This is a genomic window from Allobosea sp. (genome assembly GCF_017308015.1).
GTDB lineage: Bacteria > Pseudomonadota > Alphaproteobacteria > Rhizobiales > Beijerinckiaceae > Allobosea.
Genome location: NZ_JAFKFW010000013.1, coordinates 1 through 56,797 on the forward strand (window position 1 = coordinate 1; position 56,797 = coordinate 56,797).

Annotated in this window: 52 protein-coding genes (1 of these 52 cut by a window edge); 25 read left to right on the top strand and 27 right to left on the bottom strand. The window is 66.1% G+C overall.

Annotated features, from left to right (window positions below; translation table 11 throughout):
- The coding region (locus tag J0I42_RS12280) for a pyridoxal phosphate-dependent aminotransferase (protein WP_291655257.1) at positions 1-719 on the bottom strand (719 nt) is incomplete at its 3' end.
- A 30-nt stretch (positions 720-749) separates the two neighbouring features.
- On the bottom strand, positions 750-1,583 hold the full coding sequence (locus J0I42_RS12285) for a chorismate mutase (protein ID WP_291655120.1): 834 nt from the start codon (positions 1,581-1,583) through the stop codon (positions 750-752).
- A 169-nt stretch (positions 1,584-1,752) separates the two neighbouring features.
- On the opposite strand from J0I42_RS12285, the gene metX reads away from it, so the two are divergent.
- On the top strand, positions 1,753-2,922 hold the full coding sequence (gene metX / locus J0I42_RS12290; protein WP_291655121.1) for a homoserine O-acetyltransferase MetX: 1,170 nt from the start codon (positions 1,753-1,755) through the stop codon (positions 2,920-2,922).
- A gap of 3 nt (positions 2,923-2,925) precedes the next feature.
- Entirely contained in the window at positions 2,926-3,549 is a 624-nt protein-coding gene (gene metW / locus J0I42_RS12295) for a methionine biosynthesis protein MetW (RefSeq protein ID WP_291655122.1), read from the top strand.
- 63 nt (positions 3,550-3,612) lie between these two features.
- On the opposite strand, the gene clpB is transcribed toward metW, so the two are convergent.
- The gene (gene clpB / locus J0I42_RS12300) at positions 3,613-6,231 is read right to left on the bottom strand and encodes an ATP-dependent chaperone ClpB (protein WP_291655123.1); all 2,619 of its coding nucleotides are present in this window, start codon (positions 6,229-6,231) and stop codon (positions 3,613-3,615) included.
- 175 nt (positions 6,232-6,406) lie between these two features.
- Between clpB and J0I42_RS12305 the strand changes: the two genes are divergently transcribed.
- Positions 6,407-6,715, top strand: a complete 309-nt coding sequence (locus J0I42_RS12305) for a DUF2293 domain-containing protein (protein ID WP_291655124.1) — start codon at positions 6,407-6,409, stop codon at positions 6,713-6,715.
- A gap of 150 nt (positions 6,716-6,865) precedes the next feature.
- Positions 6,866-7,651 carry an MOSC domain-containing protein gene (locus J0I42_RS12310; protein ID WP_291655125.1) on the top strand — a complete coding sequence of 262 codons (786 nt, stop codon included), beginning with the start codon at positions 6,866-6,868 and terminating at the stop codon, positions 7,649-7,651.
- Positions 7,652-7,721: 70 nt separating this feature from the next.
- Here J0I42_RS12310 and J0I42_RS12315 read toward each other — a convergent pair whose 3' ends face one another.
- The 6 genes from J0I42_RS12315 to J0I42_RS12340 form a co-directional block, all read right to left on the bottom strand.
- Complete coding sequence (locus tag J0I42_RS12315) at positions 7,722-8,726, bottom strand: DUF4167 domain-containing protein (protein WP_291655126.1); 1,005 nt, start codon at positions 8,724-8,726, stop codon at positions 7,722-7,724.
- Positions 8,727-9,130: 404 nt separating this feature from the next.
- Entirely contained in the window at positions 9,131-9,970 is an 840-nt protein-coding gene (prmC, locus tag J0I42_RS12320; RefSeq protein WP_291655127.1) for a peptide chain release factor N(5)-glutamine methyltransferase, read from the bottom strand.
- 65 nt (positions 9,971-10,035) lie between these two features.
- Positions 10,036-10,284: a hypothetical protein gene (locus J0I42_RS12325; RefSeq protein WP_291655128.1), complete on the bottom strand. Its 249-nt coding sequence runs from the start codon at positions 10,282-10,284 to the stop codon at positions 10,036-10,038.
- Positions 10,285-10,358: 74 nt separating this feature from the next.
- A complete protein-coding gene (prfA, locus tag J0I42_RS12330; protein ID WP_291655129.1) occupies positions 10,359-11,444 on the bottom strand; it encodes a peptide chain release factor 1 in 1,086 nt (361 codons plus the stop codon).
- A gap of 55 nt (positions 11,445-11,499) precedes the next feature.
- Positions 11,500-13,767: a phosphoenolpyruvate--protein phosphotransferase gene (ptsP, locus tag J0I42_RS12335; protein ID WP_291655130.1), complete on the bottom strand. Its 2,268-nt coding sequence runs from the start codon at positions 13,765-13,767 to the stop codon at positions 11,500-11,502.
- Positions 13,768-13,950: 183 nt separating this feature from the next.
- Positions 13,951-15,516 (bottom strand): alpha,alpha-trehalose-phosphate synthase (UDP-forming), encoded by a 1,566-nt coding sequence (locus J0I42_RS12340; protein WP_291655131.1) that lies wholly within the window; start codon positions 15,514-15,516, stop codon positions 13,951-13,953.
- A gap of 283 nt (positions 15,517-15,799) precedes the next feature.
- On the opposite strand from J0I42_RS12340, the gene otsB reads away from it, so the two are divergent.
- Positions 15,800-16,600 (top strand): trehalose-phosphatase, encoded by an 801-nt coding sequence (otsB, locus tag J0I42_RS12345; RefSeq protein WP_291655132.1) that lies wholly within the window; start codon positions 15,800-15,802, stop codon positions 16,598-16,600.
- Between the two features lie 6 nt (positions 16,601-16,606).
- Positions 16,607-18,448 carry a glycoside hydrolase family 15 protein gene (locus J0I42_RS12350; RefSeq protein WP_291655133.1) on the top strand — a complete coding sequence of 614 codons (1,842 nt, stop codon included), beginning with the start codon at positions 16,607-16,609 and terminating at the stop codon, positions 18,446-18,448.
- A gap of 134 nt (positions 18,449-18,582) precedes the next feature.
- Here J0I42_RS12350 and J0I42_RS12355 read toward each other — a convergent pair whose 3' ends face one another.
- The 4 genes from J0I42_RS12355 to J0I42_RS12370 form a co-directional block, all read right to left on the bottom strand.
- Entirely contained in the window at positions 18,583-19,806 is a 1,224-nt protein-coding gene (locus tag J0I42_RS12355; protein WP_291655134.1) for a M20 family metallopeptidase, read from the bottom strand.
- A 140-nt stretch (positions 19,807-19,946) separates the two neighbouring features.
- Positions 19,947-20,486, bottom strand: a complete 540-nt coding sequence (locus J0I42_RS12360) for a chromate transporter (protein WP_291655135.1) — start codon at positions 20,484-20,486, stop codon at positions 19,947-19,949.
- Complete coding sequence (locus J0I42_RS12365) at positions 20,486-21,052, bottom strand: chromate transporter (protein ID WP_291655136.1); 567 nt, start codon at positions 21,050-21,052, stop codon at positions 20,486-20,488. Before J0I42_RS12365 ends, J0I42_RS12360 begins: the two co-directional genes overlap by 1 nt.
- 9 nt (positions 21,053-21,061) lie before the next feature.
- Positions 21,062-21,694 (bottom strand): LysE family translocator, encoded by a 633-nt coding sequence (locus tag J0I42_RS12370; protein ID WP_291655137.1) that lies wholly within the window; start codon positions 21,692-21,694, stop codon positions 21,062-21,064.
- Between the two features lie 170 nt (positions 21,695-21,864).
- On the opposite strand from J0I42_RS12370, the gene J0I42_RS12375 reads away from it, so the two are divergent.
- The gene (locus J0I42_RS12375; RefSeq protein WP_291655138.1) at positions 21,865-22,422 is read left to right on the top strand and encodes a GNAT family acetyltransferase; all 558 of its coding nucleotides are present in this window, start codon (positions 21,865-21,867) and stop codon (positions 22,420-22,422) included.
- On the opposite strand, the gene J0I42_RS12380 is transcribed toward J0I42_RS12375, so the two are convergent.
- The 3 genes from J0I42_RS12380 to J0I42_RS12390 all read right to left on the bottom strand — a co-directional run bounded on the left by J0I42_RS12380 (position 22,419) and on the right by J0I42_RS12390 (position 25,171).
- Entirely contained in the window at positions 22,419-22,925 is a 507-nt protein-coding gene (locus J0I42_RS12380; RefSeq protein ID WP_291655139.1) for a DinB family protein, read from the bottom strand. The two genes, J0I42_RS12375 and J0I42_RS12380, sit on opposite strands and share 4 nt — an antisense overlap.
- A gap of 13 nt (positions 22,926-22,938) precedes the next feature.
- Positions 22,939-24,162: an NAD(P)/FAD-dependent oxidoreductase gene (locus J0I42_RS12385; protein ID WP_291655140.1), complete on the bottom strand. Its 1,224-nt coding sequence runs from the start codon at positions 24,160-24,162 to the stop codon at positions 22,939-22,941.
- Positions 24,163-24,256: 94 nt separating this feature from the next.
- On the bottom strand, positions 24,257-25,171 hold the full coding sequence (locus J0I42_RS12390; protein ID WP_291655141.1) for a LysR family transcriptional regulator: 915 nt from the start codon (positions 25,169-25,171) through the stop codon (positions 24,257-24,259).
- A gap of 165 nt (positions 25,172-25,336) precedes the next feature.
- On the opposite strand from J0I42_RS12390, the gene amaB reads away from it, so the two are divergent.
- The 4 genes from amaB (at position 25,337) to J0I42_RS12410 (ending at position 31,145) form a co-directional block, all read left to right on the top strand.
- Positions 25,337-26,857: an L-piperidine-6-carboxylate dehydrogenase gene (amaB, locus tag J0I42_RS12395; protein WP_291655142.1), complete on the top strand. Its 1,521-nt coding sequence runs from the start codon at positions 25,337-25,339 to the stop codon at positions 26,855-26,857.
- 126 nt (positions 26,858-26,983) lie between these two features.
- Positions 26,984-28,180 (top strand): acyl-CoA dehydrogenase, encoded by a 1,197-nt coding sequence (locus J0I42_RS12400; RefSeq protein WP_291655143.1) that lies wholly within the window; start codon positions 26,984-26,986, stop codon positions 28,178-28,180.
- A gap of 108 nt (positions 28,181-28,288) precedes the next feature.
- The gene (locus J0I42_RS12405) at positions 28,289-29,476 is read left to right on the top strand and encodes a CaiB/BaiF CoA transferase family protein (RefSeq protein WP_291655144.1); all 1,188 of its coding nucleotides are present in this window, start codon (positions 28,289-28,291) and stop codon (positions 29,474-29,476) included.
- A complete protein-coding gene (locus J0I42_RS12410; RefSeq protein ID WP_291655145.1) occupies positions 29,469-31,145 on the top strand; it encodes a thiamine pyrophosphate-binding protein in 1,677 nt (558 codons plus the stop codon). The genes J0I42_RS12405 and J0I42_RS12410 overlap by 8 nt, the downstream gene beginning before the upstream one ends.
- Here J0I42_RS12410 and J0I42_RS12415 read toward each other — a convergent pair.
- Positions 31,142-31,684, bottom strand: coding sequence for a cytochrome b (locus J0I42_RS12415; RefSeq protein ID WP_291655146.1), 543 nt, complete (start codon positions 31,682-31,684; stop codon positions 31,142-31,144). The genes J0I42_RS12410 and J0I42_RS12415 overlap by 4 nt on opposite strands.
- Positions 31,685-31,694: 10 nt before the next feature.
- Complete coding sequence (locus J0I42_RS12420) at positions 31,695-32,261, bottom strand: YceI family protein (RefSeq protein WP_291655147.1); 567 nt, start codon at positions 32,259-32,261, stop codon at positions 31,695-31,697.
- Positions 32,262-32,479: 218 nt separating this feature from the next.
- On the opposite strand from J0I42_RS12420, the gene J0I42_RS12425 reads away from it, so the two are divergent.
- Positions 32,480-32,941: a hypothetical protein gene (locus J0I42_RS12425; protein ID WP_291655148.1), complete on the top strand. Its 462-nt coding sequence runs from the start codon at positions 32,480-32,482 to the stop codon at positions 32,939-32,941.
- A gap of 106 nt (positions 32,942-33,047) precedes the next feature.
- Here the strand turns inward: J0I42_RS12425 and J0I42_RS12430 are convergent, their stop codons facing one another.
- From J0I42_RS12430 to J0I42_RS12455, 6 genes are all read right to left on the bottom strand, one after another.
- Positions 33,048-33,647, bottom strand: coding sequence for an HdeD family acid-resistance protein (locus J0I42_RS12430; protein WP_291655149.1), 600 nt, complete (start codon positions 33,645-33,647; stop codon positions 33,048-33,050).
- A gap of 110 nt (positions 33,648-33,757) precedes the next feature.
- Positions 33,758-34,468: an SDR family NAD(P)-dependent oxidoreductase gene (locus J0I42_RS12435; protein ID WP_291655150.1), complete on the bottom strand. Its 711-nt coding sequence runs from the start codon at positions 34,466-34,468 to the stop codon at positions 33,758-33,760.
- A gap of 7 nt (positions 34,469-34,475) precedes the next feature.
- A complete protein-coding gene (gene tal / locus J0I42_RS12440) occupies positions 34,476-35,444 on the bottom strand; it encodes a transaldolase (RefSeq protein WP_291655151.1) in 969 nt (322 codons plus the stop codon).
- Positions 35,445-35,666: 222 nt separating this feature from the next.
- A complete protein-coding gene (locus tag J0I42_RS12445) occupies positions 35,667-36,503 on the bottom strand; it encodes a carbohydrate ABC transporter permease (protein ID WP_291655152.1) in 837 nt (278 codons plus the stop codon).
- Positions 36,500-37,375: a carbohydrate ABC transporter permease gene (locus J0I42_RS12450; RefSeq protein ID WP_366509830.1), complete on the bottom strand. Its 876-nt coding sequence runs from the start codon at positions 37,373-37,375 to the stop codon at positions 36,500-36,502. Before J0I42_RS12450 ends, J0I42_RS12445 begins: the two co-directional genes overlap by 4 nt.
- Before the next feature lie 118 nt (positions 37,376-37,493).
- Positions 37,494-38,876 carry an ABC transporter substrate-binding protein gene (locus J0I42_RS12455; RefSeq protein ID WP_291655154.1) on the bottom strand — a complete coding sequence of 461 codons (1,383 nt, stop codon included), beginning with the start codon at positions 38,874-38,876 and terminating at the stop codon, positions 37,494-37,496.
- A 232-nt stretch (positions 38,877-39,108) separates the two neighbouring features.
- On the opposite strand from J0I42_RS12455, the gene J0I42_RS12460 reads away from it, so the two are divergent.
- From J0I42_RS12460 to J0I42_RS12470, 3 genes are all read left to right on the top strand, one after another.
- Positions 39,109-40,089, top strand: a complete 981-nt coding sequence (locus J0I42_RS12460; protein WP_291655155.1) for an ABC transporter substrate-binding protein — start codon at positions 39,109-39,111, stop codon at positions 40,087-40,089.
- A 31-nt stretch (positions 40,090-40,120) separates the two neighbouring features.
- Positions 40,121-41,872: an ABC transporter permease gene (locus J0I42_RS12465; protein WP_291655156.1), complete on the top strand. Its 1,752-nt coding sequence runs from the start codon at positions 40,121-40,123 to the stop codon at positions 41,870-41,872.
- 67 nt (positions 41,873-41,939) lie between these two features.
- Positions 41,940-43,241: a GGDEF domain-containing response regulator gene (locus J0I42_RS12470; protein WP_291655157.1), complete on the top strand. Its 1,302-nt coding sequence runs from the start codon at positions 41,940-41,942 to the stop codon at positions 43,239-43,241.
- Positions 43,242-43,247: 6 nt separating this feature from the next.
- On the opposite strand, the gene J0I42_RS12475 is transcribed toward J0I42_RS12470, so the two are convergent.
- Entirely contained in the window at positions 43,248-44,177 is a 930-nt protein-coding gene (locus tag J0I42_RS12475; protein WP_291655158.1) for a LysR family transcriptional regulator, read from the bottom strand.
- 123 nt (positions 44,178-44,300) lie between these two features.
- Between J0I42_RS12475 and J0I42_RS12480 the strand changes: the two genes are divergently transcribed.
- The 6 genes from J0I42_RS12480 (at position 44,301) to J0I42_RS12505 (ending at position 49,996) form a co-directional block, all read left to right on the top strand.
- Positions 44,301-45,797 (top strand): CoA-acylating methylmalonate-semialdehyde dehydrogenase, encoded by a 1,497-nt coding sequence (locus tag J0I42_RS12480; protein WP_291655159.1) that lies wholly within the window; start codon positions 44,301-44,303, stop codon positions 45,795-45,797.
- A 22-nt stretch (positions 45,798-45,819) separates the two neighbouring features.
- Entirely contained in the window at positions 45,820-46,368 is a 549-nt protein-coding gene (locus tag J0I42_RS12485; protein ID WP_291655160.1) for a hypothetical protein, read from the top strand.
- Positions 46,365-47,519 (top strand): isobutyryl-CoA dehydrogenase, encoded by a 1,155-nt coding sequence (locus J0I42_RS12490; RefSeq protein WP_291655161.1) that lies wholly within the window; start codon positions 46,365-46,367, stop codon positions 47,517-47,519. The genes J0I42_RS12485 and J0I42_RS12490 overlap by 4 nt, the downstream gene beginning before the upstream one ends.
- 111 nt (positions 47,520-47,630) lie before the next feature.
- Complete coding sequence (gene mmsB, locus J0I42_RS12495; RefSeq protein ID WP_291655162.1) at positions 47,631-48,518, top strand: 3-hydroxyisobutyrate dehydrogenase; 888 nt, start codon at positions 47,631-47,633, stop codon at positions 48,516-48,518.
- A 43-nt stretch (positions 48,519-48,561) separates the two neighbouring features.
- The gene (nudC, locus tag J0I42_RS12500) at positions 48,562-49,518 is read left to right on the top strand and encodes an NAD(+) diphosphatase (protein ID WP_291655164.1); all 957 of its coding nucleotides are present in this window, start codon (positions 48,562-48,564) and stop codon (positions 49,516-49,518) included.
- Between the two features lie 31 nt (positions 49,519-49,549).
- Positions 49,550-49,996 (top strand): PaaI family thioesterase, encoded by a 447-nt coding sequence (locus J0I42_RS12505; RefSeq protein ID WP_291655167.1) that lies wholly within the window; start codon positions 49,550-49,552, stop codon positions 49,994-49,996.
- Positions 49,997-50,126: 130 nt separating this feature from the next.
- On the opposite strand, the gene J0I42_RS12510 is transcribed toward J0I42_RS12505, so the two are convergent.
- Both J0I42_RS12510 and J0I42_RS12515 read right to left on the bottom strand, forming a co-directional pair.
- Positions 50,127-50,981 (bottom strand): prephenate dehydratase, encoded by an 855-nt coding sequence (locus tag J0I42_RS12510; RefSeq protein WP_291655169.1) that lies wholly within the window; start codon positions 50,979-50,981, stop codon positions 50,127-50,129.
- Positions 50,982-51,060: 79 nt separating this feature from the next.
- A complete protein-coding gene (locus tag J0I42_RS12515; protein WP_291655170.1) occupies positions 51,061-51,795 on the bottom strand; it encodes a 3-deoxy-manno-octulosonate cytidylyltransferase in 735 nt (244 codons plus the stop codon).
- Positions 51,796-51,998: 203 nt separating this feature from the next.
- Here J0I42_RS12515 and J0I42_RS12520 point away from each other — a divergent pair, with 203 nt between their 5' ends.
- From J0I42_RS12520 to J0I42_RS12535, 4 genes are all read left to right on the top strand, one after another.
- Entirely contained in the window at positions 51,999-52,541 is a 543-nt protein-coding gene (locus J0I42_RS12520) for a c-type cytochrome (protein WP_291655172.1), read from the top strand.
- Between the two features lie 176 nt (positions 52,542-52,717).
- On the top strand, positions 52,718-54,586 hold the full coding sequence (locus J0I42_RS12525) for an extracellular solute-binding protein (protein ID WP_291655173.1): 1,869 nt from the start codon (positions 52,718-52,720) through the stop codon (positions 54,584-54,586).
- Positions 54,587-54,593: 7 nt separating this feature from the next.
- Entirely contained in the window at positions 54,594-55,679 is a 1,086-nt protein-coding gene (locus tag J0I42_RS12530; protein WP_291655174.1) for a microcin C ABC transporter permease YejB, read from the top strand.
- A 2-nt stretch (positions 55,680-55,681) separates the two neighbouring features.
- Positions 55,682-56,797: the 5' portion of an ABC transporter permease gene (locus J0I42_RS12535; protein ID WP_291655176.1), read on the top strand. 57 nt of this gene lie beyond the right edge of the window; 1,116 of the gene's 1,173 nt are visible here — the first part of the coding sequence; it begins with the start codon at positions 55,682-55,684; the stop codon falls past the right edge of the window.

Genomic DNA, 56,797 nt, shown 5'->3' on the forward strand with positions numbered 1-56,797 from the left:
TGGGCCGGCGCATACATCCAGCCGATGCGCAGATTGGCGAGGCCGTAAATCTTCGAGAAGGTTCGGGTCATCACGACATTCTCGCTCTCGGCGACGAGCTCGATACCGGAGGCGTAGTCGTTGCGGCGAACATACTCCGCATAGGCCGCGTCGAGCACGAGCAGGACATGCGGCGGCAGGCCGGCCTGCAGGCGCTTGACCTCGTCGAAGGGCAGATAGGTGCCGGTCGGGTTGTTCGGATTGGCGAGGAAGACGATCTTCGTCTTCGGCGTCACCGCCGCCAGGATGCCGTCGACATCGGCCGTGTAGTTCTTCTCGGGCACGATGACCGGCTTGCCGCCCATCGCGAGGATGGCGATGCGGTAAACCAGGAAGCCGTACTGGCTGTAGATGCCCTCGTCGCCGGCGCCGAGATAGGCCTTGGTGACGAGCTCCAGCAGTTCATCCGAACCGTTGCCGCAGATGATCCGCGCGGGGTCGAGGCCGTAGCGGCCGGCGATCGCCTGCTTGAGCTTGGTCGACGTCCCATCGGGATAGAGCTCCAGCTTGGCGGCGAGGCCTTCGAAGGCGGCGATCGCCTTCGGGCTCGGGCCGAGCGGGGTTTCGTTGGAGGAGAGCTTGTGCAGCTTCACGCCGGCGGGCGCGGCGGATTTGCCGGGGACATAGGCCTCGATATCGAGGACGCCGGGACGCGGGGTGGGACGGGTCGCCATGACGATTGACCTTGCAGGAAGCGATACGAGCCCGGTTCAGCGGGCAGACTTGACAGAGAAGCGGGCGGCGTGGCTGCCGACCTCGGCGAAATCGCTCAAGCCCGCCGGCACGAGGGCCTGCCGGATCGCGGCCTGGTCGACCTCGCCGGAGGCCGCGACCAGCAGCGACAGGTGCGAGCCGTCGGCCGCCGAGGCCGAGACCTCGGCCAGATGCTCGGCAAGGCTGTGGCGCAAAGCTTCCGACCAGCGCTCGACGCGGGCGGCATAGAGCACGATCTCGCGCACGGCGGCGTCCGCCAATGGCTTGGCGATGCAATAGACCGGCGTTCCCGCAGGGTGGTTCGGACGCTCGACGAAAGGCAGGCGCGCGATGATCTTGGGCGCATCGGCCCCGATCAGGTCGCGCCACCAGATGCCGGCGCTGGCCCCCTGATCCATACGGAAGATACCGAGATCGCCAGCCGACTCAGCCACGGCACGGATGACCGAGCGCGCATCCTCATGCGGGAGGTAGGGCACGGTGAAACCGAAATGGAAGCGGGCGGAATCGCGCATCGCCGCATCGCCGCCGGACGTGTCGGCGTGAACGGAGTAGTTCGCCTGCACATAGGTGAAAGTCGCGATGATGATGCGCCAGACGCTCTCGACCGTGTCGAGCGGCAGCAACCCCTTATGACTGAGGGCCAGCCGCTTCATGATGTCGGCCTCGCGGCCGGGGCGGAAGGCGGAGCCGGAGGCCTGCGTCTTCTTGATCGAGATCAGCGTCTCGATGACCTGCGAGCGCTCCATCAGCAGCGCATGCATCGCGCTGTCGATGCGATCGATTTCACCGCGCAGGTCGGCAAGGGTGGTCGGGGCGGCTTCGGTCATGGCAACGCGCTTTCCAGCAAGGCCACGCTCCTTAGCGCTCCCGCAACGCCTTGGCAAAGCCGGCTGCGCAGTCCCGCGTTGACAGAAGCGCTTTGGCGCGGCATCGCTAGAGTTCGATTTTCCGAACGCCTGGACCGGCAAGACAAATCCTACTGCCGAAGCGGACGATATGAGCGACCTCTCCCCGAACCTGGCCGATCCGCAGAAGGAGGCGAACGAGCCCTCCAGCCCGGTCGCGCGCTTCGGGCCTGACACGCCCTTGCTGATGGACTGCGGCATCGTGCTCGACCACTGGCAGATCGCCTATCAGACCTACGGCACGTTGAATGCCGAGAAATCGAACGCAGTGCTGGTCTGCCACGCGCTGACCGGCGACCAGTATGTCGCGAGCCGCAATCCGATCACCGGCAAGGGCGGCTGGTGGACGGCGATGATCGGGCCGGGCAAGCCTGTAGATACCGACCGCTTCTTCGTGATCTGCGCCAATGTCATCGGCGGCTGCACCGGCACGACCGGGCCGGCCTCGACCGACCCGACGACCGGCAAGCCCTGGGGCCTGTCCTTCCCGGTCGTGACCATCCGCGACATGGTGCGGGCGCAGGCCGCGCTGGTCGATTCACTGGGCATCGAGACGCTGTTCTGCGTCGCCGGCGGCTCGATGGGCGGCATGCAGGTGCTGCAATGGGCGGCGAGCTATCCGAACCGCGTATTCTCGGCGCTGCCGCTCGCGACGGGCGCCAAGCACTCGGCCCAGAACATCGCTTTCCACGAAGTCGGCCGGCAGGCGGTGATGGCCGATCCGGAATGGCGGCAGGGGCGCTACCTCGAAGAGGGCACGCGCCCGGCCAAGGGGCTCTCGGTCGCGCGAATGGGCGCTCATATCACCTATCTCTCGGAGCAGGCGCTGCACCGCAAATTCGGCCGCAAATTGCAGGACCGGGAGGCACCGACCTTCTCCTTCGACGCTGACTTTCAAGTGGAAAGTTATCTCCGCCACCAAGGGCTGAGCTTCGTCGAGCGCTTCGACGCCAATTCCTATCTCTACGTGACGCGGGCGATGGATTATTTCGACCTCGCCGCCGACCATGACGGCGTGCTGGCGCGCGCCTTCGCCGGTACCAAGACGCGCTTCTGCGTGGCCTCCTTCACCTCGGACTGGCTGTTCCCCACGGCGGATTCACGCGCGATCGTGCATGCGCTCAACGCGGCCGGCGCCTCGGTCTCCTTCGTCGAGCTGGAGAGCGACAAGGGCCACGACGCCTTCCTGCTGGAAGAGCCCAATCTCTTCGCCACGACGCGCGGCTTCATCGGCGCTGCGGCCCGGGCGCGCGGACTTTAGACCATGGCCTTCAGCGACAACCAGACCAACCGCATCGACCTCAGGCTCGTCGCCGAGATGGTGCAGCCCGGCACGCGCGTGCTCGATGTCGGCTGCGGCGACGGCGCTCTGCTCGCGCTGCTGGCCGAAAGCCGCCAGGTCGATGCGCGCGGCATCGAGTTGTCCCGCGAGGGCGTGGCCGATTGCGTCGCACGCGGGCTCTCGGTGATCCAGGGCGACGCCGATACCGACCTCGGCGACTACCCGGACGATAGCTTCGATTACGTCATCCTCTCCCAGACGATCCAGGCAACGCGCAATCCGCGGCTCGTGCTGGAGCAGATGCTGCGTATCGGCCGGCACGCCATCGTCTCTTTCCCGAATTTCGGGCATTGGCGGATGCGCAGCCAGGTGTTCTTCCAGGGGCGGATGCCGGTGACGGATGCCCTGCCCTATGCCTGGTGGGACACACCCAACATCCATTTCTGCACGATCCGTGACTTCGTCACGCTCTGCGACCAGATCGGTGCCCGCAAGGAGCGCGCGGTCGCGCTCGACGCAGCCGGCGGCAAGGTCGGTGTCAACGCGCCCTGGTGGTTCTGGAACCTGTTCGGCGCGCAGGCGGTGTTCCTGTTGAAGCGCGGCTGAGCCGCCAAAGATAAAAAAGGGCCGCTCACGCGGCCCTTTCCTCATCGATCGACTCGGCGGATTTCAGTTCAACGCAACGCCGGCCGGGCGCTTTTCCTTCACCGCCGCGACATCGCCCAGCATCAGCGAGCCCGGCCCGACGGTGATCGGCACGTCCTCGCCATCGACGATCTCGCCCGCGAGGATGGCTTCCGCCAGCGGGTCCTGCACCGACTTCTGGATCACACGCTTGAGCGGGCGAGCGCCGTAAGCCGGGTCGTAGCCCTTGTCGGCCAGCCACTCGCGCGCCTCCTTCGAGAGCTCGAGCGTGATCTTGCGGTCGGTCAGCAGCTTCTGCAGCCGGGCCATCTGGATATCGACGATCGCGTCCATGTCCTTCCGCCTGAGGCGATGGAACAGGATGATATCGTCGATCCGGTTCAGGAACTCCGGCCGGAAGGCGTGGCGGACCACCCCCATGACCTCGTCGCGAACCGCGTCGCTGTCCTGCCCTTCCGGCTGGTTCACCAGGAACTCCGAACCCAGATTCGAGGTCATGATGATCAGCACGTTGCGGAAATCGACGGTGCGGCCCTGGCCATCGGTCAGGCGGCCGTCGTCGAGCACCTGCAGCAGGACGTTGAACACGTCGGGATGCGCCTTCTCGACCTCGTCGAAGAGCACGACCTGATAGGGCCGGCGCCGCACGGCTTCCGTCAGCGCTCCGCCCTCCTCATAGCCGACATAGCCGGGAGGCGCGCCGATCAGCCGGGCGACCGAGTGCTTCTCCATGTACTCGGACATGTCGATGCGCACGAGCGCGGTATCATCATCGAACAGGAACGAGGCGAGCGCCTTGGTCAGCTCGGTCTTTCCGACGCCGGTGGGGCCGAGGAACATGAAGGAGCCGATCGGGCGGTTCGGGTCCTGCAAACCGGCCCGCGCACGACGGACCGCGGTCGAGACCGCCTCCACCGCCTCCTTCTGCCCGACGACGCGAGCACCGAGAACCTCCTCCATGCGGAGCAGCTTCTCCTTCTCGCCTTCGAGCATCCGGTCGACCGGCACGCCGGTCCAGCGCGAGACGACGGCTGCGACGTGATCGGGGGTCACAGCCTCTTCGACCATGCCGGCGCTGTCGCCGTTCTCCTCGATCTCGGCCAGCTTCTTCTCGAGCTGCGGGATCTCGCCATAGGCGAGCTCGCCCGCGCGCTGGTACTCGCCCTTGCGCTGCGCCTGGGCGAGCTCGTTACGGGCATTATCGAGCTTGGTCTTGATCTCCGCGGCCGCGCCCAGCTTGTCCTTCTCGGCCTTCCATTTGGCCGTGATGGTGTCGGAGCGCGACTCGAGGTCGGCCAGCTCGGATTCGAGCCGCTTCAGCCTTTCCTTCGAGCCGGCATCGCTCTCCTTCTTCAGCGCCTCCTGCTCGATCTTGAGACGGACGATCTCGCGATCGATCGAATCCAGCTCTTCCGGCTTGGAATCGACCTGCATGCGCAGGCGCGCCGAGGCCTCGTCGACGAGGTCGATCGCCTTATCCGGCAGGAAGCGGTCGGTGATGTAGCGGTTCGACAAGGTCGCTGCCGAGACCAGCGCCGAATCCGAGATGCGGACGCGGTGATGCTGCTCGTATTTCTCCTTGAGGCCGCGCAGGATCGAGATGGTGTCCTCGACCGTCGGCTCGTCGACGAAGACCGGCTGGAAGCGCCGGGCCAAGGCAGCGTCCTTCTCGACATATTTGCGGTACTCGTCGAGCGTGGTCGCGCCGACGCAGTGCAGTTCGCCGCGCGCCAGAGCAGGCTTCAGCAGGTTGGACGCATCCATCGCGCCATCGGTCTTGCCGGCGCCGACCAGGGTATGCATCTCGTCGATGAACAGGATGACGCCGCCATCCGAGGACGAGACCTCGGTCAGCACCGCCTTCAACCGCTCCTCGAACTCGCCGCGATATTTCGCGCCGGCGATCAGCGAGCCCATGTCGAGCGCGAGCAGCTCCTTGTCCTTCAGGCTCTCGGGCACGTCGCCATTGACGATGCGCAGCGCGAGGCCCTCGGCGATGGCGGTCTTGCCGACGCCGGGCTCGCCGATCAGGACGGGATTGTTCTTGGTGCGGCGCGACAGCACCTGGATGGTGCGGCGGATCTCCTCGTCGCGGCCGATCACCGGGTCGAGCTTGCCCTCGCGCGCTGCGGCGGTGAGGTCGCGGGCGTATTTCTTCAGCGCGTCATAGGCCTGTTCGGCTGACGCGGAATCGGCGGTGCGGCCCTTGCGGATCGCCTCGATCGCAGCGTTCAGCGCCTGCGGGGTGACGCCGGCCTTTGACAACGCCTTGCCCGCCTCGGTGTCTTTCTCGACCGCCAGCGCGAGCAGAAGCCGCTCGACCGTGACGAATGAGTCACCGGCCTTCTCGGCCGCCTTCTCGGCGGTGTCGAAGACGCGGGCAAGGCCCTGAGTGAGGTTGAGGCCGCCGGAGCCGCCGGAAACCTTCGGCAACTTGGCCAATGCCTGGTCGACCAACTGCAAGGCGACGCGAGACTGGCCGCCGGCTCGATCGATCAGACCCGCCGCCATGCCTTCGTTGTCGTCGAGCAGGGCCTTCAGAAGATGCTCGGGGGTGAACTGCTGGTTCCCCTCCCGCAAGGCGATCGTCTGCGCCGCCTGGAGAAAGCCCTTCGCGCGATCCGTATATTTCTCGATATTCATTCAAGTCACTCCGCCCGCAGGACGCGCCCCGTAGCGACGCGAACCCGCTGCCCTTTCATCAGGATGGGGCGCCGCGATGGGCCGCCCCTCGTCCTTCAAGATAGTGTGGCATCGGCGCAACGGAAGAGGGCCGGCCCAGATTTGACCTGGCGCAAAGGGCAGGCCCAGATCGGGCATGGCCGGGACCAAGCGACAGCAGGCGATTCGCAAAACGTTAAGGGCGCTGGCGCCAGGCATTCCGCTCTCCGACGCCGAGGCCGTGGTGGCGCTGGCCGAGCGGCGCCACATGAAGGACCTGCCGCCTTCGACCGCGCTCTGGCTCGCCCTCGGCAGCCATGTCCGCCACGTCCATACCGATTACGAGCGGTTGCTGAGCGAAGGCTACGACCGCGACGCTGCCCGCTTCTTCGTCGCGGATGACACCGACGCCGTGCTCGCCGGCTGGGGCTGCCAGCGTTCGGTCAGCGATGGCGAGGATGAGTAGTGCGACATCGGCTCCCCAAAAGCCGGTCCCCACTTGTCGGGACAATACCTAGGACCAATCAAAACAGACGCAAGATTTGATCTGTCAGAGGTTCGCAAGATGGATATGGTCCCTGCCGACCTGACTGCCCTTCAACGACCGGACATGATCATGCGCATCGAAACGCTCTGCCGCTATCCCGTGAAGGGTCTGTCGCCGGAACGGATCAGGCATGCTGCGCTCTCGGCCGGCGGCTATTTTCCGGGCGACCGCCTCTTCGCGATCGAGAACGGGCCCTCGGGCTTCGATGCGGCCGAGCCGGTGCACCAGCCCAAGATCAAATACCTCATGTTGATGCGCAACGAGTCGCTGGCACGGCTGAAGACCCGCTACGATGACGCCAGCGGCGATCTGGTCATCCATGAGGGCGGGCTGGAAGTGCTGCGTGCGGCGACGGCCAACGACGATGGCCGCGCCGCGATCTCGCGTTTCTTCACGGGCTTCATGCCCGAGGAATTGCGCGGCACCCCGAAGCTGCTGACGGCGCCGCCGAGCTATCGCTTCACCGATTCGCGCTCGGGCTTCGTCTCGATCATCAACCTCGCCAGCGTCGCCGATCTCGAAGGCCGGCTCGGGCAGCCGGTCGATCCCCTGCGCTTCCGCGGGAACCTGATGGTCAGCGGGCTTGCGCCATGGGCCGAGAACGATCTCGTCGATCGGGAGATCACCGGGCCGGGCGGGCTGCGCCTGCAGGTGATCAAGCGGATCGAGCGCTGCGCCGCGACCAATGTCGATCCCGAGACGGGCGCACGCGACATGCAGATCCCGAAAGCGCTGATGAAAAACTATGGCCATGTCGACTGCGGCATCTATTGCCGCATCCTCGCCAAGGGCTCGCTCGGCGAAGGGGATAACCTGGCCGTCGCGGATGCGCCAGCCGAACCCGGCATCTCCTGATCGCTATCGAGCAAAGAAAAAGGGCCCTAAAGGGCCCTTCTCCATATCCAACTGCTGACCCGGCAACGGCTTACTCGGCCGAGCCGTCCGTCTCCGAACCCAGCGCGTCCATGACCTCGCGCGGCGAGCGGCGGCGGCGGGTGCGCTTCGGCGCCGCTTCCGCGGCCTCCTCGGCGGGCGCGACGGCTGCGACCGGCTCGGCCACGGGGGCCTCGACCGGCTCCGGCGCCACGACACGCACGGGGTTGGTCAAGAAGGACGGCAAAGAGGCTGCGACGTCGTCACCCGCATCGGCCTCGACCTCGCGTTCACGGCGCGGACGGCGCTCGCGCTGGGGACGTTCACTCCGCTCCGGACGCTCGAAGCGGCGCTGTTCACCCTGCGGTTGCTCGGGAGCGGCCTCGATGGCCCCGCCTTCGCTCACCGGGATGTCGGAACGCGGCGCGTCGGGGCGCGGCGCGTAACCGCCGGAAGCGCCCTGGCCGCCTTCGGCATTGCGGTCGAAACGGCGTTCGCCACGATCCGGGCGATCGAAACGGCGCTCGTTGTTATTGTTGTTGCGGTCGTTGTTAAAGCGCTCGCGGCGATTCTGGCGGTCGAAGCGCTGGCCGCCCTGCTGGCCCTCTCCCGCTTCACCCTCGGTGCGCTGGCCTCCACCATGGCCGTTATAGCCATTGGGGTTGCCATAACCGTTGGAGCGCATCTCCGGCTGCGGGCCGGTGCCGGGCTGGAAGGGCTGGCCCTCCTCGTCACCCTCTTCCTCACCCTCGTCCGCGTCTTCGACGAAGGCGCGATTCGGCGGGAAGGAATGGCCGAACTGCTGAGCCATCTGCTCCTGCGCCGCGAGCAGGATGCGATAGTAATGCTCGGCGTACTGGAAATAGCTCTCGGCCGCGACAGTGTCGCCCGAAGACTGGGCATCGCGCGCAAGCTGCAGGTATTTTTCCGCGACATGCTGCGCCGTGCCGCGAACCTTTACGTCCGGACCGTTGGATTCGTAGCTGCGCTGCAACGGATTCGGAGATTTGCGATTACCGTTATTGTTGCCGCCGCCGCTATTATTGCGGCCGCGCATACGCCGGTTCTGACCTGGTCTCATTCGCGTCTGTCTCGCGCTTCTGTGTTCAAAACAACCGTGGTGCCGTCATGCGCGTCGCGAAGCACAGCGGGTTGTGACGCTGTGTCGGGCTAAGTTGACCTGAAGGGGCGATCCGCCGTTCCTGGTCTTCACGCGCTCTTTTCCAAAAAGGGGTTTCAACCCCATGAGCCGATCGGCGACACGCGCCTTCGGGGCTCCATCCGGCTTATCAGCTGCATCGCCTCGGGAACACGCCCGCAAACGATGCCGAACTCGAGCAAATCCTGCAAGATCGGGAACTGCCCAGAGGCCCGGCTCTGACGCCACCAGCTTCGGCTGGGAGCTGCATAGCTGCTTTTGGCGGCTTCTCCAAGCGAAATCGACCAAAAGCCTGTGCATTCTCAAGCGAGCGTGAAGATCAGCGCCCGCTCATGCCCACCGAGATCGTGGCGGCTACCCCGGAATTCAAGCCCTCCCCCCCGCATCAACGCGACGACATCCGGCCCCTGCCCCGCCCCGATCTCCAGAACGATGATGCCATCGGGCGCCAGCAAGGGCGGCAGTGCAGATGCGAAGAGCCTGTAGGGTCCAAGCCCGTCCTGCCCTCCATCCAGTGCCAGCAGCGGATCATGCTCGCGCACCTCGACGGAGAGCGTCGCGATCTCGGTCGACGGTATATACGGCGGGTTCGAGACGATGAGGTCGAAGCGGCCAGTCAGCCCCTCGGTCCAGTTACCCTGCCGAAAAGTCACCCGGCCGTCGACGCCATTGAGAGCGGCGTTACCGGCAGCGGTACAGCAGGCCTCTCCGGACAGGTCGACGCCGACACCTCGCGCCAGGGGCAGTTCGCTGAGCAGTGAGATCAACAGGCAACCGGTACCCGTGCCAAGATCGAGCAGCGCCAGCTCCTCGTCACGGCGCCCGGTCAGTTCGGCGAGCGCCGTCTCGACGATCGTCTCGCTGTCGGGCCGCGGCTCCAGGGTCGCCGGTGACAGACGGAACGGCAGCCCCCAGAATTCGCGCTCTCCAAGGATACGCGAGACCGGCTCGCCTGCGACGCGTCGGGCCATGAAACCCTTCAGCCGGGCGCATGCCTCGGCCGTCAGATTCATGGCGGAATCGGCATGCTCCACTCCTAGGCTGCCCTCGACCAGCAAGCGCGCATCGAGCCCCGGACTGGCCGAGCCGGCGCGCTGAAGCTCTCTCGCAAGCAGGCGCCGCACCTCCCTGACGGTCGGCACGGCGCCCTCCCCTGACAGATTTTCAGCAAAGGCCTCGAAGAGCTTCGCAGTTTCCCAACCCGCGGCTAGTTGCCGTTCATCTTCAGGTCCATGCAGGTTTTCATCTTCTTGTTGATCGCGGCCTTGCTCTCGCGAGTGCCGCCCATCTCCATCCGGCATGCCTTGCGCGCCTGCGACTGCGTCATCGCGCCCTGCAAGGCGGCCGGCTGCCCCGCCGTCATCTTGCGGAAGGTCTTTTCCTGAGCCTGCGAGACGCCGCTCATCGCCAGCGTCATCAGCCCGGCCACGGCCATCGTCGAAAACATCTTGATCATGAGAGGGTCCCCCCTTCGCTGGTGTCGATGCCTTATCAACGCGGGGCGAGGATTTTGGTTTCATCGCGAGCGCCTCACGCCATGCCCTCGGCCGCCAGCAGCTTCGCCTGATGCTCTGCGGTCAACGCATCCACGATCTCGTCGAGAACGAGACCCTGCATCATCTCGTCGAGCTTGTAGAGCGTCAGGTTGATGCGGTGGTCCGTGACGCGTCCCTGCGGAAAATTATAGGTGCGGATGCGCTCCGAACGATCGCCGGAGCCGACCTGCGAACGCCGGTCCGCCGAGCGCTCGGCATCGATGCGCATGCGCTCCATGTCGAAGAGCTTCGCACGCAGCAATTCATATGCTCGCGCCTTGTTCTTGTGCTGGGAGCGCTCGTCCTGAACCAGCACGACGGTGTTGGTGGGGATGTGAGTGAGGCGCACGGCCGATTCCGTCTTGTTGACGTGCTGGCCACCGGCACCACCCGAACGCAGCGTGTCGATACGGATATCGGCCTCGTTGAGCACGACATCGACATCGGTCGCGAGCGGCAGCGTCGCCACCGTCGCGGCAGAGGTGTGGATGCGCCCGCTTCCTTCGGTATCCGGCACGCGCTGGACGCGATGGACACCGGATTCGAACTTGAGCCTGGCATAAACTCCGCGGCCATTGATCTCGGCGATGACCTCCTTGAAGCCACCCATCGTTCCCTCGCTCTCGGAGAGGATGTCGACGCTCCAGCCCTTCTGAGCGGCGTGACGCTGGTACATGCGCAGGAGATCACCGGCGAAGAGCGAAGCCTCGTCGCCGCCGGTGCCCGCCCTGATTTCCAGGATGACGCCACGCTCGTCGGCTGCATCCTTCGGCAGCAGGGCGACGAGAATCTCGCGGGCGCGCGCCTCGATCTCGGCGCGGGCGGCGTCGCGCTCCTCGTAGGCGAGATCGCGGAACTCGGAGTCGGTGGCGGGGTCGGCGATCAACCCCTCGGCCTCCTCCAGCGAGGCTTGCGCCTGCCGCCATGAGGCGATCGCGGCGACGACGGGATCGAGCTCCGCCAGTTCCTTCGCCAGCTCGACGGTGCGCGCCGCCTCGGTCGCGTGATTGATCTCGTCGGTCGCAGCGGCATGGCGCGCCACGATGACGTCAAGACGATCCTGGGGGAGCTGGAGGGACATGCGGGAACTCGTGGAACGACAGGGAAAGGCGGCAGAGACGGCGCAAGCAGCGTCGCTAGACCGGAATCTTGAACTCGGTCGCGAAGGCGGAGAGCTGCGGGCGCAGATTGGTGGCCCCCTCCGGCGCAGCCAGCATCCAGTCCATGCGCTCGCGCAACTTGCCGGCATCGAGCGCCCGCAGCATCGCCTTGACCGGGCCGATCGAGGCGGCCGACATCGAGAAGCCGCGATAGCCCAGACCGATCAGGGCCATGGTTTCCAGCGGCTTGCCACCCATCTCGCCGCAGACAGTGACCGGGCAGCCGGTCTCGGCAGCCGCCTCGACGATACGCCGGAGAGCCCGGAGCGAGCCGACACCGAGAGGATCGAAGCGGTCTGCGACGCGCTTGTTCTCACGGTCCGCTGCAAAGAGGAACTGCATGAGATCGTTGGTGCCGATCGACAGGAAATCAGCCTCTCGCGCGATCTCGGGCAACTCGAACAGCAGCGAGGGCACCTCGACCATCACCCCGACCCTGAGGTCGCGCGGCGGCGTGACGCCCTGCTTTTCCAGCATCGCCTGCTCGCGGCGGATGATCATGCGGGCGCGGCGGAACTCCTCGGTGGTCGCGACCATCGGCAGCATGATCTTGAGATCGCGGCCCGCCCCGGCGCGCAGCATCGCGCGCACCTGCGCCCTCAGCAACCGCGGCTTGTCGAGGCCGATGCGGATCGCGCGCCAACCGAGCGCCGGGTTCTCCTCCTCGACACGCTCCATATAGGGCAGCACCTTGTCGCCGCCGATATCGAGCGTACGGAAGGTGACGGGCCGTTCCGCCGCGGCGTCGAGCACCGTGGCATAGAGCGCCTGCTGCTCGGCCGTTGTCGGCATGTGCTGCGCCACCATGAACTGCAGTTCGGTACGGAACAGGCCGATCCCGGACGCGGCAGTGGCTTCCAGATTCGGCAGGTCGACGAACAGACCGGCATTGATCTGCAGCGTGATCTCGACCCCGTCGCGGGTCACCGCCGGGAGTTCCTTCAGCTTCTGATACTGCTTCTGTTTGCGGGCGCGCAGCCGCGCCTTGTCCTTATAGGCATTCTCGACGTCGGGTTGCGGGCGGATCTGCACTTCGCCGGCCTGGCCATCGACGATGATGGCATCGCCCGCTTCGACCAGCGCGGTCGCATTGACGACCTCCCCGACGGCGGGAATGCCGAGCGCACGGGCGACGATGGCGATATGGCTGGCCGGGCCGCCCTCCTCCAGCACGAGCCCGCGCAAATGGGCCCGGTCGTAGTCCAGCAGCGCCGCCGGCCCCATCGACCGGGCGACGAGGATCGCGTTCTCCGGCAGGTTCTCGCGGGCGACGCCGTTGGCCTTGCCGACCAACGTGCGCAACAGCCTGTCGGCGAGATCGTCGAGATCATGCAGCCGCTCGCGCAGATAGGGGTCGGTCTGGCGCAGCATCTTGGCACGGGTGTCGGACTGGACGCGCTCGACCGCCGCCTCGGCGGTGAGACCGGTCATCACGACTTCGCGCATGCGGCGCAGCCAGCCCTGATCGTGAGCGAACATGCGGAAGGTCTCGAGCACGTCGCGATGCTCGCCGGTATGGGCGATGTCGCCGCGCTCGACCAGTTCGTCGATCGAGGCCCGCATCTCGCTTATCGCCGCTTCGAGACGGCCGACCTCGGCCGCCGGATTCTCTGCGATGAGATTGGTGATCGCGACCCGCGGCTCGTGCAGCACGACATGGCCGAGGCCGACGCCATCGGCCAGCGCCACGCCAACGCCGTGGATCGGCCGGTCGAGGCCGATCGAGGCGCCGGGCGCCGCCAGAGACTTGAGGCCGCCAGCCGCGATCATCTCCGCCATCAGCATGGCTGTGGTCTGGAGCGTCTCGATCTCGTCCTCGGAATAGAGCCGCGAGGCGCGGTTCTGGATGACGAGCACGCCCATCACGGCGCCGCCGCGCAGGATCGGCACACCGAGGAAGGAGCGGTAGACCTCTTCGCCCGTCTCCGGACGATAGGAGAAGGAGGGATGCGCCTGCGCATCCGACAGCGCCAGCGGCTCTGCCTCGCTCGCGATCAGACCGACGAGGCCTTCGCCCGCCCGCATGGTGGTGAGATGGACCGCCTCGCGATTGAGGCCTTCGGTTGCGTAAAGTTCGAGAGAGCCGTCCTCGCGCAGGACATAGACCGAACAGACCTCGGCGACGAGATTGCCGGCGATCAGCACGACGAGCCGGTCCAGCCGCTCCTGCGGGCTGATCGATGCCGCCATGACCTCACGGAGACGGCGCAACAGAACGCCCGGTCCTCCGAGAGCGCCTCGCATCGATCTCAGCCCTCCGCCCGCCTCCTCAGCCATCGACGATACGATGCCTGTCCAGACCCTGAGTCGCCCGCTCCGGTCATGCTGCCTTCTAGCGACGAAAGACCTTATTCGGCAAGGGCCGCGAACGAGCTATGCAGCATCCCCCCAAGATTTCAGCCGTTTTCCTGACGCAAGAGCCAAGTCTCACGGCCGCACCAATGCCAGATGAGAGCCCCCGGCAGCGCTCCGCTTGCCGCGCGATCCTGCCGACATCTTGCCCACACCGGCTTCCGAAGGCGGCGATGACGCGGCCGATGCCTCGCCCCGGCCCGCGCGCCGCGCGCCTGCACGGGGCTCCTTGCGCAACCCACCGGCAGCCAATGTCTCCGCCGAGGGCTTATCCCCCGACAGCGCGAGCAGATATTGCCGCGTCCACCAATCGATATCGGTGGCGGCGATAAGAGCGTAGAGCCGTTCAAAACGGCGGATGCGCTCCGTTTTCGGCATCGCGAGCGCGGTGCGGATCGCCTCCGCCACCTCATGGGAATCGAAGGGGTTGACGATCAGCGCTTCGCCCATCTGCTGAGCAGAGCCGGCAAAGCGCGAGAGCACCAGAACGCCCGGATCGGCAGGGTTTTGCGCGGCAATGTACTCCTTGGCGACGAGGTTCATGCCGTCACGCATCGGCGTGACCAGCCCGACCTGGGCACGGCGGTAGAAGCCGGCCAGCGCCTTGCGCGAATAGGCCTTCTTGACCACGCGGATCGGCGTCCAGTCGAATTCGCCGAGCTGGGCATTGAGGCGGCCGGCAACCTCGTCGGACTGGCGGTCGAGCTCGGCATATTCGGGCACATCGCTGCGCGAAGGGGGCGCGACCTGCAACAGGCTGACCCGGCCGCGCTCCTCGGGATGGTTGCGCAGGAACTCGCCGAAGGCTTCGAGGCGCTGAACGATGCCCTTGGAATAATCGAGCCGATCGACGCCGATGACGAGCTTGCGCTCGCCAAGGGATTCCCGTGTTGCCCGCAGCGGCGTCGCCGCCTGGCGGACGGAAGCAGCCGCGAGCTTGCGGAAGCCCTCGACATCGATGCCGATCGGGAAGGCCTGCACCGACGTCTCGCGCGAACCGAGCCGGACCCGCCTTCCATCCGTGCGGCCACCGCAAAGGGAGACCAGTCCCCCGATCAGGTTGCGGGCGTCGACCTCGGTCTGCATCCCGACGAGATCATAGGCGGCCATGGTACGGATCAGCGTCGCGCTGAAGGGCAAGGCGTCGATGACCTCAGCCGCCGGCCAGGGAATGTGATGGAAATAGCCGATGCGGTTGGTGACGCCGCGCCGGCGCAACTCCGCTGCCAGCGGAATCAGGTGGTAATCGTGGATCCAGATGAGATCGTCGGGCTTGATCAGTCCGGCGAGCGCGCGGGCAAAGCGGCGGTTAACGCCGAGATAGCCCATATAGTCGCTGCGCTGGAACTCGGTCAGGCCCAGCCGGTAGTGCATCAGCGGCCAGAGCGCGCGGTTCGAGAAGCCGAGGTAATAACTCTGGCGCTCGGCCTCGCTGAGATCGGTCACCGCATAGGTCACGTTACCGTGCTGGACCTGCCGAATCTGCGTGGGCGAGCCTTCGCTCACGGCGCCGCTCCAACCGAACCAGAGACCGCCTCGCTGCTCCAGCGCCTCGCGCAGGGCGACGGCCAGCCCTCCCGCCATCACCTTTTCATGGCGATCGGGAATCGTGACGCGGTTGGAAACGACGACAAGACGCATAAGCTTTAGCATTCTCCGGCAGAGGCCGCCCGCATTTCGCCATCGGCGGCAGGAACAGAACACTTCCGAAAGCGTAATGTTTCCGTGGTGCGGACGCGGTCACATGGCAGCCCTGTGGCAGCCGTGCGGTGAAATCGCGACAACCATGGTAGGCTTTCGACAGATCGAGGCAACCCCTCGCACCGAATTTTCGACACGGCCGTCGCCAGTCGATAAGACAGAAAAGGATATCACCGGCTGAACGGCCGCTCTTCTGCCGCCTTCTCTGCCCAGATACGAAACGATGACGACCCTGACCGAACCCGATATCGCCGCAAGGCCCGACGAGATCGTTCCCTCCGATCGCGAAATCGCTCTTTTTCTCGATTTCGATGGCACACTCGTGGAAATCGCGCCCTCGCCGGAAGACGTGCATCTCGACCGCCGCGTGGCGCCAGCGCTGACGCTACTGCGCGCGCAGCTCGGCGGGGCACTCGCCCTGGTCTCGGGCCGCCCGATCGCCTTTCTCGACAGAATCCTGGCCCCGCACCGCTTCGACATCGCCGGGCTGCACGGCGCCCAGATCCGCGTCGACGGCGAAATCCGCTCGCAGGCCGACACGCACGATGGCATGCGGGAGGCGCTGCGCGACCTCGTCCGTTTCGCCAACAGCCATGTCGGCATCATCGTCGAAGACAAGCGCATTTCCGTGGCGTTGCACTGGCGCCTGGCACCTTCACTGGAGGAAGAGGCCCTGGCCCTGATGCGTCGTATCGCGGCGAGGTTGGGGCCGGGCATGCGGCTGCAGGAGGGGAAAGCCGTCGCCGAACTGGTTCCGGCCGGCGCCAGCAAGGGTAGTGCGGTCGCCTGGCTGATGGCGACCCCGTCCTATGCCGGACGTCGACCGGTCTTCATCGGCGACGACATCACCGACGAGGACGGGTTCGAAGCCGTCAACGCCATGGGCGGCGTCTCCGTCCGAATCGGCACGGACCGCGAAAGCCACGCCACCTTCCGGCTCGCCTCGCCCACAGCGCTCAGGCACATCCTTCTCGAAGCCGCCGAAGGCGGCCATCTTTCCGCTTCCAGCTTCAAGCAGGACTGACCGACCATGACCGTGACGACTTCGACTGCGGGGCAGCACTCGGCCTCGCTCGACCTCGGCGTGATCGGCAATTGCTCGATCGCCGCCCTCATCGACCGCCGCGCCCGCATCGTCTGGGGCTGCTTCCCGCGCTTCGACCGCGACCCCGTCTTCTGCTCGCTGATCGACAACCAGCCCGAGGATGGCGACGCCGAGCCCGAAAAGGGCGTTTTCGCCATCGAGCTCGTCGGCATGACGCGTTGCGAGCAGAGCTATCTCGACAACACCGCGATCCTCTCCTCGGTGCTCTCTGACGACCAGGGCAATGCAATCGAAATTCTCGATTTCGCGCCGCGCTTCGTGCGCTACGAGCGCTTCTTCCGGCCGCCGCAACTGGTGCGCCGGGTTCGACGCGTCTCCGGCCGGCCGCGCATCCGCGTGCTGGCCAGGCCCTGCCTCGGCATCGGTGAAGAGCCCGACGAGATCACGCGCGGTTCCAACCATGTCCGCTTCGTGGGGGCCGATCAGACCATCCGGCTGACGACCAACGCGCCGCTCTCCTATGTCGTGGAAGGCACGCCGTTCGCCGTCGACCAGGCCTACTCCTTCTTCATCGGCTCCGACGAAGCCCTGCGCGCCGAAATCGAGACGACCTCGCGCGAGTTCCTCGACAAGACCACAGATTATTGGCGCGACTGGGTGCGCTCGCTCTCGATCCCCTTCGAATACCAGAAGGAGGTGATACGCGCGGCGATCACGCTGAAACTCTGCTCCTTCGAGGAAACGGGCGCGATCGTCGCGGCATTGACCACATCAATTCCCGAGGCTCCGGGCACGCAACGCAACTGGGACTATCGCTATTGCTGGCTACGCGACGCCTATTTCGTCGTGCATGCGCTGAACCGCCTCGGCACGACGCGGACGATGGAAGACTACCTCGGCTTCATCACCAATATCGTCGACACCTTCACCGAAAGCGGCGCCGAGCACCTGCCCCCGCTCTACCCGATCACGCGGGGCGGCTCGCTCGTCGAGTTCGAGGCGAAGAACCTGTCGGGCTATCGCGGGCACCAGCCGGTGCGTTTCGGCAATGGCGCGGCGGTGCAGATCCAGAACGATGGCTATGGCGCGGTCGTGCTGGCGGCGACGCATGCCTTCTTCGACCGCCGCCTGATCCAGCCCGGCAAGGAAACCTTGTTCGGGCAGCTCGAACGCATGGGCGAGATCGCCATCGCCGTATTCGACAAGCCCGATGCCGGCCCCTGGGAGTTGCGCGAGAAGGAGGCCGTGCATTCCTTCTCCAGCGTGATGTGCTGGGCCGCCTGTGACCGGCTCGCCCGCATCGCCGGCACGCTCGGGCGCGCCGACCGCAAGGAATACTGGAAGGGCGAGGCGCGCCGGCTGAAGGACATCATCGCCGAGCAGATCTGGAACGAGAGCAAGGGCCATTTCGTCTCGACCTTCGGCGGCGAGGACCTCGACGCGACGCTGCTGCTGCTGGCAGAACTCGGCTTCGTCAAGCCGGACGACGCCCGCTTCGTCGCCACCGTCGAGGCGATCGGCCGCGATCTCAAGCGCGGCGACCTCCTGCTGCGCTACGCGACGCAGGACGATTTCGGCTACATGCATACCGGCTTCCTGATCTGCGCCTTCTGGTATGTCGAGGCGCTGAACGCGATCGGGCGCAGCGAAGAGGCGAAGGAACTGTTCGGGCGCATCCTGCAGCGGCGCAACAGCTTCGGCCTGCTCTCGGAGGATGCCGACCTCAAGACCGGCGAGCTGTGGGGCAATTTCCCCCAGACTTATTCGCATGTCGGCCTGATCAATTGCGCCATGCGCCTGAGCCGGGACTGGGAAGAGGCGTTCTGATCTGCCCCGTCATGGCCGGGCTTGATCCGGCCATCTCGTGACGAGATCGCCCCGCCTGACAACACTCCGCTCTGCCTGAGATGCCCGGGTCAAGCCCGGGCATGACGCCGGAGACGTGACAGCGACTCGTGCCGTCACTCCACCCTGGCTGCCGCACGCATCACGGCGAGCGCCAGAACCTGTGCCGCCGGGACGATGCTCTCGACCTCCAGGAACTCGTCCGGGGTATGAGCCATGCCGCCGATCGGGCCGACGCTGCAGAGCGTCGGAGTGCCCTGTGCGGCGGTGAAGCCGGAATCGGCGCAACCGCCGGTGAATTCCGCGGTGACGCCGATGCCGAAGCTGGCAGCCGCCTCGCGATAGGTGTCGTAGAGCGCGGCCGATTCCGGGGAGCGCTCCAGCGGCAGGAACTCGCCCTTGATCGAGAGCACGGCGCTGGTGCCGGCAACTTCGGGGGCTTCGACGATCGCCTTGATCTTGCCGACCATCTCATCGCGCTGGGCGGCGGTGACATAGCGCAGGTCGATCTCACACCAGGCGCTGGGCGCGATGGTGTTGACGGTCTGGCCGCCGCCGATCAGGCCGACATTGACGGTCACGCCCTTCTCCAGATCGGTGAGGCCCTGGAGCTTCGGGATCTTGTGGCCGAGATCGACGATAGCCGAAGCTCCCTTCTCGTAATTCGCGCCGGAATGAGCGGGCTTTCCGGTGAAGTCGGCCCGCATGAAGACGCCGCCCTTGCGGCCGCTGGTAACGGACTGCTTCTGATCCCTGGCGAATTCGGTGCCCGCCGGCAGACGGCTGGGCTCGGCATTGAAGACACAGCGCGACTCGCGTGCCGCCGCCTCGATCACCGGCCGCGAGGACGGCGAGCCGATCTCCTCGTCGCTGGTCGTCAGCATGAGGAGCGGCGCGGCGAGGCCGCCGCATTCGGCGAAGGCTGCCGCGACGAAGGCCGAGATCATCACGCCCGCCTTCATGTCGGCGACGCCCGGGCCATAGGCCCGCGAGCCCTTGATCGTGAAGGGCCGGCGCGTCGGCTCGCCCTGCGGGAAGACGGTGTCGCGATGGCCGAGCAGCATGACCGGGCGCTGATCGTTGGCCGTTGGGTTGGGCAGGCGAGCCCGGACCGCATCGCCGAAGCGGCTGTCCGGCACGATCTCGACCTCGAGCCCGTTCGCCCGGTGGAAGCGTGCGACGACATCGCCGGCCCGATCGACGCCGGCTTTGTCATAGGAGCCCGAGTCGGTGTCGACCAGCTCGCGCAGCAGTGCGACCATGCCTTCCTTGCGACTCGCCAGCCACTCGGTGACCTTCTTCTCCTCTGGGGTCAGGGCGCTGTGGCTCGGGGCGCTCATGGGCTCGCTCGCATTCGTTCCGGATGGGATAATGCAGGCGAGCTTATCGCCATTGCCGCGAGCGGCAATGGCGGGCGGCGACGCCCATGCCATTCACGACGCGCATAGCCGCGGCGGCGGATTCCGGCAGGACTGCGAACTCAGGCGATACCGGCATACCAGGCGAGGACATAGGCCAGCGTACCGACTGCCATAGGCACAAGCGGGTTGACCTTCGAGCGATAGGTCGCCAGCGCCGTGGCGGCCGTGATCGCATAACCGACGAGGCCGGCGTCAGCGGCCAGCGTCGCAACCACGCCGCTCGCCAGCATCAGACCGAGCGCGATCGGCACCAGCGCCAGCGTGACGATCCGGACCACGCGGCTGCCGCCGAAACGCTGGAGGCCACGGCTGGAGGCGAGCGCCAGCAGGCAGGACGGCAGCAAGAGTGCGGCCGTTGCAACAAGCAAACCGGCCGCACCTGCGACATGCCAGCCAATGACGCTGCCAAGCATGATATTGGGGCCGGGCGCCGTCTGCGCGATGGCGAAGAGGCGGGCAAAGGTCGGCGCATCCATCCAGCCGAGAATATCGACGACCTGGCGATGGATTTCGGGCACGACAGCATTGGCGCCGCCGATCGCCATCAGCGAGATTGTGCCGAAGGTGACGATCAACTGGAAGAAGACGCCGCGCTCCATCAGACCCGCCGCGCTCCTAGCGTCGCCGCCACGAGGCCAAGCGGCACGAGCACCAGCAGGGTCGGCAGCATCGGCAGGCGCAGCAGGCCCACCGCAACGAAGGCGGCCGCAGCCATGACCCAGGCCCAGCGCGCGAGACCGGCCTTCGCGAGCAGCCGCAAGGCCGTACCGAGGATAAGCCCAGCGGCGCTGGCGGCGGCACCGGTCAAAGCGATCTGCGCGAGCGGATGGCCGGATACGGCGTCATAGCCATTCGCGAGCGCGACCAGGCAGAGGAGCGGCATCGCCATCAGGGCGAAGACACAGGTCAGCGCGCCGATGCCGCCACGGAAGCGGTCGCCCAGCATCACCGCCGCATTGACCGTGTTGGCACCGGGCAGCGCCTGACAGATGCCGATCAATTCGGCATAGCCGCGATCATCGAGCCAGTTGCGCTCGGTGACGATGACGTGGCGCGCGACCGGCCCGACACCGCCGAAGCCCATCAGGCCGATCTTGAGGAACCCGGCGAACAGGTCCGGCAGGCTCGGCCGGGGCGCTTCCGATGCGGTTTCGAGGGCCGACATCCGGAGTGGCTAGCGCCGCGTTTCCATCGCCATGCGCAAGGCAAAGCCGGCGAGCACCGTCCCCATCAGCCAGCGCTGCACCAGCGACCAGAAGGGCCGCGTCCGCAGGAACAGCGCGATGCTGCCGGCCGCCGTGGCGATCAGGGCATTGACGCTGCCGCTGATCGCAATCTGGACGAAGCCGAGCACGACCGACTGGCTGAGGACATGGCCGGCGGTCGGATCGATGAATTGCGGCAGCAGCGCGAGATAGAACATCGCGATCTTCGGGTTGAGCAGGCTGGTCAGAAAGCCCATCGCGAAGAGCTTACGCGGCCCGTCATGGGGGAGGTCGCGGACATGGAACGGCGAGCGCCCGCCCGGCCGCACCGCCTGCCAGGCGAGCCAGAGCAGATAGGCCGCGCCGCCGAGCCGCAGAGCATCATAGGCATAAGGCACTGCGAAGAGCAGAGCCGTAATGCCGAAGGCGGCGCAGAACATGTAGACGAAAAAACCGAGGATCACGCCGCAAAGCGAGATCAGCCCTGCTCCCCGACCCTGCGCGATCGAGCGCGAAATCAGGTAGATCATGTTGGGGCCGGGCGTCAGCACCATGCCGAGCGCGATCAGCGAGAAGGTGATGAGCGTCGTCGTCTCGGGCATGTGAAGCGCTCCGGCGGAACTCTGCGCTTGGATCACGGATCGCGATAGCCGGCAATCGGCTGCACCGTGAGAGCGGCCATGCAAGCTCTGCCATTCGGGAGCCTGACCCCACCGCGACGGAACCCAGCGGACTGCCAACGGTTGTGGCCACCAGGCGCATCGGAGGAAACATGACGCTGTTCAGCCGGCTGCTCTACACCATCATCTCCTTCGCGCTGCTCGGCGCCTCGATCGTGCTGATCAGCGTCGCGGTCTGGCGGACCTCGCAGGGCTTCTGGACCGGCGAAGGCGCGCTCGACACGATGCTCGACGCGATCGGGCTCGTGATCATCGCGGTCGCGGTCGCCGATGTCGGCAAGTTCCTGTTCGAGGAGGAAGTCGTCGCCGATCGCGAGATGCGCCGCCCTGCCGAGGCGCGGGGCTCGCTGACCAAGTTCATGTCGATCCTGATCGTGGCGCTGTCGCTGGAATCGCTGGTGCTGATCGCCAAGACCTCACGCGAGGCGATTGGAGACATCGTCTATCCGGGCCTCTTGATGCTGCTCGCCGTGCTGACACTGGTCGGACTCGGCCTGTTCCAGAAGCTCAGTCAGAACGCGACGGCGGCCGTACCTCCGGATCGGGAGAAAGACGATAGCGACGATATCGGTGATCGCCCGATCGAAGCGAAAAAGTCGGCTGCGCGTTCCAAACGCCGCAATGGCTTGCCCGCAGCGAGCCCTGCCTAGCGCGGCTCATCGACCAAAAAGAGATCGGTATCATCGGGCTTCGCGCCCGCCGCCGTGAGCATGGCATGGATCTGGCCGCGATGATGGGTCTGGTGGTTGAAGAAATGGGCCATCACGAAGCCGCGCGGCCGGCCCATCTCGCGGCCGGCCGCACCGGAATACCAGATCAGCGTGCCGCGCAGCCAATCGGCCGTGACTTTGTCCGCCCAGTCGAGAATGAACTGGTCACGCTGGCGCCGGCGCGCGCAGAACGGCGCCCAGCCCTCGAAATACAGGGCGGAATCACGTCCCCCGACGGAGGGCTTCTCGCTGCCGGTGAGGCGGCCGAGCCAGGTCTCGTCGGCCCAGAGGATGTGGTTGAAAGTGCCGTGGATCGACTTGAAAAAGGCGCCGCGATCGAGCTTGCGCGCCTCGTCGGTCAAGCCGTCTGCCGCCGCCATCAGGCTGCGGTTCTGCCAGGCATTGTAGCAAGCCATGGTCTGGACGAAAGCGGGATCGACCATGGCGGCCTCCTCGTCAGATGACGTTGGCCTCCTTGAGCGGCCGTCCCGCAACGATGCGCTCGTGGCCGAGATCGGCAAGGTCGAGCGAGCGATAGCGGCCATGCGCGATATGCTCGGCGAGCCCGCGCCCGACCGCCGGCGCCTGCTGCAGGCCGTGGCCGGAGAAGCCGTTGGCGAGATAGAGGTTGGGCAGGCCGACCGCCGGGCCAATGATGGCGTTATGGTCGAGCCCGCACATGTCGTAGGGGCCCGCCCAGGCGCGGCCGGGCTTGATCTGCTCGAAGGCCGGGATGCGCGTGGCGAGCGAGGGCCAGACCACCTCCTCGAAGAAGCCCCAGTCGACATCCTCGGCAGCGGGATCGGTCTCGATCCACTCGACATCCTGCTCAGGCGTCAGCGGCGAGCAGCTACCGATGAAGAGCTGGCCTTCCGACGTGCGCTTGCCCTCCTGCCGGCACCAGGCTCCGGTCGTATCGATCAGGAGCGGGCAGCCATCGACATCGCCCTTGCAGGTGAAGGTGAAGACATAGCGCTTCATCGACTTCACTGGGATCTCAATCCCCGCCGTCGCGGCGAGCTTCGCGCCGTGGGTACCGCTGGCATTGACGACGGCACCGCAGGAGATGCGGCTGCCATCGGCGAGCTCTACCGCGGTGACCCGACCGCCTTCGGTGACGTGACGGGCAACCTCGCCCTGCCGATATTCGACGCCGAGGCTGCGCGCCCTCTTGCGGAAGGCCTGGAGCAGCGCCCAGCCGTCGAACCAGCCTTCGCCGCTGACGCCGAAGGTCCCGCAGGCGAGGTCCTCGGTGTTGAGCCAGGGGAAGCGCTGCTTCAGCGTGGCGGGGTCGTAGAGCGCGATATCGGCACCCTCGGCAGCCTGCAGCTTCTGGTTGGCTTCGAGGATCGGCGCGCCGGCTTCGCTGGCGAGATAGAGATAGCCGCCCTCGTGCAGGTCGATCGCCGGAACGTCGCCATCGACCGCTAGGTGCTGGCCGATATTGCGCAAGAAATCGACGCCGAAGAGCGAGATCCGAATGTTCACCGCGCTGGAGAATTGCTGGCGGATAGAGGCCGCCGAGAGCGCGGAAGCCGAAAAGCGGTAGGTTGGGTCCTTCTCGATCACCACGACCTTGCCGGTGAAACCTGGATCGGCGGCGAGATGATAGGCGACGGAGGAGCCGATCGCGGCGCCACCGCAGATCACGACATCGGCGCTTTCGGAGACGGGCAGCATGGCAGGCCTCGCGCAGCCGGCTTCGCTGGGAAAAGCCGGGTTGGTGAATTTCGCGCATGAATGAACGAGCGAGGCGCGCTTGTCGAGAGGCGCTTCAGCTCGCTGGCGCGCATTCCCCGAGCAGCCAGTCGCGGAAGGCGATAACCGTCGGCAGATTGGCCTTCTCCTCGGGATAGACGAGATAGTACCCGTCCTTGCCGGTCACAGGCCGGTCGATCGGGATGACCAACGAACCCGAGCGCAATTCTTCCTCGACCAGAAAGCGCGGCACGATGGCGAGCCCGAGTCCCGCCACTGCCGCCTGCGCGATCATGGCGAACTGCTCGAAGCGCGGGCCCATCAAGGCCCGCTCCGGCGCCAGTCCCTGCTGCTCCAGCCAGTTGGCCCAGGCTCGTGGCCGGGTCGATTGCTGGAGCAAGGGCGCGCGCAGCATGTCGGCCGCCTCGGTGATCCCGACGCGTGCCAGCAGGGAGGGGGCGGCGACGGGCACGACTTCCTCGCCCATCAGGCGGTGGAGCCTTGCTCCGGGCCAGTTCTCCGCGCCGAAATGCACGGCGGCATCGACCTGCTCGCGGGCGAAATCGAAGGGCACCAGCCGCGTGGTGAAATTGATGGTGATGCCGGGATGAGCCTCGGTGAAACGCGGCAGCCGCGGGATCAGCCAGCGTGTGCCGAAGGTTGGCAATGTGGCGAGATTGAGCACACCAGCCGCGCCGCGGAAGGCCATGGCGGAGACCGTCGCCGCGGCAAGCCGGGACAGCCCGTCGCGGATATCGTTGGCATAGGCCGCCCCCGCCGCCGTCAGGCTGACGCGCTTCTTGACGCGCTCGAACAGACTGACGCCGAGCACCTTTTCGAGATGCGCGACCTGCCGGCTGACCGCGCCCTGGGTCAGGTTCAGTTCCTCCGCCGCGCGCGTGAAACTGCCGTGCCGGGCCGCGGCCTCGAAGGCGGCGAGCGCGGAGAGCGAAGGCACCGAGAGGCGGCCGGGAACGAGCGCATCATCCATGATTAATTCTCATCAAGTGGTGAGAACATATCGGTTGCCCAAGCGACGCGAAAGAGGGCATTGTTCCGGCCTCAAGCGCGGCGGCCTCCGGTTCCCGCGCCTTTATGTCATGCGCCCCAGGGCATGCGCCCTCGGGCTCCCGCCCGCGACCGCTGGAAGACAACGATGGCCACATCCCTGCCGAAAGACACGCTCGCCCTGCTCAAGCGCCTCGGCGTCGCCGATTCGGCCTACGCCGATGCCGGCCTCTCGGCCCGCTCGCCGATCACCGGCGAGGCCATCGTGACCCTGCGTGAGACCTCACCGGCCGAGGCCGAGGCCGCGATCGGCCGGGCCCAATCCGCCTATCTCGCCTGGCGCAAGGTGCCGGCGCCGCGCCGCGGCGAATTCGTCCGCCTGCTCGGCGAGGAGCTGCGCGCCGCCAAGACCGATCTCGGCCTGCTGGTGACGCTCGAAGCCGGCAAGGTGACTTCCGAGGGCCTCGGCGAGGTCCAGGAGATGATCGATATCTGCGACTTCGCCGTCGGCCTGTCGCGCCAGCTCTACGGCCTGACCATCGCCACCGAGCGCCCGAACCATCGCATGATGGAGACCTGGCATCCGATCGGCGTCGTGGGCGTGATCTCGGCCTTCAACTTCCCGGTCGCGGTCTGGTGCTGGAACGCGGCGCTCGCCTTCGTCTGCGGCGACAGCGTCGTCTGGAAGCCCTCCGAGAAGACCCCGCTGACCGCGCTCGCCGTGCAGGCCATCGTCGAGAAGACGATGAAGCGCTTTGGTTCGGAAGCTCCGATCGGCCTCTCGGAAGTCCTCGTCGGCGGCCGCGAGCTCGGCGACATCCTGGTCCAGGATCATCGCGTCCCGGTCGTCTCGGCCACCGGCTCGACCCGCATGGGCAAGGAAGTCGGCCAGAAGCTCGCCGCGCGCTTCGCCCGCGCCATCCTGGAGCTCGGCGGCAACAATGCCGCGATCGTCGCCCCCTCGGCCGATCTCGACATCGCGCTGCGCGGCATCGCCTTCGCGGCGATGGGCACCGCCGGCCAGCGCTGCACCACGCTGCGCCGCCTGATCGTGCATGAAAGCGTCTATGACGCGCTCGTGCCGAAGCTCGCCAAGGTCTACGGCTCGGTGAAGATCGGCGATCCCCGCGAGGCGGGTGTGCTGGTCGGCCCGCTGGTCGACGAGGCCGCCTATCAGGGCATGCAGAAGGCGCTCTCCGAGGCCAAGGCCGAGGGCGGCAAGGTCCATGGCGGCGAGAAGGTCGATGTCGGCTCCGGCGGCTTCTATGTCCGCCCGGCCCTGGTCGAGATGCCCAGGCAGTGCGGCCCGGTCGAGCGCGAGACCTTCGCGCCCATCCTCTATGTGATGAAGTACAAGTCCATCGACGAGGCGATCGCGATCCAGAACGCCGTCGGCGCCGGCCTGTCCTCCTCGATCTTCACGCTGAACATGCGCGAGGCCGAGCTCTTCGTCTCCGACGAGGGCTCCGACTGCGGCATCGCCAACGTCAATATCGGCCCCTCGGGCGCCGAGATCGGCGGCGCGTTCGGCGGCGAGAAGGAGACGGGCGGCGGCCGCGAGGCCGGCTCGGACGCCTGGAAGGCCTATATGCGCCGCGCCACCAACACGCTGAACTACGGCACCACTCTGCCGCTGGCGCAGGGCGTCAGCTTCGACGTGGATGCGTGACGCAGAACGTCATTCCCGGGCGCCGCACGGCGCGGCCCCGGAATCTCATGACAGTAAGACACTGGTTTCCGTGATGGTCGGGTCAAACCCGGCCATGATGGTCTGAATATCAGGGAGACGAACACCATGGCCGGCAGCCACAAGCTCGCAAAGTTCACCTGGGACGATGCCTATCTGCTCGACGAGCAGTTGAACGAGGACGAGCGGCTGATCCGCGACACAGCCCGCGCCTATGCGCAGGAGAAGCTCGCTCCCCGCATCCATGACGCTTATCTCGACGAGAAGACCGACCGGTCGATCTTCAACGAAATGGGCGAGCTCGGCCTGCTCGGCGTCACCGTGCCCGAGGAATATGGCTGCGCCGGCGCCAACTACGTCTCCTACGGCCTCGTCGCCCGAGAGGTCGAGCGCATCGACTCCGGCTACCGCTCGATGATGTCGGTGCAGTCCTCGCTGGTGATGTACCCGATCTACGCCTATGGCAGCGAAGAGCAGCGCAAGAAGTACCTGCCGAAGCTGGGCTCGGGCGAATGGGTCGGCTGCTTCGGCCTGACCGAGCCGGATGCAGGCTCCGATCCCGGCGGCATGAAGACCCGCGCCGAGAAGGTCGCCGACGGCTACAAGCTGATCGGTTCCAAGATGTGGATCTCGAACTCGCCGATCGCCGACGTCTTCGTCGTCTGGGCAAAATCGGCAGCGCATGACAACCAGATCCGCGGCTTCATCCTCGACAAGGGCATGAAGGGCCTCTCCGCGCCGAAGATCGGCGGCAAGCTCTCGCTGCGCGCCTCGATCACCGGTGAGGTCGTCATGGATGGCGTCATCGTGCCGGAAGAGAATCTGCTGCCGAACGTCTCGGGCCTGTCGGGCCCGTTCGGCTGCCTCAACCGCGCCCGCTACGGCATCTCCTGGGGCGTGATGGGCGCCGCCGAGGACTGCTTCCACCGCGCCCGCCAGTACGGGCTCGACCGCAAGCAGTTCAACAAGCCCCTCGCCCAGACGCAGCTCTACCAGAAGAAGCTCGCGGACATGCTGACCGAGATCACCCTCGGCCTGCAGGGTAGCTTGCGCGTCGGGCGCCTGCTCGACGACGGCAAGATGGCCCCGGAAATGATCAGCCTCGTCAAGCGCAACAATTGCGGCAAGGCGCTCGACATCGCCCGCCAGGCCCGCGACATGCACGGCGGCAACGGCATCCAGATCGAGTATCAGGTGATGCGCCACGCCGCGAACCTCGAGACGGTCAACACCTATGAGGGCACGCATGACGTCCACGCGCTGATCCTCGGGCGGGCCATCACCGGTCTGCAGGCGTTCTTCTGAGCCTGAACCTCCGTCATGCCCGGGGCTGCCCCGGGCATCTCATCCCGCGTGAATCTCCCCGGAGATGGTCGGGTCAAGCCCGACCATGACGCCCGAGTCGAACCCACCATGACGCCCCCACCGCTTACCGGCCTGCGCGTTCTCGAACTGGCGCGCATCCTCGCAGGTCCCTGGATCGGCCAGCTCCTGGCCGATCTCGGCGCCGATGTCGTCAAGGTCGAGGCGCCCGAGGGCGACGACACCCGCAAATGGGGCCCACCCTTCGTCGAAGGCGCCGGCGACGAACATCTCTCCGCTGCCTATTTCCACGCTGCCAATCGCGGCAAGCGCTCGATCACGGCCGATTTCCGCACGGCCGAGGGGCAGGCGCTGGTCCGGCGCCTCGCCGCCAATGCCGATGTGGTGGTCGAGAACTTCAAGGTCGGCGGCCTCAGCAAATACGGGCTCGATGCGGCCTCGCTGCGCAAGGAGTTCCCGCGCCTGGTTTATTGCTCGGTCACCGGCTTCGGACAGGACGGCCCCTATGCGCCGCGTGCCGGCTACGACTTCCTCGTCCAGGGCATGGGCGGGGCGATGTCGATCACCGGCGAGCCCGAGGGAGCGCCGATGAAGGCGGGCTACGCCGTCGCCGACATCTATACCGGGCTCTATGCCACGGTCGGCATCCTCTCGGCACTGCGCCAGCGCGATACAACCGGCGAAGGCGCGACGCTCGACCTCGCCTTACTCGACTCGCAGGTCGCGGTGCTCGGCAACCAGGCGATGAACTATCTCGTCGGCGGCAACCCGCCGCCACGGCTCGGCAACGCCCACCCGAACATCGTGCCCTATGACGTGTTCCCGGTCGCCGACGGCCATATCATCATCGCGACCGGCAATGACGGGCAGTGGCGCAAGCTCTGCGAGGTGCTGGGCGAGCCGGCCCTGGCCGACCATCCCGACTATCTCGACAACAAGTCGCGCGTGAAGAACCGCGTCGCGCTGACGGCCAAGCTGCATCTGCTCTGCCAGCGCTATGCCAAGCTCGATCTGCTGACAGCGCTGGAGAAGGTCGGCGTGCCCGCCGGCCCGATCAACGATATCGGCGAGGTCTTCGCCGACCCGCAGGTGATCGCCCGCGGCGTCAAGGTCGACCTGCCGAGCGAAGCCGCGAAGGCAGGCCACATTCCGACCGTCGCCTCGCCGATCGTCATGAACGGCGTGCGGCAGGTCGCCGACCGTCCGAGCCCGCGGCTCGGCGAGCACGCAGACGACATTTTGAACGATCCGGCCTGGGGAGGGCCGCAACATGGCTAATCGTACTGGCGGGCAGATCCTCGTCGACCAGCTTCTGATCCACGGCGCCACCGACGCCTTCTGCGTGCCGGGCGAAAGCTATCTCGCCGTGCTCGATGCGCTGCACGACGCTTCGATGAAAGTCACCATCTGCCGGGCCGAAGGCGGCGCCTGCATGATGGCGGAAGCCGCCGGCAAACTCACCGGCAAGCCCGGCATCTGCTTCGTGACGCGCGGCCCCGGCGCCACCAATGCCTCGCCCGGCATCCATATCGCCGATCAGGACTCGACCCCGCTCATCCTCTTCGTCGGCCAGATCGACGGCAGCATGCGCGAGCGCGAGGCCTTCCAGGAGCTCGATTACCGCGCCGTCTTCGGCACCATGACCAAGTGGGCGACCGAGATCGACGATGCCGCGCGCATTCCCGAAATCATCAGCCGCGCCTTCCATGTCGCGACCTCGGGCCGGCCCGGCCCGGTCGTGATCGCTCTGCCCGAGGACGTCCTGACCGACCTCGCCGATGTCGCGGATGCCGAGCCCTATCAGGTCACCGAGCAGCATCCCTCGCCGGTGCAGATGGACGATCTCGCCAAGCGCCTTGCTGCGGCCAAGTCGCCGATCGCGATCCTCGGCGGCTCGCGGTGGAGCCCGGAGACGATCGCCGACTTCCAGGTTTTCGCCGAGCGCTTCGACCTGCCAGTGGCGGTCTCCTTCCGCCGGCAGATGCTGTTCCCGGCCGACCACCCGAACTTCGCCGGCGATCTCGGCATCGGCCCCAACCCGAAGCTGCTCGCCCGCATCAAGGAGAGCGACCTCGTCCTGCTGGTCGGAGGACGCCTCTCGGAGATGCCGAGCCAGTCCTACACCCTGTTCGGCATCCCCAATCCGGGCCGGCCGCTGGTGCATGTCCATGCCGATCCGGAAGAGCTCGGCCGGGTTTACCGCCCGACGCTCGCGATCAACGCCTCGCCCGCCGGCTTCTGCGCTGCGCTCAAGACGATCGAGCCGCCAAAGACTCCCGTCTGGAAGGGCGCCAGCGCTGTTGCGCATGAGGCCTATATCGCCTGGAGCGAGCAGCCGGCGCCTGTGCCAGGCGAGTTCCACCCCGGCGAGATGGTGCGCTGGCTGCGCAGCCAGCTCCCGAACGATGCCATCCTATGCAACGGCGCCGGCAACTACGCCGTCTGGGTGCACCGCTTCCACCGCTTCAACACGTTCGCGACGCAGCTCGCACCAACCTGCGGCTCGATGGGCTATGGCGTGCCGGCCGCGGTCGGCGCCAAGCGGATGTTCCCGGAGCGCACCGTGATCGCCTTCGCAGGCGATGGCTGCTTCCTGATGAACGGCCAGGATTTCGCGACGGCCGTACAGTACGACCTGCCGGTCATCGTCATCGTGGTCGATAACGGCATGTACGGCACGATCCGTATGCATCAGGAGCGCGAATATCCCGGCCGCGTCTCGGCGACCACGCTGAAGAACCCGGATTTCGCCGCCTATGCCAAGGCCTTCGGCGGCCATGGCGAGCGCGTCGAGAAGACCGCCGACTTCGCACCGGCCTTCGAGCGCGCGGTGAAGAGCGGCAAGCCCGCGATCATCCACTGCCTGCTCGACCCCGAGGCGATCACGCCGGCCAAGTCGCTTTCGACGATCCGGGCCGAGGCTTTCGCAGCCAAGAGCAAGGCCTAAGAACGGCCGAACCAGATCCGCTGCATCAACCCGTCCCGGAGGACGAACTGGTGCAGCAGGGCCGCGCCCGCATGAATCAGGGCGAGCGCAGCCATGATGTCGAACAGCGTCGCATGCGCCCGCAGCATCGCATCGTAGACCCTCTGGTCCGGGCCGATCGGATGCGGCACGGAAAAGAGCCCGAAGAAGAGCGTCGGGATCTGAACCGGCGCGGCGGCGGCCATCAGGAAGCCGGTGGCCGGCAAAACCAACAGGCAAAGATAGAGCCCGCCCTGAACCACCACCGCCACGACATGCTGCAAGCGCGGCATCGTCGGTGGCGCTGGAGCCTGCAACAGACGTCGGGCGGCAAGACGCAACAGGACCAGCCCCGCGAGCGTCAGACCGCAGGATTTATGCCACTGGTAGAGGGTGAAGCGGGAAAGCAGGTCGCGCGTCTCGTCACCCATGAGCCGGGCGAGCCCGTATTGCGACAGGATCAGCAGCACCGTCCCCCAATGCAGCAGGACGATCAGCGGGTGCCAGTTTCGGGGCCGCATCGCGAGTGTCCTAGCGCGAGATCGCACCCTTGATGTCGATCTCGACCTGATCGTCGACGATGTTGACCTCGCGACCGATCGCAAAGGCTGCGCGCGAGAAACTCGTGCTGGCATGGAAGGGCAGGTTGCCGCCAGCCCGCACGCTCGCGGGATCGCTCTCGGCAATAGCGGTGACCGTGACCGGCTGCGTGGCGCCGCGGATAGTGAGCTGCCCGGAGATCGAAAGGCTGCGCTCGCCGGTGCGGACCACTTGCTGCGACACGAAGCTGGCGACCGGATAATGCGCGACGTCGAGCATTGTCTGCCCCTTGATGAAGCCATCGACAAGATCGGCGCCTGTACGCAGGGATCCGGTCTGGATCGTCATCCTGACCCGGCTGCGCTCCGGACGGTCGAAATCGAACGCAAAAGTGCCTTCGACGGTACCGAAGCGCCCGGCCGCGGTCTGGATTCCGAAATGGCGCGCCACGAAGGCGACCTCGCCGCCATCTTTCGAGAACGACCAGTTTTCCTGAGCCGTAACCGAGGCCGATGAAACCCCAAGGAAAGCGACGGCAAGCAGCGCACGCATCGTCATGGCATGGCTCCTCGGTAACCGGACCGCGCGCATCCTATGCCCGGCACCCTGCCCGCCGGCAGGGGCGGACACGCAGTTGTGAGGAAGCGCGGGATCCGCCGTGAAGATTCTTAACCGCTTTCGTGAACCCGGATCGAACCTTTCGCGACCACTCGTCGTTGGTAAGGCGACGAGTGGGAGACAATGCGATGGCGCGAGCAGGGATGACGCGATGGGCTATGGTCGCAGCGCTTGCCTTCTCGGCTGCGCCCAGCGCCCAGGCCGCGGGTCTCTTCGACGACCTCGCCCGCGCGCTGTTCGGCGGCGGGCCCAGGCTGCGCGCGTCCCCGATCTATGAATACGATGAGCCGCGCGTACGGGCGCCCCGCCCCCGCGCACCCGAGGTTTCCTCGAAACCCAAACCCCCTGTCGTGCAGCTTGATCCCCAGGCCGACAAGCAGTGGTATCTGAAGGATCCGACGCTGCGGCGCGGCGATATCGTCGTCACGGCCCGCGGCGTTCTGGTCTATCAGGGGCGCGATGCCGACGCCTCGCGCCCGGTCGATTTCGTCGCGCTCGGCGGCAGCGACGCGAAGGGCTGGAAACAGCAGTTGCAGACGGCCGCAGCCGGTGGGCGCGCCCGCTTCAGCGATCTCAGCACACCGGCCAAGGCCTCCGTGACGGCCGAAGCCGCCGAATGAATTTCTGAAGAGGCCCGCGCTTCGTCGAGGCGCGGGCCTCTCCCGTTAATTCGAATGCGCCGCGCTCCCGCGAACCGATACCCGGTTCGCTGGAAAATGCACGAGATCAGCGCGGCTTCACACCGTCAAAGGTCGAGCGGATGGCGCGGGCCAGCGCGATCGCGGCCCAGCCCTGGAAGATCAGTTCGATCGCGAAGAAGGTGCCGAGCACCCAGAGGCTTGAGCCCGGCCATTGCGCCAGGATCATGCCGCCGAGCAAAAGCGACAGCACACCCGAGAGGGCGAGCCATCGCCAGGCAGGCAACTCCCGGTTCTGGAAGGCGACGACGAGGCGCAGCACGCCGGTCGCCACCAGCGCGGCGCCGGCCAGGAGCGTCAGCGAGGCCGTGGCGAGGAGCGGGTTGGCAAACGTCATCAGGCCGACCGCGACATACAGCAGTCCGATGAGGATGTGCAGCAGGCGGCTCTTCCAACCCTGATGGCGGAAGGCGTCGATCAGCACGACGATGCCCCCGACAAGGATCATCGCACCGAACCAGATCGCACTGGCGAGACTGAGCAGTGCAACCGCACCAAGGCCGAGCACGCCCAGAATGACGAGGGCGATGCCGGCCGCCAGCAGCCAGCCCGCGTTGCGCCGGAGCGGGACGAGATGCGTGGCGAGCGAAGAGCCCGGACGGGGGATGGATTCTGCAGGCGTAGTCATGGCCGACTCCGGTTGGGCGGGCCGCGACAGCCGTGGCGGCCTCGTCAGGACATCGTCCCATCAGAAGCCCGTATGCGGGCCGCGTCAATGATCTGCCGCAAAGCGCGGTCTCAGTAGGTCGCGCGGCCGCCTGACAGATCGAACACGGCACCTGTCGAGAAGCTGCAGCGCTCGCTTGCGAGCCAGGCGACGAACTCCGCCAGCTCGTCGACGGTCCCGAGCCGCTTCAAGGGGCTCTTGCCGATCATCGTCGCCACCGTCTCGGGGCTCATCTGCTGGAGCAGATCGGTCTCGATCGCCGCCGGCGCAACGGCATTGACGAGAACGCCGGTGCCAGCCAGCTCCTTGCCGTGTGCCTTGGTAAAGGCGATGACGCCGGCCTTGGCGGCACTGTAGGCGGAGAGCGTCGGCGTGCCCTCCTTGCCGGCGAGCGAGGCGATATTGACGATGCGGCCATAGGCCCGCGGCACCATCATGCCCGCCACGGCCCGCGAGCAGAGGAAGGTGCCGGCCAGGTTGATCGCCAGCACCTTCTGCCATTGCGCAAGCGGCGTTTCCGCCACCGTGGTCGAAGGGCCGGTCAGCCCTGCATTGTTGACGAGCACTGCGATGGGGCCATGCTCGCACTCGGTCGCAGCGAGGGCCTGCGCGACCGAATTCTCATCGGAGACATCGCAGACGAGATGCAAGCGCCCGGGCGTGATCGGCGCTGCGATATCCCAGACGACCGGAAGCAGGCCGTCCTGCTCCAGCCGTTCGGCCACGGCGGCGCCGATCCCCTTGGCGCCACCGGTGACGACGGCGACCTTCCGCCCCGTCATGGCGATTTCAGCCGAGCTTCGCGGCAACCAGCTTGCGCAGGCCGCGCAGGTCCTTGACGAAGCCGCGGATACCCTCGGCCAGCTTCTCGGTCGCCATCGCGTCCTCGTTCATGGCGAAACGGAAGGCCTTCTCGTCGAAGCCGAGCTTCCTGCTGACACCTCCTTCCATCTGCGGCGAGGAAGCCGGCGAGAGACGGCGCGGCAGCTCGCCGGTCGCGGCGGCGAGCTCGTCGAGCAGGCCCGGTCCGATCGTCAGGCGATCGCAACCGGCCAACGCCTCGATCTCGCCGGTGTTGCGGAAGGAGGCGCCCATCACGACCGTCTTGATGCCGAAGGTCTTGTAATAGGCATAGATGCTCTTGACCGAGACGACGCCGGGATCGGTCTCGGCAGTGTAGGGGCCGCCGCCGGCCTTGACGTGCCAGTCGAGGATGCGGCCGACGAAGGGCGAGATCAGGAAGGCATCGGCCTCGGCCGCCGCGACCGCCTGCGGCAAGGCGAAGAGCAGGGTCAGGTTGCAGTCGACGCCCTCGCCCTGCAGCACCTTGGCGGCCTGCAGGCCCTCCCAGGTCGAGGCGATCTTGATGAGGATGCGATCCTTCTCGACACCGCGCTCCTTGTAGGCGGCGATAACGGCACGCGCCTTCGCGATGGTCGCTTCGGTGTCGAAGGAGAGATCGGCGTCGACCTCGGTCGAGACGCGGCCGGGGACGATCCTGGTCAGTTCCGTGCCGAAACTCACGGCAAGGCGGTCGCAGACGGCATGAACCGCCTTGTCGCCACCGCCCTGCTTCTTGCCCCAGCCGATCGCCTCGTCGACGAGATGGGCATAGGCCGGCGTCTCCACCGCCTTGAGGATCAGGGTCGGGTTGGTCGTGCAGTCGACGGGCTTCAGACGGCGCACCGCCTCGATATCGCCGGTATCGGCGACGACGGTGGTCATCTGGCGGAGCTGGTCGAGCTTGGAGGCGGTCATCGGTCTATCCTCGGCAATTCTTCTTGTCGCAACGCAATCACTGTGACGCTTGTATATCGCCATTGCGAGAACAATGAAGCAATCCGGCCATGCGGCGAGCTGACGCCGCGCGTCATGCCCGCGATCGCCCCAGGCATATCGTGAAGGAAGAGCACTTTTCCGGCTTCAGATTCCCGGGCCGAAGCTCAGCTTCGCACCGGGAATGACGTGCAGGGGACTTCCTCAGCTTTTCACCGCGCCCGAGGTCAGGCCACCGACCATGTTCTTGCGGAACACATAATAGATCACTGCCGGCGGGATGGCATAGAGAAGGCCGGCCGCCATCAGCAGATTCCAGGGAGCGTCGTCGGCCGAAAGGAAGAGGCCGAGCCCCACCGCCAGCGGAACCGCCTTTTCCGAGGAAAGCAGCAGGAAGGCGTAGAGATACTCGTTCCAGGCAAGCAGCAGGGCATAGATGCCGATCACCACCATCGAGGGCTTCATCAGCGGCAGATAGACCAGCCGGAAGAGCTGGATCGAGGTTGCGCCGTCCATGACCGCGGCCTCGTCGAGCTCCTTGGGCAGCTTGTCCGAGGCCTGCTTCAGCACCCAGATCGCATAGGGCGACGCCAGAGCGACCATAGCCAGAATCAGGGAGGCCTGCGTGTCGAGCAGCCCGTAGGAGCCCATCGCCTTGTACATCGGGATCGCGAGGAAGGCTGCCGGGATCAGATAGGTCGCCAGCGCGAGATTCATCATCGTGCGGCCGCCGCGGACCTTGAGCCGAGCAATGGCAAAGGCTGCGAAAGTCGCGACGAAGAGCGTGATCAGCCCCGTCGCGATCGCGATGAAGAAGCTGTTCAGGAGCTGCCGCCAGAAATTGTGCAGGTAGTAGTGCTGCTGCTTGAAGACGATCTGGAAATTCTGCAGCGTCGGCTCGTCCGGCCAGAGCTTGCCGGCCAGCATCGATTCCTGATTGGAGATCGAGAGCACGAAGAGATGGTAGATCGGCAGCAATGTCCAGACCAGGACGGGGGCCGCGATCAGGAGCAGCTTGCCTTCGTCGAGGAACCTCTTCATGCGTCCGGCCCCTTCGACAGGCGCTTCACCATCACGAAGACCATCGGCAGGATCAGCGGCATGGCGACGATGATCGAGGCGATGCCGAGATCCAGGTTGTTGTTGCGCATGTAGCGGATGCCAAGCGTCGACAGCACATGGTTGAGATCGCCGGGGCCGCCGCTGTTGAGCAGGTAGACGCTGTTGAAGTCCCCCAGCGTCCAGATCATCGAGAGCATGGTCGAGGTGACATAGAGCGTCGCCAGGGAAGGCCAGGTGATGAAGCGGAACTGCTGCCAGCGATTGGCGCCGTCGACGCTCGCGGCCTCGTAGAGATCCTGCGCGATGGCGAGACGGCCGGTGATCAGGATCAACGTCCAGAACGGCAGCGACTTCCAGATATGCACGACGATCGACATGGCGAAGGCCAACGTCGGGTCGGTCAGCCAGCCCGGCCCCTCCATGATGCCGAACCACTGGAAGAGCTGCTGGTTCACCATGCCGTTCTCAGGGTTCAGCATCACCCGGAATGACAGGATGGTCGGGATCGAAGGCACCGCCCAGGGCAGGATGAACAGCACCAGCACGATACGAATCCAGGCCCGCTGCTGCACGAAGAATCCCGAGAGCCCGAGCGCAATCAGGAATTTCAGGTTCACCGCCACGAACAGGAAGATGACCGTGTTGACGACGGTGCGCAGGAAGATCGGATCGGCGAAGAGAGCCCGGTAGGAATTCCAGTTGAGGCCGAGCCAGAGGCCATAGGCCACCGGGTAGACCACCATGACGGCGAAGACGAGCACATAAGGGGCCAGCATGATCGCGCCCCATATCGCGCGGTCGCGGGTGAACCCCGATGCGTCCTCGCGCGGTGCCGCAAGCGGCGCTGTCATGGCGGCTGTGCTCATGGACTCTCCGTCTTTGTCAGAGGCTGTCGTCACCCTGTGAAAGATACGCCGCGGCAATCCTTGCCGCGGCGGGTCGTCGATGCAAGCAGAACGAGCGCCGGGCTCAGCCCGCGATCTGCTTGATGCGGGCGATCATCTCGTCCACGGCCTGCTCGGCGGGGATCTTGTCCTGAACGACGCGATTCACGGCCTTGGCCCAGACGTTCTCGGCGTTCACGGTCGTGAAGTTGTAGTTGTAGACGAACTGGAACGGCACCGTGCCGTCCTTGTATTGCTTGTAGACGACAGCGCGATGCGGGTCCTTGCCGTCGGACCAGAACGGCGCCTCGATCGCCTTCAGCGTCGTCGGCACCCAGCGGCCGGCCGAGCCTTCGACGAAGGGCCGCAGGTTCTCGTCCTTCATGAAGAAGGCCATGAACTCCTTGGCGCGCTTCTTGTTCTTGGCATCGGCGAAGATCACCGCGGTCTTGACGGCGGCGAGGTTGGTCATCTTGCTGCCGTCTGCCTTGAGCGGGAACTCGGCGGTGCGGATGTTGTCCTCGTAGTTCTTCTTCGCCGCCGCGCGCTGCTCGGCGGTGAGCGCAGCATTGTTCATGTCGTCCATGTGCTTGCCGGCGATCGAGATCGTGGCGTTATGCGTGGCGACGGTGGTGCGGTTGTGGAAGGCGACGTTGTTGTCGGGGTCCAGCCAGTTCACCGAGGACGGCGGGGTGCAGCCGCGCTGGAAGATGTTGGCGTAGGACTTCACCGCCTCGACCATCGCCTTCTTGTTCGCAGGCTGGTCGAGCACGATCTTGCCGTTCTCGTCGACGACCTGCGCGTTATAGGCGTTGGCGAAGGTCAGGAACGAATAGAAGGTGTCGGACGCCGCGATGCCCATCGGATGACCGATACCGTAGACGCGCTTGCCCTTGGCGCGCATCGCGCCCTGGACCTTGTCGCACCAGAAATCCCAGTAGCCGTTCCAGGTCTTCGGGATGTCGGCCTCCTTGAAGCCGGCCTCCTCCAGCATGTCCTTCCAGTAGGTGATGTGCATCATCTGCTGCTCGACCGGGAAGGCATAGTATGACTTCTTGCCGGCCTTGCCGTTCATCAGGAAGGTGGTCGAGAGCGCCATCGGCTGGAACTCACCCTTCAGCGGCTCGATCACGTCCGAGACGTCCTCGAGCTTGCCGTCATAGGCCCATTTTCCGGTGGTGCGGAAATCATAGGTGGTGCAGAAGCCGACATCCGGGGGCGTCCCGGCATCGACCGCGCCGACCGATTTCGTGACGCAATCCTCGGTGGCGTAGAGCGAAAGCTCGACCTTGACGCCCGTCGCCTTCTGGAACTTGTCGACGACCGCGAGCAGCGCGTCGTCCTCGCCCTTGTAGAAGCCCTTGGTGAACCAGGCGGTCAGCGTCTCCTGCGCCATCGCAGCGCCGGACCAGCCCGCGACCACCGCCGCGACAGCCGTTCCCAAGGCGAAATGCCGTACAAGCTTCATTCGGTAACCTCCCGTTTAAACCGTTTTAAAGCGACCTTATGATCGTCTTGCCGCGACCCTAGTCGAAAAGCCCCGCACGAAACAAGCCGGCGCGCCCACACAAATAGTATTTTTAATTCCAGGGCACGCAAGCGGCCGGGAAGTGGAAACCTGCCGCCCGTTTCATGGACCTGTCATCTGACAGAGCTACCGGCAGCGCCATCTCGCAACAGCGACCAAGATGGAGTCCAACATGCAGCGCAAGGCCCTGAGCGCCTTCACCCTCGCCGCCGCCCTCGCCGCCGCGCCGCAGGTTCTCGCCGCCGAAGGCAAGCTGGTGCTGTATACCAGCCAGCCCAATACCGACGCCCAGCAGACGATCGACGCTTTCAAGGCGAAATATCCGAAGATCGAGGTTTCCTTCGTCCGCGACGGCACGCCGCGCGTCATGGCCAAGCTCAAGGCCGAGTTCGAGGCCGGCGCGCCGCAGGCCGACGTGCTGCTCATCGCCGATGCCGTGACCATGGAGGGCCTCAAGAAGGACGGGCGCCTGCTCGCCCATGACAAGGCCGATCTCGTCGCCTACCCCGCCGGCATCCACGACCCGCAGAAGATGTGGTTCGCGACCAAGCTGATCACCACCGGCATCGTCTACAACACCAAGGCTGCGATGAAGCCCGCGAGCTGGACGGACCTCATCAAGCCCGAGGCGAAGAACCAGCTGGCGATGCCGAGCCCGCTGAATTCGGGTGCCGCGCTGATCCACACGATCACCCTGACCAGCAACCTCAAGGAAGGCTGGGGCTTCTACGAGAAGCTCAAGGAGAACGGCACGCTCGCCGCCGGCGCCAATGGCGACATCCTGCGCCAGGTCGCCACCGGCGAAAAGCTCTACGGCATGATCGTCGACTTCATGCCGATCCGCGAAAAGGCCAAGGGCGCGCCGGTCGAGTTCGTCTTCCCGAGCGAGGGCGTCTCCGCCGTCAGCGAGCCGGTCGCGATCCTGAAGTCCACCAGGAACCCGGAAGCCGCCAAGGCCTTCGTCGACTTCCTGCTCTCGAAGGAGGGCCAGGAACTTGCGCTGAAGCAGGGCTATGTCGCCGCCCATCCCGACGTCGCCCTGCCGGCCGGCTATCCCGCCCGCAGCGCGATCAAGCTGATGACCTTCGATGCCGCCAAGGCCCTGGCTGACGAGACGGCGGCCCGCAAGCGCTTCGGTTCGATCTTCGAGTGAGAGCAGCCTTGCTATCGCGGCGGCCAGTGCGATGACGCTGGCCCTTGCCCGAAACAACCGGCGGGAAGCCGCGATCGCAGCCCCGCCGGTTTCGCGTCTGCGTCTGCCGGAAGGCTGGGGCCTGCCGGCGCTCGTCGTCGCGGTCGCGCTGCTGCTCGGCGGCCTGCCCTTTTTGCGACTGGTCGCGGCGGCCTTCGCGCCCGGCTGGCAGTTCGCGCCGGGCGAAGCCGTTGCCGAGATGACGAGCCGCACGGCGGCGGCGGCGACCTGGCATACGCTGGAGACGGCCGCGCTCTCGGCGCTCGGCGCACTCTTCGTCGGTGGCATCGTCGCTTTGGCGCTCGGCGTCACCAATGTCAGGGGCAAGCGCCCGCTGGCCTTCGCCTTCGTCTTCTCGATGATGATTGCGCCCCAGGTGGCCGCTCTCGCCTTCCTCAGCCTGCTCGCGCCGAACTCGCAGATCCTTTCGCTGATCGGGCTTGCGCCGCCACCGGGCACGCCGAACCCTCTGCTCGGGCGGGGTGGCATCATCCTCGTCATGGCTCTGCACCATGCGCCGCTCGTCGCGATCACACTCTGGACGGGGCTGCGCAGCATCCCGCAATCCCTGATCGAAGCCGCGCAGATGGAAGGCGCTGCGCCCGCGACCATCACCGCGCGGATCGTCGTCCCGGTGCTGCGGCCGCAGATCATCGCCGGCGGGCTGATCGCCTTCGTCGCAGGCGTCGGCAATTTCGGCATCCCTGCCCTGCTCGGCCTGCCCGTGAACTACCTGACGCTGCCGACGCTGATCTATCGCCGGCTGTCGAGCTTCGGCCCGTCGAGCCTCGGCGAGACGGCGGCGCTCGCCATTCTGGTCGGCGTCATCGCCACGCTCGGTATCGTCGCAGCAGCATTCGCTGGCCGCAACCAGCACGGCAAGATCGAGATCGAGCGGCCGCTCGAGCCGTATTGGCTGCTCGGCCCGGCCCGGCCCGTCGTCGTCGCCGGTCTCTGGCTGCTGCTCACGTTGAAACTCGGACTGCCGCTGCTCGCCCTGCTGAGCGAGGCGCTGACGCCAGCGCTTGGCGTGCCGCTTTCCTGGCAGGTTCTGACCTTCGACAAGTTCACGGAAGTTCTGCTCCGTCAGACCGTAACCATGCGCGCCTTCCGCAACTCGCTGCTCTTCGCCGGCAGCGCCGCGCTGATCCTCGCAGTCCTCGCCATCGTCTTCGCCTATGCGCTCGAGCGGCGGCTCGGCAAGCTCCGGCGCGCCGTCGAGCTGATGATCGAACTTCCCTATGCCCTGCCCGGCATCGTCCTCGCCATAGCCTGCATCCTGATCTTCCTGAAGCCGCTGCCATTGATCGGCGTCAGCATCTACGGCACGCCCTTCATCATCCTCTTCGCGTATCTCGCCCGCTTCCTGCCGCTGGCGCTGAAAGCACCGCTCGCCGCGATGACCCAGATCGAGGCGCATCACGAGGATGCCGCGAAGCTCGACGGCGCCAGCCTCACGCAGATGCTGCGCTTCATCGTCGCTCCGATTCTGGCCCCGGCGGCAGCCGTCTCGGCGCTGATGGTCTTCCTCGTCGCCTTCAACGAACTGACGGTCTCGGCACTGCTCTGGTCGTCGGGCACGGAGACGCTCGGCGTCGTGCTGTTCAGCCTCAAGGAAGCGGGCCTCGCCGGCGAGGCCGCGGCGGTGGCGATCAGCGCCTGCGCCGTCATCCTCACTGTCATGCTGCTGCTCGACCTGATCGGCCGCAACCGGAAGCACAATATCCTGCCCTGGCGGATTTGAAGGATCGCATAAGGCCGGGCGGACAGATGTGACGGAAAATTAAACGTGCGGGCGCCCTAGATGGACCATGGATGCCTATCAGACATTGCAGGCCAAGGCAGAAACCGTTCCGGACGACCGCCAGATCCTCGTCATCGAGGACTCCCGGACCTTCTCGCTGGCGCTGCGGCAGCTTCTCCACGCCGAGACCGGGCTGCCCGTCACGACCTGCGCGTCGCTGAAAGAGGTCAGCGACCTGATCGTCGCCGCGCCCGGCGCCTACGCGATCGCCGTCGTCGACCTCAACCTGCCCGACGCCCCGCGCGGCGAGGCTCTGGACTGGACCGTGACGCACGGCATTCCTTCCGTCGTCTTCACCGCCACTTTCGATCTCGCCACACGCGGGCGGATCATGGAGCGGGAGGTCATCGATTACGTCTTGAAGGACAACGAGTTCGCCCTTCCCAATATCGTCGCCACGGTCAAGCGCGCGCTCAACAACCGTAACACCCGCATCCTCGTGGTCGACGATACCCGCACGACCCGCAAGGTGCTCGCGCGGATGCTATCGATCCAGCAATACGCCGTGGTCGAAGCCGGCTCCGGGCATGAGGCGCTGGCGATTCTGGAGAGCAATCCCGACATCCAGCTCGTCGTCAGCGACTACTACATGCCTGACATGGACGGCTTCGAGCTGGCGCGGCGCATCCGCCGGCAGCATCCGAACGTACGCGTCCTCGGCATCTCCTCATCGACCGACCGGCAGACCTCGGCAGGCTTCCTCAAGGCCGGCGCGCATGATTTCGTCTCGCGCCCCTTCGTGCTCGAGGAACTGCAATGCCGCATCGCCTCCAATGTCGAGGTGCTCGACCAGCTCAGGCAATTGCAGGACCTCGCCGCGCGCGATTTCCTCACCGGCCTGTTCAACCGCCGCCACTTCTTCGCGCGCGGGCGGCAACTCATCAGCGAAGCGCGCGAAATGGGCCTGCCGATCTCCGTCGCCATTCTCGACATCGATCACTTCAAGCAGCTCAACGACCGCCACGGCCATGACGGCGGTGACAAGGCGCTGACCGCCGTCGCAAGAACACTCGGCTCCATGGCAGAGCGCGGCTTCAACCTGCTGGCCCGCATCGGTGGCGAAGAGTTCGCGATCATCTTCCCCGGTGCCGATCTCGCCGAGGCCGAGCGTCTGTGCGACGGCATCCGGACGGCCATCGCGAGCAAGCCCCTGACGATCGAAGGGGAGCCTCTGCCGCTTACCGTTTCAATCGGCGTCGCCGCGCTGGCTCCCGATGCCCTGCTCGAAACCTGCCTCGGCCAGGCGGACGAGGCACTCTACATCGCCAAGCAGGACGGGCGCGACAGAGTCCGCTCCGCCGCTGCCTGACCCCCGTTACTCTGCCGCGGCCCGCGGCTCGGCTCTCTGCTCGCCCATCAGCAGGGCCCGGGACGCCTTCACCTCTCGGACGACGAAGTCGACGATGGCGCGCACCCGCGCCACATCCTTCAGGTCGGCATGAACGAGCAGCCAGAAGGAACGCGTGATCGAGACCGTTTCGGGCAGAACCGGCACGAGCCGCTTCTGCCCCTCGGCCATGAAATGATGGATCACGCCGATACCGGCACCGGCCACCACCGCATTCATCTGGGCGATGACGCTGGAACTCTGGACATGGGCACGCAGGCCCTTCGCGACCTCGTCGAGATAGTCGAGCTCAGGCGAGAAGATCAGGTCGTCGATATAGCCGATGATGCGGTGCTCGAAGAGATCCTCCGGTTTCGCCACCGGCGGCATCGAGGCCAGATATTCCGGCGAGGCATAGAGGCCGAGGCGGTAGTCCGAGAGCTTGCGGGCGACGACCTTGCCTTCCTTGGGCGGGGCCAGCGTGATCGCGACATCGGCCTCGCGCTTCGAGAGCGAGAGCAGACGCGGCATGGCGATGAGCTGGATCTCCAGGCCGGGATAGGACTTCGCAAAGAGCGCCAGTCGCGGCGCCAGGAACGACGTGCCGAAACCATCGGGCGCGCCTATCCTGACCGTGCCGGAGAGCGCCATGTCGGCGCCGCCGATATCGCTCTGGATCGCCAGCGCCTCGGTCTCCATGCTCTCGGCCTTGGCGAGCAGGCGCTCGCCATGGGCGGTCAGCGTATACCCTTGAGGGCGGCGCTCGAAGAGCTTGGCCTTGAGCGCCTCCTCCAGCGAGGTGATGCGGCGCGAGACGGTGGCGTGGTCGGCTCCGAGCCGGCGCGCAGCCGCGGTCAGGCGCCCGGAACGCGCCACGGCGAGGAAGAAACGGAGATCGTCCCAGTCGAAGCGCTCCAAGGCCCTCTCCCCATATTTGCGTTTGCGCACGGCCAACGTTCTACTCTCGCTATAGCCGTGCACAAACGTGAATGGTAGGGAAGTGGCAAGATCAACGCACCATCAGTTCGTAGGGAGGGCGCGATGCGTCAGGTTGGGCATTTCATCGGCGGCAAGCATGTCGCGGGCACTTCGGGCCGTACGGCCGATATCTACCAGCCGATGGACGGCACGATCATCGGCAAGGTGGCGCTCGCCTCCACGGCCGAGCTCGACGCCGCCGTGCAGAACGCTGCCGAGGCGCAGCCGAAATGGGCCGCCGTCAACCCGCAGCGCCGCGCCCGCGTGCTGATGAAGTTTCTCGACCTGATCGCGCAGAACAATGACGAGCTCGCCGAGCTTCTTGCCCGCGAGCACGGCAAGACCATTCCCGACGCCAGGGGCGACATCCAGCGCGGCGTCGAGGTCATCGAGTATTCGCTCGGCATCCCCGGCCTGATGAAGGGCGAGTATACCGACGGCGCCGGCCCCGGCATCGACATCTACTCGATGCGCCAACCGCTCGGCGTCTGCGCCGGCATCACGCCGTTCAACTTCCCGGCGATGATCCCGCTCTGGAAGCTCGGCCCCGCGATCGCCTGCGGCAATGCCTTCATCCTGAAGCCCTCGGAGCGCGACCCCGGCGTGCCGATGCGGCTGGCCGAGCTCTTCGTCGAAGCCGGCGGCCCTCCCGGCATCCTCAACGTCGTCAACGGCGACAAGGAATCGGTCGACGCCATCCTCGACCATCCCGAGATCAAGGCGGTCGGCTTCGTCGGCTCGACCCCGATCGCGGAGTACATCTACAGCCGCGGCTGCGCCAACGGTAAGCGCGTGCAGTGCTTCGGCGGCGCCAAGAACCACATGATCATCATGCCCGACGCCGACATGGACCAGACGGTCGACGCGCTGATCGGCGCCGGCTACGGCTCGGCCGGCGAGCGCTGCATGGCGATCTCGGTCGCCGTCCCGGTCGGCAAGGGCACGGCGGACGAGCTGGTCAAGCGCCTGATCCCGCGCGTCGAGAGCCTCAAGATCGGCCCCTCGACCGATGTCAACGCGGATTACGGTCCCGTCGTCACCAAGGCGGCGATGGAGAAGATCAAGCAGTATGTCGATGTCGGCGTCCAGGAAGGCGCCAAGCTCCTGGTCGACGGCCGCAACTTCAAGATGCAGGGCTACGAGAACGGCTTCTATGTCGGCGGCTGCCTGTTCGACAACGTCACCAAGGACATGCGCATCTACAAGGAGGAGATCTTCGGGCCGGTGCTCTCGGTGCTGCGCGCCGACAGCTACGACGAGGCGCTGAAGCTCACCAACGATCACGAATACGGCAACGGCACCGCGATCTTCACCCGCGACGGCGACGCGGCGCGCGACTTCGCCTCGAAGGTCCAGGTCGGCATGGTCGGCATCAACCTGCCGATCCCGGTTCCGCTGGCCTATTACACCTTCGGCGGCTGGAAGCGCTCCGCCTTCGGCGACCTCAACCAGCACGGTCCGGACTCGATCCGCTTCTACACGAAGACCAAGACGGTGACGGCGCGCTGGCCGAGCGGTATCAAGGACGGTGCGAGCTTCGTCATCCCGACGATGAACTGAGGCGCCACCGACGGAGGAGGCCATGGAGCGACCGCTGCGGATCATCGCATCGTCGCTCGCCCTTCTCTGCGGCCTGGCCATGCCGGCCTTTCCGCAGGAGGCCCCGCCGCCCACCTCGCCCGGCGATGCCCTCTGCGAAACAGGCATCGTCGAGCACCTGACCCTCGACGATGCCCAGCGCAGCCATTGCCAAAGGCTCTGGCAAAGACGGATCGAGGAAAGCCGCCAGCGCAGTAAGGCGCATGTCGCGCGCATCATCGAGGGAAACCGGCTGCGGCGGGAGCTGGAAGCCAGCCTGCCGCCGCCACCGCCTCCGCCGGTAACCGTCGAGAGCTTCCTCGGCGGCGATCTCGCCTATGGCGACGTTGTCGTGACCGACAAGGGACCCCGCGTCTTCGTCGGCAAAGCAGGCGAGCCTGCGTCGGTCGAGGATTTCGTGGCCCTCGACTCGGCCCGGTCTCCGCATCGCGGCCGGGCCAAACCTTACGACGGGGCCTATCCGCAGGCACAGCGTCCCCAGGCTGCAAAGCCGCGGATTACCGCCCCAAGCCAGCAGGAGCGCAAGCCTTGAGCCCGTTTTCCCTGACAGAGGACCAGATCGCCATCCGCGACATGGCGCAGGACTTCGCCGCCGAGGCGCTGGCGCCCCATGCCGCGCGCTGGGACGAGGAGAAGCATTTCCCGGTCGAGGAGATGCGCGCCGCCGCGGCGCTCGGCATGGGCGGCATCTATATCCGCGACGATGTCGGCGGCTCGGGCCTCACCCGGCTTGACGCCGCCCTGATCTTCGAGGCGCTTTCGACGGGATGCCCGACGGTGGCGGCCTATATCTCCATCCACAACATGTGCGCCTGGATGATCGACCGCTACGGCTCGGACGAGCAGCGCCAGAACTTTCTGCCCAAGCTCTGCACGATGGAGCATCTGGCGAGCTACTGCCTGACGGAGCCCGGGGCCGGCTCCGATGCCGCCGCACTGAAGACCAGGGCCGTGCTGGACGGTGATCACTATGTCCTCGACGGACAAAAGCAGTTCATCTCCGGCGCCGGGGTCTCCGATATCTATGTGGTGATGGCCCGCACCGGCGAGGCCGGCCCTTCCGGCATATCGACCATCGTCATCGAGAAGGACACGCCCGGCCTCTCCTTCGGTGCCAACGAGAAGAAGATGGGCTGGAACGCCCAGCCTACGCGGGCCGTGATCCTCGAGAATTGCCGCGTCCCGGTGGCGAACCGCCTCGGCCCCGAGGGCATCGGCTTCAAGATCGCCATGGCCGGGCTCGACGGCGGCCGTCTCAATATCGGCGCCTGCTCGCTCGGCGGTGCACAAGGAGCACTCGACCGGTCTCTGGCTTATGCCCGGGAGCGCAAGGCCTTTGGCAGCGCGATCGCCGATTTCCAGGCGCTTCAGTTCAAGCTCGCCGACATGGCGACGGAGCTTGAAGCAGCGCGTAGCCTGCTCTGGCGCGCCGCCGCCGCGCTCGATGCCAAGACGCCGGACGCGACGAAGCTCTGCGCCATGGCCAAGCGCATCGCGACCGATACCGGTTTCGATGTCGCAAATGACGCCCTGCAGATCCACGGTGGCTACGGCTATCTCGCCGATTACGGGATTGAGAAGATCGTCCGGGATCTGCGCGTCCACCAGATTCTGGAGGGCACCAACGAGGTCATGCGCATGATCGTCGCACGCGGACTGGTGGGCCGGTCGAAGGGGAACTGACGCGGGTCGGCGATCCGGGACAACAAGACGAGAAAGCTCTTTTCCGATGCGATCCCGCGGCTGCTCTTAGCACGGCCCGGGATGACACCAAGAACGACGGGAGGATACGACATGACCAACATCGCCTTCATCGGCCTCGGCAATATGGGCGGCCCGATGGCCGCGAACCTCGTCAAGGCGGGGCATAGCGTCAAAGCCTTCGACCTCGTGCAGGCGTCGAAGGACGCTGCCGCCGAGATGGGCGTCGGCATCGCCGGTTCGGCGAAAGAGGCGGTGGCCGAGGCGGAGGTCGTGGTGACGATGCTCCCTGCCGGCAAGCACGTTCTCGCCGTTTGGGCCGACATCCTGCCAACGGTGAAGCCCGGAACGGTGCTGATCGATTCCTCGACCATCGATGTCGAGAGCGCCCGCAAGGCCCATGCGCTGGCGGGCGAGCGCGGCTGCCTCTCGCTCGATGCTCCCGTCTCCGGCGGTACAGGCGGCGCCAAAGGCGCGACGCTGACCTTCATGGTCGGCGGTACGGAGGATGCCTTCGCCAAAGGCCAACCGATCCTCGCCAAGATGGGCCGCAAGATCGTGCATTGCGGCGGCGCCGGCAACGGACAGGCGGCCAAGATCTGCAACAACATGATTCTCGGCATCTCGATGATCGGCGTCTCCGAAGCCTTCGTACTCGGCGAAAAGCTCGGACTGTCGCATCAGGCGCTGTTTGACGTCGCCTCGACCTCGTCGGGTCAGTGCTGGTCGCTGACGACCTATTGCCCGGTGCCGGGGCCGGTGCCGACCTCGCCGGCCAACAACGAGTACAAGCCCGGTTTCGCCTCGGCGCTGATGCTGAAGGACCTGAAGCTTTCGCAGGAAGCCGCGCAGGCCGCGGGCGCCTCGACCCCTCTCGGCGCGGCCGCGGCGCAGCTCTTCGGACTGCACAATGCCTGGGGCGAGGGTGGCACGGATTTCTCCGGCATCATCCACCTTCTGCGCGGGCGCGGGGAAGCGTGAGACGCGCTTGCGCGGCATGGCGTCGCGGGTCTAGACCCAAGGCATGAACGACGCCCCGCCCCGCCGCGAACGCTCCTCCCTTACCGGCTTCGCGATCAACCGGCTCGACCGGCGCGAAGACCTGCGCAACAAGCCCGATGCGGTAACGGCTCTGCGCCACCGTTCGGATACGCGGATCGCGGTCGTCGCCGGCGAGACGCCGATCCTGAAGCGCCTCGACGGCGAGGCGCTGACCGTCTGGTTCAGCCATGGCGAAACCGAGATGCTCGGTGCGGCGGCCGAGGAAATCTTCATGGGGCTGGCCGAGGACGGAACGCCCCGCTTCGGGCGCCTGCTCGACAAGGCCCTGGTCGAGCCTTTGAAGGAGCGGGCGGAGCTGTTCGTCACGGATCTGCGCTCGGTCGCGCTGAAGCGCATCGTACCGGAGGACGAGGCGGGCCCGCTCGGCGAGGCCAAGGCGGTGCTCGACTGGCACGCCCGCCACCGTTTCTGCGCCCAGTGCGGCGGGCCGACGGTTGCCGGCGCCTCGGGCTGGCGGCGAGAATGCACATCTTGCGGCGCGCTGCATTTCCCGCGCACCGACCCGGTCGTGATCATGCTGGTGACGCGCGGCGATGCCTGCCTGCTGGCGCGTCAGGCCCGGTTCGCACCGGGCATGTATTCCTGTATCGCCGGCTTCGTCGAGCCGGGGGAGACGATCGAAGACGCGGTCCGGCGCGAGAGCTGGGAGGAGGCCGGCCTCAGGGTCGGCAGCGTCCGCTATCTCGCCTCGCAGCCCTGGCCCTTCCCCTCCTCGATCATGATGGGCTGCATCGCGGAAGCTCTCGGCGACGAGATCACACTCGACATGACCGAGCTGGAAGAGGGCCGCTGGTTCCCGCGCGAGGAGGTGCTGCAGATGCTGGAGGGCAAGCATCCCGATGGGCTCGCCTGCCCGCAGCACATCGCCATCGCCAATACGCTGGTGCGGGCCTGGGCAGTGGAAGGCGAACGCATCTGATCCGCCCGATCCTGCCCCGGGAGAGCGAAACATGTCCTCTGAACTACGGGGTGTCGAGCAGCGCATCGGGACGAGCTTTGCCAAACAGGGCCTGATGGCGACATTGGGCGCAAGTCTCGGCGCGGTTACACCGGGCTTCGTGGAGATCGTCCTGACGCCGGGTCCGACGGTTTCCCAGCAGCACGGCTTCGTCCATGCCGGCGCCGTCAGCGCCATCGCCGATTCCGCCGCCGGCTACGCGGCTCTGAGCATGATGCCGCCCGGACGCGGCGTGCTCACCACGGAATTCAAGATCAATCTGGTCGCGCCCGCCGCAGGCGAGCGTATCATTGCACGTGGCGAAGTCGTGAAGGCCGGTCGAACGCTGACGCTGGCTCAGGCCAAGGTCTTCGCCGAGTCTGGCGGGCAGGAGAAGCTCGTCGCCCTGCTAACCGCGACGCTGATGGCGATCGACGGGCGAGAAGACGTCAGCGACTAAGCGCCGCCACCCGCGGCTCCCATTCATCGGCTGAACACGCCGTCATCCCGGACCTGACTGTGCCGGGATGACCCGCATTTCCGAACGGGCCTTTGCCCCTCGACGAACGGAGAGGTTCCGGACTTGCGTCTTACTCGCCGGCTTCCTCGATCGTCGAGCGGAAGTCGTTGGCGGGATAGACGCCCATGATCTTCATCTCCTTGGAGAAATAGGAGAGCTCGTCGAGCGCGCGCCGCAGCGCCGGATCGTCGGGATGGCCCTCGACATCGGCATAGAACATCGTCGCCGAGAAATGGCCGTCGACCATGTAGCTTTCCAGCTTGGTCATGTTGATGCCGTTGGTGGCGAAGCCACCCATCGCCTTGTAGAGCGCCGCGGGAATGTTGCGAACGCGGAACATCAGGGTCGTGACGGTCTTCGCCCCGCCCTGACGCGCGTATTCCGGATATTTCGAGAGTACGACGAAGCGGGTCGTGTTGTGCTTCTCATCCTCGATGTCCTCCATCAGGATGTCGAGACCATAGACCTCCGCCGCGATCCGCGGGGCGATGGCAGCACGCGTAAGATCATTGGCCTCGGCGACCTGACGGGCGGAGCCGGCCGTGTCAGCCGCGACCTCGGCCTTGAGGCCGAGCTTGCGGATGATCTTCCGGCACTGGCCGAGCGCGTGGATATGGCTCTGCACGGTCTGGATCGTCGCCAGCGTCGCGCCTTTCGCCGCCATCAGGTGGAAGCGGATCGGCAGGAAATGCTCGCCGATGATGTGCAGCCCCGAACGCGGCAGCAGGTGGTGGATATCCGCGACACGGCCGGCGATCGAATTATCGATCGGAATCATGCCGTAGCGGGCCTTGCCGTCGCTCACCGCCGCAAGCGCGTCCTCGAAGGTAGCGCAGGGCAGAAGCTCGCAGTCCGGAAACACCTGGAGGGCCGCCTGCGAGGAGAAGGCTCCGGGCTCACCCTGATAAGACACGACGAAGGACATGGGACGACTTCTGGCTCCTCAGCTTCTTGTTATCCGCCATTGCACCGGCGAAACCGCTATCGGCCCCGCCAGGATGGCTCTAGCGGGATTTCAGGATCGCGCGGGCACGATCGAGATCAGGAGGCGTGTCGACGCCGCGCGGCACATGGTCGATGACCATGACGTCGATCCGCATGCCATCTTCCAACGCGCGCAATTGCTCCAGCTTCTCGCGCAGTTCCAGCGGCGACTGCGGCAGGCTGACGAAACGGTCGAGCGCGGCGCGGCGATAGGCGTAGAGGCCGACATGATGGTAAAGTGGTCCCTCGCCCGAGGGCGCCGTCGCCCGGGTGAAGTAGAGCGCACGCATGTGGCCGGGCGCGATCTCGCTGCCGATGAGCTTCACGACGCTCGGCGCCGTCTTCTCCTCCTCGTCGTCGATCACGCCCGCCAGCGTTGCGATATCCACAGCCGGATCGGCGAGCGGCTTCACCGCAGCGGCGATGGCCGAGGGCGCCAGCGTCGGAAAATCGCCCTGCACATTGACGATGATGTCGTAATGCCTGTCAGGGTCGAGGATATCTGCTGCTTCCTTGATCCGGTCCGAGCCGGTCTGGTGATCGGCGCTGGTCATCACCGCCTTGCCGCCGGCCGCCTCGATCGCGGCCGCAATCTCCGGCGCATCCGTGGCGACAGCGACGTCTCCGGCGCCCGATTCGACCGCACGCCGCCAGACATGGACGATCATCGGCTCGCCATGGATGTCGGCGAGCGGCTTGCCGGGCAAGCGCGTCGCCTGCATGCGGGCGGGGATCAGGATCAGCGGACGGGCCATTTTCTGAAGCGTGCTCGGCTGGGCTGCCGCCGGTGAAAGCCGGTGGCGGCAAAAAGTCTCAAACGGTGCGTGCTTATACGAGTTGCAATGAAGCGCGCAAAGCGGTTAAGCAACGGCGGAAGCTGGAGCCTTTCAAGACTCCGGCCAAGCGCTATCTCGTCTCCCGGGCCTCGGCCGCGGAGGGCACCCAGGGTTCGGATACGATGAACATCGAAGCCAACAAGATCGCCGGCGCGGTTCTCTCGACGCTGCTTGTCGTGATGGGTCTCAGCATGACGGCCGGTATCGTCTTCGCGCCGCAGAAGCCGGCAGTGCCGGGCTTCGACCTGCCAAGCGAGGAACCGGCCGCCGGCGGCGCCACGGCCGCCGCGCCCGCAGCCGAGGAGCCGATCGCGGTGCGCCTCGCCAAGGCCGACCCCGCCAAGGGCGAAAAGGCGACGGCCGCCTGCAAGGCCTGCCACACGTTCGAGAAGGGCGGCGCCAACAAGGTGGGTCCGCATCTCTTCGACGTCTACGGCCGCAACGAGGGCTCGGTCGCCGGCTTCGGTTACTCGGCCGCGATGAAGGGCCGCAACGACAAGACCTGGGATGCCGACGCGCTCGATCATTTCCTGAAGAACCCGAAGGCCTATGTGCCCGGTACGATCATGGCCTTTGCCGGCATCGCCAAGCCCGAGACCCGCGCCGATGTCGTGGCCTACCTGAACACGCTGGCCGACGCGCCGAAGCCCCTGCCGAAGCCCTGAGGCAGAGACGAGCGGCCTATCCACGATCACGAAGCCGGGCTTTGCCCGGCTTTTTCATTTCTCCGTCTTGCTCCCGCCCTGCGCAGCCCCGCACAATCCGCCTCCTGCCAGCCATTGCCGTAGCCTTCCGCGCAGGCGACACAGGACAACGGCGAATCAGACGGAGACGCGAAACGATGGCGATGCGCATCACACGCCGCAGATTGCTGGAAGCAGCAGGAGCCGCGACCGCCGCGGGCGCCCTGCCCCAGCTTCCCGGAACAGCGCTGGCGCAGGATGTCGAATCGCACGGGCTCTCGACCTTCGGCGAGCTCGCCCTGCCGCCTGACTTTCCACATTTCGCCTATGTGAACCCCAAGGCGCCGAAGGGCGGTTCCATCACCGTCCAGATCAAGCGCGGCGGCGGGAACCAGAGCTTCGATACCTTCAACACGCTCAACACCTATGTGCTGCAAGGCGACGGCGCGGCTGGTATGGATGCCTGCTTCGACAGCCTGATGGCCGGCTCCGGCGACGAGCCGGGCTCCGCCTACGGCCTGCTGGCGAAGAGCGTCGCGGTCTCCGCGGACAAGCTGACCTATCGCTTTCGCCTGCGACCCGAAGCCAAATTCCATGACGGTTCGCGGGTGACGGCCCGCGACGTCGCCTTCTCGATGAACATCCTCAAGGCGAAGGGTCATCCATCCTATCGCCTGCTGCTCAACGAACTCGTCTCAGCGGAAGCGGAGGGCGACGACATCTTCGTCGCGAAATTCTCGCCGAAGCGCGGGCGCGACCTGCATCTCGTCGTCGCCGGCCTGCCGGTCTTCTCGGAAAAGTACTGGTCGACGCGGGACTTCACAGCCTCGACGCTGGAGCCGCCGCTGGGCTCCGGCGCCTACAAGGTTGGGCGCCTCGAACAGGGCCGGTTCATCGAGTTCGAGCGCGTGCCGGACTACTGGGCGAAAGACCTGCCGGTGAATATCGGCACCAATAATTTCGACCGGATGCGCTGGGAGTATTTCCGCGACCGGCAGGTGGCGTTCGAAGCCTTCAAGGGCGGCGCCATCACCTTCCAGGAGGAATTCACCTCGCGCATCTGGGCGACGGGCTACGATTTCCCGGCCGTGCAGGAGGGCAAGGTCAAGAAGGAGACCCTGCCGAAGACCGAGCCGGTCGGTTCGCAGGGCTGGGTCTACAATACAAGGCGCGAGAAATTCGCCGATCCGCGCATCCGCGAGGCACTGGGCCTGGCCTTCGATTTCGAGTGGACGCGCAAGAACATCATGTTCGGCTCGTTCGAGCGTATGACGTCCTATTTCGAAAATTCGGATTCGAAGGCGGTCGGCAAGCCTTCACCTGAAGAACTGAAGCTGCTGGAACCCTGGCGCGGCAAGGTCCCCGACGAGGTCTTCGGCGAGCCCTTCCTGCCGCCGGTCTCGGACGGTTCCGGCAGCGACCGCAACCTGCTGCGCAAGGCCGACGAAATGCTGCGCGCTGCCGGCTGCAAGCGCGACGGCAATGTCATGAAACTGCCGAACGGCCAGCCCTTCGAGATCGAGTTCCTCGACTCCAACCCCGCTTTGCAGCCGCACACGCAGCCCTTCCAGGCCAATCTCAAGCGGCTCGGCATCAACGCCACCTCGCGCCTCGTCGACCCCGCGCAGTATCAGCGCCGCCTCGACGAATTCGATTTCGACATCATCAGCCGGGCGCTCTCGGGCGGATCGATCCCGAGCGACACGCTGAGTATCGTCTATGGTTCGGAAGCGGCGAAGACCAGGGGCTCGCGCAATGTCGGCGGCATCAGCCACCCGGCCATCGACGCGATGATCCAATCCATCGGCCAGGCCAAGACCTATGCCGACTGCATCGTCGCCGCGAAATGCCTCGACCGCCTGCTGCGCGCCGGGCGCTACTGGATTCCGATGTGGTGGAACGACGAGGAATGGCTGGCCTACTGGGACATGTACGACCGGCCGGCGACCAAGCCGAAATACTCGTCCGGCGCGCCGGGCATCTGGTGGTACGACGCCGAGAAGGCCAAGCGGATCGGAAAGGCGTGAGCGAGGCATGCTGAGCTATATCGCCCGGCGCCTCGCGCTGATGGTGCCGACCCTGTTCGGCATCCTGCTCGTCTCCTTCGTCATCGTGCAGTTCGCGCCGGGCGGACCGGTCGAGCGCGTGATCTCGCAGCTCCAGAACCCCAATAGCGGCGCGGCCGACCGCGTCGGCGGCGGCCAGGGTGGCGATGCCGGCGCGCAGGGCGATGGTGCCGCCTATCGTGGCGCGCAGGGGCTCGACCCCGCCTTCATCAAGGAGCTTGAGAAGCAGTTCGGCTTCGACAAGCCGGCGCATGAGCGCTTCCTGAAGATGCTCGGCGACTATGCGCGCTTCGATTTCGGCCGCTCCTATTTCCGCGACGCGCCGGTGCTCCAGCTCATCAAGGAGAAGCTGCCGGTCTCGATCACGCTCGGCCTGTGGATGACGCTGATCTCCTACGCGATCTCGATCCCGCTCGGCATCCGCAAGGCGATGAAGGAGGGTTCGCGCTTCGACACCTGGACAAGCGCCGTCGTCATCGTCGGCTACGCCATCCCGAGCTTCCTGTTCGCGATCCTGCTGATCGTGCTCTTCGCCGGCGGCTCGTTCTGGCAGATCTTTCCGCTGCGCGGCCTGACCTCCGACAACTGGGCCGATCTCAGCCTGTTCGGCAAGGCGAAGGACTATCTCTGGCATATCGCCCTGCCGGTGTTGGCCATGGCGCTTGGCGCCTTCGCCACCTCGACGCTGCTGACCAAGAACTCCTTCCTCGACGAGATCCGCAAGCAATACGTCCTGACCGCCCGGATGAAGGGCTTAAGCGAGCGGCGCGTGCTCTACGGCCATGTCTTCCGAAACGCGATGCTGATCGTCATCGCCGGCTTTCCCGGCGCCTTCGTCCATGCGCTCTTCGCGGGATCGCTCCTGATCGAGACGATCTTCTCGCTGGACGGGCTCGGCCTCCTCTCCTTCGAGGCGATCGTCAATCGCGACTATCCGGTCGTCTTCGCCAATCTCTTCATCTTCTCGCTGATCGGCCTTGTCGTGCACCTGATCACCGACCTGACCTATAGCTGGGTCGATCCCCGCATCGATTTCGAGAGCCGGGAGGCGTGAGCATGGACACGCTGATCGACGCCCCGCCGCCGGCCCTGCGCAGCGATATTCCGCTCGCGCCGGCTGAAGCCAAGCAGGGCTGGCTCAAGCTCTCGCCGATCAACCGGCGCCGGTTCAACAACTTCAAGGCCAACAAGCGCGGCTGGTGGTCGCTCTGGCTCTTCCTCGCGCTGTTCATGCTGACCCTCTTCGCCGAGTTCATCGCCAACGACCGGCCGCTCGTCGTGCGCTACAAGGACGAGTGGCTGTTCCCGGTCGCCGTGAACTATCCGGAGGAGAAGTTCGGCGGCTTCCTCGCCACGACCGATTATCGCGACCCGGTCATCGCCAAGGAGATCGCGGCCAACGGCTTCGCGATCTGGCCGCCGATCCGCTATTCCTACCGCACCCATAATCTCGACCTGCCGGTGCCGGCCCCCGCCCCGCCGACCTGGCTGCTCAAGGACGAACAGTGCAGGGCGATCGCGGAGCGTACGGGCGGTGCGACCTGCCGCGACCTCGAATGGAACTGGCTCGGCACCGACGACCAGGGCCGCGACGTGGTCGCGCGCCTGATCTACGGCTTCCGCATCTCCGTGCTGTTCGGGCTGATCCTCTGTGCCTTCTCCTCGGTGATCGGCATCGCGGCCGGCGCCATCCAGGGTTATTTCGGTGGCTGGACCGACCTGATCTTCCAGCGCCTCATCGAGATCTGGACCTCGATTCCCGCGCTCTACCTGCTGATCATCGTCGCGGCGATCATCACGCCGGGCTTCTTCGTGCTGCTCGGCATCCTCCTGCTGTTCTCCTGGGTGGCGCTGGTCGGCGTCGTGCGCGCCGAGTTCCTGCGGGCCCGCAATTTCGAATATGTCCGCGCGGCCCGCGCGCTCGGCCTCTCCAACCGCACCATCATGGTCAGGCACCTGCTGCCCAACGCGATGGTGGCGACGCTGACCTTCCTGCCCTTCATCCTCAACGGCTCGATCACCACGCTGACCTCGCTCGACTTCCTCGGCTTCGGCCTGCCGCCGGGATCGCCTTCGCTCGGCGAATTGCTGGCGCAGGGCAAAGCGAACCTGCAGGCGCCCTGGCTCGGCCTATCCGGCTTCATCGTGATCGCATTGATGCTGTCGCTGCTG

Coding starts and splice junctions, on each gene's coding strand:
- J0I42_RS12285 (WP_291655120.1), bottom strand. CDS start 1,583: ATGACCGAAGCCGCCCCGACCACCCTTGCCGACCTGCGCGGTGAAATC.
- metX (WP_291655121.1), top strand. CDS start 1,753: ATGAGCGACCTCTCCCCGAACCTGGCCGATCCGCAGAAGGAGGCGAAC.
- metW (WP_291655122.1), top strand. CDS start 2,926: ATGGCCTTCAGCGACAACCAGACCAACCGCATCGACCTCAGGCTCGTC.
- clpB (WP_291655123.1), bottom strand. CDS start 6,231: ATGAATATCGAGAAATATACGGATCGCGCGAAGGGCTTTCTCCAGGCG.
- J0I42_RS12305 (WP_291655124.1), top strand. CDS start 6,407: ATGGCCGGGACCAAGCGACAGCAGGCGATTCGCAAAACGTTAAGGGCG.
- J0I42_RS12310 (WP_291655125.1), top strand. CDS start 6,866: ATGCGCATCGAAACGCTCTGCCGCTATCCCGTGAAGGGTCTGTCGCCG.
- J0I42_RS12315 (WP_291655126.1), bottom strand. CDS start 8,726: ATGCGCGGCCGCAATAATAGCGGCGGCGGCAACAATAACGGTAATCGC.
- J0I42_RS12325 (WP_291655128.1), bottom strand. CDS start 10,284: ATGATCAAGATGTTTTCGACGATGGCCGTGGCCGGGCTGATGACGCTG.
- prfA (WP_291655129.1), bottom strand. CDS start 11,444: ATGTCCCTCCAGCTCCCCCAGGATCGTCTTGACGTCATCGTGGCGCGC.
- ptsP (WP_291655130.1), bottom strand. CDS start 13,767: ATGCGAGGCGCTCTCGGAGGACCGGGCGTTCTGTTGCGCCGTCTCCGT.
- J0I42_RS12340 (WP_291655131.1), bottom strand. CDS start 15,516: ATGCGTCTTGTCGTCGTTTCCAACCGCGTCACGATTCCCGATCGCCAT.
- otsB (WP_291655132.1), top strand. CDS start 15,800: ATGACGACCCTGACCGAACCCGATATCGCCGCAAGGCCCGACGAGATC.
- J0I42_RS12350 (WP_291655133.1), top strand. CDS start 16,607: ATGACCGTGACGACTTCGACTGCGGGGCAGCACTCGGCCTCGCTCGAC.
- J0I42_RS12355 (WP_291655134.1), bottom strand. CDS start 19,806: ATGAGCGCCCCGAGCCACAGCGCCCTGACCCCAGAGGAGAAGAAGGTC.
- J0I42_RS12360 (WP_291655135.1), bottom strand. CDS start 20,486: ATGGAGCGCGGCGTCTTCTTCCAGTTGATCGTCACCTTCGGCACAATC.
- J0I42_RS12365 (WP_291655136.1), bottom strand. CDS start 21,052: ATGTCGGCCCTCGAAACCGCATCGGAAGCGCCCCGGCCGAGCCTGCCG.
- J0I42_RS12370 (WP_291655137.1), bottom strand. CDS start 21,694: ATGCCCGAGACGACGACGCTCATCACCTTCTCGCTGATCGCGCTCGGC.
- J0I42_RS12375 (WP_291655138.1), top strand. CDS start 21,865: ATGACGCTGTTCAGCCGGCTGCTCTACACCATCATCTCCTTCGCGCTG.
- J0I42_RS12380 (WP_291655139.1), bottom strand. CDS start 22,925: ATGGTCGATCCCGCTTTCGTCCAGACCATGGCTTGCTACAATGCCTGG.
- J0I42_RS12385 (WP_291655140.1), bottom strand. CDS start 24,162: ATGCTGCCCGTCTCCGAAAGCGCCGATGTCGTGATCTGCGGTGGCGCC.
- J0I42_RS12390 (WP_291655141.1), bottom strand. CDS start 25,171: ATGGATGATGCGCTCGTTCCCGGCCGCCTCTCGGTGCCTTCGCTCTCC.
- amaB (WP_291655142.1), top strand. CDS start 25,337: ATGGCCACATCCCTGCCGAAAGACACGCTCGCCCTGCTCAAGCGCCTC.
- J0I42_RS12400 (WP_291655143.1), top strand. CDS start 26,984: ATGGCCGGCAGCCACAAGCTCGCAAAGTTCACCTGGGACGATGCCTAT.
- J0I42_RS12405 (WP_291655144.1), top strand. CDS start 28,289: ATGACGCCCCCACCGCTTACCGGCCTGCGCGTTCTCGAACTGGCGCGC.
- J0I42_RS12410 (WP_291655145.1), top strand. CDS start 29,469: ATGGCTAATCGTACTGGCGGGCAGATCCTCGTCGACCAGCTTCTGATC.
- J0I42_RS12415 (WP_291655146.1), bottom strand. CDS start 31,684: ATGCGGCCCCGAAACTGGCACCCGCTGATCGTCCTGCTGCATTGGGGG.
- J0I42_RS12420 (WP_291655147.1), bottom strand. CDS start 32,261: ATGACGATGCGTGCGCTGCTTGCCGTCGCTTTCCTTGGGGTTTCATCG.
- J0I42_RS12425 (WP_291655148.1), top strand. CDS start 32,480: ATGGTCGCAGCGCTTGCCTTCTCGGCTGCGCCCAGCGCCCAGGCCGCG.
- J0I42_RS12430 (WP_291655149.1), bottom strand. CDS start 33,647: ATGACTACGCCTGCAGAATCCATCCCCCGTCCGGGCTCTTCGCTCGCC.
- J0I42_RS12435 (WP_291655150.1), bottom strand. CDS start 34,468: ATGACGGGGCGGAAGGTCGCCGTCGTCACCGGTGGCGCCAAGGGGATC.
- tal (WP_291655151.1), bottom strand. CDS start 35,444: ATGACCGCCTCCAAGCTCGACCAGCTCCGCCAGATGACCACCGTCGTC.
- J0I42_RS12445 (WP_291655152.1), bottom strand. CDS start 36,503: ATGAAGAGGTTCCTCGACGAAGGCAAGCTGCTCCTGATCGCGGCCCCC.
- J0I42_RS12450 (WP_366509830.1), bottom strand. CDS start 37,375: ATGACAGCGCCGCTTGCGGCACCGCGCGAGGACGCATCGGGGTTCACC.
- J0I42_RS12455 (WP_291655154.1), bottom strand. CDS start 38,876: ATGAAGCTTGTACGGCATTTCGCCTTGGGAACGGCTGTCGCGGCGGTG.
- J0I42_RS12460 (WP_291655155.1), top strand. CDS start 39,109: ATGCAGCGCAAGGCCCTGAGCGCCTTCACCCTCGCCGCCGCCCTCGCC.
- J0I42_RS12465 (WP_291655156.1), top strand. CDS start 40,121: ATGACGCTGGCCCTTGCCCGAAACAACCGGCGGGAAGCCGCGATCGCA.
- J0I42_RS12470 (WP_291655157.1), top strand. CDS start 41,940: ATGGATGCCTATCAGACATTGCAGGCCAAGGCAGAAACCGTTCCGGAC.
- J0I42_RS12480 (WP_291655159.1), top strand. CDS start 44,301: ATGCGTCAGGTTGGGCATTTCATCGGCGGCAAGCATGTCGCGGGCACT.
- J0I42_RS12485 (WP_291655160.1), top strand. CDS start 45,820: ATGGAGCGACCGCTGCGGATCATCGCATCGTCGCTCGCCCTTCTCTGC.
- mmsB (WP_291655162.1), top strand. CDS start 47,631: ATGACCAACATCGCCTTCATCGGCCTCGGCAATATGGGCGGCCCGATG.
- nudC (WP_291655164.1), top strand. CDS start 48,562: ATGAACGACGCCCCGCCCCGCCGCGAACGCTCCTCCCTTACCGGCTTC.
- J0I42_RS12505 (WP_291655167.1), top strand. CDS start 49,550: ATGTCCTCTGAACTACGGGGTGTCGAGCAGCGCATCGGGACGAGCTTT.
- J0I42_RS12510 (WP_291655169.1), bottom strand. CDS start 50,981: ATGTCCTTCGTCGTGTCTTATCAGGGTGAGCCCGGAGCCTTCTCCTCG.
- J0I42_RS12515 (WP_291655170.1), bottom strand. CDS start 51,795: ATGGCCCGTCCGCTGATCCTGATCCCCGCCCGCATGCAGGCGACGCGC.
- J0I42_RS12520 (WP_291655172.1), top strand. CDS start 51,999: ATGAACATCGAAGCCAACAAGATCGCCGGCGCGGTTCTCTCGACGCTG.
- J0I42_RS12525 (WP_291655173.1), top strand. CDS start 52,718: ATGGCGATGCGCATCACACGCCGCAGATTGCTGGAAGCAGCAGGAGCC.
- J0I42_RS12530 (WP_291655174.1), top strand. CDS start 54,594: ATGCTGAGCTATATCGCCCGGCGCCTCGCGCTGATGGTGCCGACCCTG.